At 60.8% G+C, this 57,007-nt stretch carries 48 protein-coding genes and 1 tRNA gene (2 of these 49 running past the window's edge); 17 read left to right on the top strand and 32 right to left on the bottom strand.

Annotated elements, in window-relative coordinates; translation table 11 throughout:
- Both GH657_RS12435 and GH657_RS12430 read right to left on the bottom strand, forming a co-directional pair.
- Positions 1-354, bottom strand: partial view of a LysE family translocator gene (locus GH657_RS12435; protein ID WP_153101178.1) — the 5' portion only. Its footprint begins 321 nt before the window's first position; the window shows 354 of its 675 coding nt (coding positions 1-354); the start codon lies at positions 352-354; its stop codon lies off the left edge, out of view.
- 145 nt (positions 355-499) lie between these two features.
- Positions 500-2,068, bottom strand: a complete 1,569-nt coding sequence (locus GH657_RS12430; RefSeq protein WP_153101176.1) for a UbiD family decarboxylase — start codon at positions 2,066-2,068, stop codon at positions 500-502.
- Between the two features lie 613 nt (positions 2,069-2,681).
- Here GH657_RS12430 and GH657_RS12425 point away from each other — a divergent pair.
- A complete protein-coding gene (locus tag GH657_RS12425) occupies positions 2,682-3,818 on the top strand; it encodes a lytic transglycosylase domain-containing protein (RefSeq protein WP_153101174.1) in 1,137 nt (378 codons plus the stop codon).
- A gap of 183 nt (positions 3,819-4,001) precedes the next feature.
- Here the strand turns inward: GH657_RS12425 and nusB are convergent, their stop codons facing one another.
- The 6 genes from nusB to GH657_RS12395 form a co-directional block, all read right to left on the bottom strand.
- Entirely contained in the window at positions 4,002-4,436 is a 435-nt protein-coding gene (gene nusB / locus GH657_RS12420; RefSeq protein WP_153101172.1) for a transcription antitermination factor NusB, read from the bottom strand.
- Positions 4,433-4,963 (bottom strand): 6,7-dimethyl-8-ribityllumazine synthase, encoded by a 531-nt coding sequence (gene ribH, locus GH657_RS12415; RefSeq protein WP_153101170.1) that lies wholly within the window; start codon positions 4,961-4,963, stop codon positions 4,433-4,435. The genes nusB and ribH overlap by 4 nt, the downstream gene beginning before the upstream one ends.
- An 83-nt stretch (positions 4,964-5,046) precedes the next feature.
- On the bottom strand, positions 5,047-6,186 hold the full coding sequence (gene ribBA / locus GH657_RS12410; RefSeq protein WP_153101749.1) for a bifunctional 3,4-dihydroxy-2-butanone-4-phosphate synthase/GTP cyclohydrolase II: 1,140 nt from the start codon (positions 6,184-6,186) through the stop codon (positions 5,047-5,049).
- 171 nt (positions 6,187-6,357) lie between these two features.
- Positions 6,358-7,035, bottom strand: coding sequence for an aspartate/glutamate racemase family protein (locus GH657_RS12405; protein WP_153101168.1), 678 nt, complete (start codon positions 7,033-7,035; stop codon positions 6,358-6,360).
- 136 nt (positions 7,036-7,171) lie between these two features.
- Positions 7,172-8,545, bottom strand: a complete 1,374-nt coding sequence (locus tag GH657_RS12400; RefSeq protein ID WP_153101167.1) for an MFS transporter — start codon at positions 8,543-8,545, stop codon at positions 7,172-7,174.
- Positions 8,546-8,731: 186 nt separating this feature from the next.
- Positions 8,732-9,625: a LysR family transcriptional regulator gene (locus GH657_RS12395; RefSeq protein ID WP_153101165.1), complete on the bottom strand. Its 894-nt coding sequence runs from the start codon at positions 9,623-9,625 to the stop codon at positions 8,732-8,734.
- A gap of 113 nt (positions 9,626-9,738) precedes the next feature.
- On the opposite strand from GH657_RS12395, the gene GH657_RS12390 reads away from it, so the two are divergent.
- From GH657_RS12390 to GH657_RS12380, 3 genes are all read left to right on the top strand, one after another.
- A complete protein-coding gene (locus GH657_RS12390) occupies positions 9,739-11,118 on the top strand; it encodes a dihydroorotase (RefSeq protein WP_153101163.1) in 1,380 nt (459 codons plus the stop codon).
- 22 nt (positions 11,119-11,140) lie between these two features.
- Complete coding sequence (locus GH657_RS12385) at positions 11,141-12,403, top strand: Zn-dependent hydrolase (RefSeq protein ID WP_153101161.1); 1,263 nt, start codon at positions 11,141-11,143, stop codon at positions 12,401-12,403.
- Positions 12,404-12,667: 264 nt separating this feature from the next.
- Positions 12,668-13,099 (top strand): NUDIX hydrolase, encoded by a 432-nt coding sequence (locus tag GH657_RS12380; protein WP_153101159.1) that lies wholly within the window; start codon positions 12,668-12,670, stop codon positions 13,097-13,099.
- Positions 13,100-13,156: 57 nt separating this feature from the next.
- On the opposite strand, the gene GH657_RS12375 is transcribed toward GH657_RS12380, so the two are convergent.
- From GH657_RS12375 to hemL, 6 genes are all read right to left on the bottom strand, one after another.
- Positions 13,157-14,143, bottom strand: coding sequence for a hypothetical protein (locus tag GH657_RS12375; RefSeq protein ID WP_246174066.1), 987 nt, complete (start codon positions 14,141-14,143; stop codon positions 13,157-13,159).
- 2 nt (positions 14,144-14,145) lie between these two features.
- Entirely contained in the window at positions 14,146-14,664 is a 519-nt protein-coding gene (locus GH657_RS12370) for a (2Fe-2S)-binding protein (RefSeq protein ID WP_153101156.1), read from the bottom strand.
- Positions 14,661-17,393, bottom strand: coding sequence for a xanthine dehydrogenase family protein molybdopterin-binding subunit (locus tag GH657_RS12365; protein ID WP_153101154.1), 2,733 nt, complete (start codon positions 17,391-17,393; stop codon positions 14,661-14,663). The genes GH657_RS12370 and GH657_RS12365 overlap by 4 nt, the downstream gene beginning before the upstream one ends.
- A gap of 685 nt (positions 17,394-18,078) precedes the next feature.
- Positions 18,079-18,723, bottom strand: a complete 645-nt coding sequence (locus GH657_RS12360) for a riboflavin synthase (RefSeq protein ID WP_153101152.1) — start codon at positions 18,721-18,723, stop codon at positions 18,079-18,081.
- 22 nt (positions 18,724-18,745) lie between these two features.
- Positions 18,746-19,879, bottom strand: coding sequence for a bifunctional diaminohydroxyphosphoribosylaminopyrimidine deaminase/5-amino-6-(5-phosphoribosylamino)uracil reductase RibD (ribD, locus tag GH657_RS12355; RefSeq protein ID WP_153101150.1), 1,134 nt, complete (start codon positions 19,877-19,879; stop codon positions 18,746-18,748).
- Positions 19,880-19,952: 73 nt separating this feature from the next.
- The gene (hemL, locus tag GH657_RS12350) at positions 19,953-21,254 is read right to left on the bottom strand and encodes a glutamate-1-semialdehyde 2,1-aminomutase (RefSeq protein WP_153101147.1); all 1,302 of its coding nucleotides are present in this window, start codon (positions 21,252-21,254) and stop codon (positions 19,953-19,955) included.
- Positions 21,255-21,540: 286 nt separating this feature from the next.
- On the opposite strand from hemL, the gene GH657_RS12345 reads away from it, so the two are divergent.
- Positions 21,541-22,761, top strand: coding sequence for a Bcr/CflA family multidrug efflux MFS transporter (locus tag GH657_RS12345; RefSeq protein ID WP_153101145.1), 1,221 nt, complete (start codon positions 21,541-21,543; stop codon positions 22,759-22,761).
- 132 nt (positions 22,762-22,893) lie between these two features.
- Here the strand turns inward: GH657_RS12345 and GH657_RS12340 are convergent, their stop codons facing one another.
- From GH657_RS12340 to zwf, 3 genes are all read right to left on the bottom strand, one after another.
- A complete protein-coding gene (locus GH657_RS12340) occupies positions 22,894-24,825 on the bottom strand; it encodes a bifunctional transcriptional regulator/glucokinase (RefSeq protein ID WP_153101142.1) in 1,932 nt (643 codons plus the stop codon).
- Entirely contained in the window at positions 24,803-25,501 is a 699-nt protein-coding gene (pgl, locus tag GH657_RS12335) for a 6-phosphogluconolactonase (RefSeq protein ID WP_153101140.1), read from the bottom strand. The genes GH657_RS12340 and pgl overlap by 23 nt, the downstream gene beginning before the upstream one ends.
- 126 nt (positions 25,502-25,627) lie before the next feature.
- Positions 25,628-27,088: a glucose-6-phosphate dehydrogenase gene (gene zwf, locus GH657_RS12330; protein ID WP_153101138.1), complete on the bottom strand. Its 1,461-nt coding sequence runs from the start codon at positions 27,086-27,088 to the stop codon at positions 25,628-25,630.
- Between the two features lie 461 nt (positions 27,089-27,549).
- Between zwf and GH657_RS12325 the strand changes: the two genes are divergently transcribed.
- The 4 genes from GH657_RS12325 (at position 27,550) to GH657_RS12310 (ending at position 32,077) form a co-directional block, all read left to right on the top strand.
- Positions 27,550-28,797, top strand: coding sequence for an ABC transporter substrate-binding protein (locus GH657_RS12325; RefSeq protein ID WP_153101136.1), 1,248 nt, complete (start codon positions 27,550-27,552; stop codon positions 28,795-28,797).
- A gap of 251 nt (positions 28,798-29,048) precedes the next feature.
- A complete protein-coding gene (locus tag GH657_RS12320; RefSeq protein ID WP_425495743.1) occupies positions 29,049-30,002 on the top strand; it encodes a carbohydrate ABC transporter permease in 954 nt (317 codons plus the stop codon).
- The gene (locus GH657_RS12315; protein WP_174769943.1) at positions 29,992-30,849 is read left to right on the top strand and encodes a carbohydrate ABC transporter permease; all 858 of its coding nucleotides are present in this window, start codon (positions 29,992-29,994) and stop codon (positions 30,847-30,849) included. Before GH657_RS12320 ends, GH657_RS12315 begins: the two co-directional genes overlap by 11 nt.
- Before the next feature lie 109 nt (positions 30,850-30,958).
- On the top strand, positions 30,959-32,077 hold the full coding sequence (locus tag GH657_RS12310; protein ID WP_153101134.1) for an ABC transporter ATP-binding protein: 1,119 nt from the start codon (positions 30,959-30,961) through the stop codon (positions 32,075-32,077).
- A 156-nt stretch (positions 32,078-32,233) separates the two neighbouring features.
- Here GH657_RS12310 and GH657_RS12305 read toward each other — a convergent pair whose 3' ends face one another.
- Together GH657_RS12305 and trxB are read right to left on the bottom strand one after the other, a co-directional pair.
- Entirely contained in the window at positions 32,234-32,971 is a 738-nt protein-coding gene (locus GH657_RS12305; protein WP_153101132.1) for a Smr/MutS family protein, read from the bottom strand.
- Positions 32,972-33,184: 213 nt separating this feature from the next.
- Positions 33,185-34,147: a thioredoxin-disulfide reductase gene (gene trxB / locus GH657_RS12300; protein ID WP_153101130.1), complete on the bottom strand. Its 963-nt coding sequence runs from the start codon at positions 34,145-34,147 to the stop codon at positions 33,185-33,187.
- A gap of 374 nt (positions 34,148-34,521) precedes the next feature.
- On the opposite strand from trxB, the gene GH657_RS12295 reads away from it, so the two are divergent.
- Positions 34,522-36,840, top strand: coding sequence for a DNA translocase FtsK (locus GH657_RS12295; protein WP_153101128.1), 2,319 nt, complete (start codon positions 34,522-34,524; stop codon positions 36,838-36,840).
- A 206-nt stretch (positions 36,841-37,046) separates the two neighbouring features.
- Positions 37,047-37,784 (top strand): outer membrane lipoprotein chaperone LolA, encoded by a 738-nt coding sequence (lolA, locus tag GH657_RS12290; protein ID WP_153101126.1) that lies wholly within the window; start codon positions 37,047-37,049, stop codon positions 37,782-37,784.
- Between the two features lie 17 nt (positions 37,785-37,801).
- On the opposite strand, the gene GH657_RS12285 is transcribed toward lolA, so the two are convergent.
- Both GH657_RS12285 and cytX read right to left on the bottom strand, forming a co-directional pair.
- Positions 37,802-38,785: a LysR family transcriptional regulator gene (locus tag GH657_RS12285; RefSeq protein ID WP_153101124.1), complete on the bottom strand. Its 984-nt coding sequence runs from the start codon at positions 38,783-38,785 to the stop codon at positions 37,802-37,804.
- 192 nt (positions 38,786-38,977) lie between these two features.
- Positions 38,978-40,291: a putative hydroxymethylpyrimidine transporter CytX gene (cytX, locus tag GH657_RS12280; RefSeq protein WP_153101122.1), complete on the bottom strand. Its 1,314-nt coding sequence runs from the start codon at positions 40,289-40,291 to the stop codon at positions 38,978-38,980.
- Between the two features lie 380 nt (positions 40,292-40,671).
- Here cytX and GH657_RS12275 point away from each other — a divergent pair, with 380 nt between their 5' ends.
- From GH657_RS12275 to GH657_RS12260, 4 genes are all read left to right on the top strand, one after another.
- On the top strand, positions 40,672-41,976 hold the full coding sequence (locus GH657_RS12275) for a replication-associated recombination protein A (protein WP_153101121.1): 1,305 nt from the start codon (positions 40,672-40,674) through the stop codon (positions 41,974-41,976).
- Between the two features lie 113 nt (positions 41,977-42,089).
- Positions 42,090-42,590, top strand: a complete 501-nt coding sequence (locus tag GH657_RS12270) for a GNAT family N-acetyltransferase (RefSeq protein WP_153101119.1) — start codon at positions 42,090-42,092, stop codon at positions 42,588-42,590.
- Positions 42,591-42,727: 137 nt separating this feature from the next.
- On the top strand, positions 42,728-44,017 hold the full coding sequence (gene serS, locus GH657_RS12265) for a serine--tRNA ligase (protein ID WP_153101117.1): 1,290 nt from the start codon (positions 42,728-42,730) through the stop codon (positions 44,015-44,017).
- A gap of 199 nt (positions 44,018-44,216) precedes the next feature.
- Positions 44,217-44,307, top strand: a tRNA-Ser gene (locus GH657_RS12260).
- Between the two features lie 318 nt (positions 44,308-44,625).
- On the opposite strand, the gene hpaC is transcribed toward GH657_RS12260, so the two are convergent.
- Positions 44,626-45,177: a 4-hydroxyphenylacetate 3-monooxygenase, reductase component gene (gene hpaC, locus GH657_RS12255; RefSeq protein ID WP_153101115.1), complete on the bottom strand. Its 552-nt coding sequence runs from the start codon at positions 45,175-45,177 to the stop codon at positions 44,626-44,628.
- Between the two features lie 185 nt (positions 45,178-45,362).
- Here hpaC and GH657_RS12250 point away from each other — a divergent pair, with 185 nt between their 5' ends.
- Positions 45,363-45,995 carry a response regulator transcription factor gene (locus tag GH657_RS12250; RefSeq protein WP_153101114.1) on the top strand — a complete coding sequence of 211 codons (633 nt, stop codon included), beginning with the start codon at positions 45,363-45,365 and terminating at the stop codon, positions 45,993-45,995.
- A gap of 35 nt (positions 45,996-46,030) precedes the next feature.
- Here GH657_RS12250 and GH657_RS12245 read toward each other — a convergent pair whose 3' ends face one another.
- The 7 genes from GH657_RS12245 to GH657_RS12215 all read right to left on the bottom strand — a co-directional run bounded on the left by GH657_RS12245 (position 46,031) and on the right by GH657_RS12215 (position 52,011).
- Positions 46,031-46,780, bottom strand: coding sequence for an SDR family NAD(P)-dependent oxidoreductase (locus GH657_RS12245; RefSeq protein ID WP_153101112.1), 750 nt, complete (start codon positions 46,778-46,780; stop codon positions 46,031-46,033).
- Positions 46,764-47,951 carry an amidase gene (locus GH657_RS12240; protein WP_153101110.1) on the bottom strand — a complete coding sequence of 396 codons (1,188 nt, stop codon included), beginning with the start codon at positions 47,949-47,951 and terminating at the stop codon, positions 46,764-46,766. The genes GH657_RS12245 and GH657_RS12240 overlap by 17 nt, the downstream gene beginning before the upstream one ends.
- A complete protein-coding gene (locus tag GH657_RS12235) occupies positions 47,951-48,463 on the bottom strand; it encodes a nuclear transport factor 2 family protein (protein WP_153101108.1) in 513 nt (170 codons plus the stop codon). The genes GH657_RS12240 and GH657_RS12235 overlap by 1 nt, the downstream gene beginning before the upstream one ends.
- Positions 48,464-48,467: 4 nt before the next feature.
- Positions 48,468-48,842, bottom strand: coding sequence for a hypothetical protein (locus GH657_RS12230; protein WP_153101106.1), 375 nt, complete (start codon positions 48,840-48,842; stop codon positions 48,468-48,470).
- A gap of 37 nt (positions 48,843-48,879) precedes the next feature.
- Complete coding sequence (locus tag GH657_RS12225) at positions 48,880-50,061, bottom strand: acyl-CoA dehydrogenase family protein (RefSeq protein WP_153101104.1); 1,182 nt, start codon at positions 50,059-50,061, stop codon at positions 48,880-48,882.
- Between the two features lie 169 nt (positions 50,062-50,230).
- Positions 50,231-50,728 (bottom strand): aromatic-ring-hydroxylating dioxygenase subunit beta, encoded by a 498-nt coding sequence (locus GH657_RS12220; RefSeq protein ID WP_425495742.1) that lies wholly within the window; start codon positions 50,726-50,728, stop codon positions 50,231-50,233.
- Entirely contained in the window at positions 50,728-52,011 is a 1,284-nt protein-coding gene (locus GH657_RS12215; RefSeq protein ID WP_153101101.1) for an aromatic ring-hydroxylating oxygenase subunit alpha, read from the bottom strand. Before GH657_RS12215 ends, GH657_RS12220 begins: the two co-directional genes overlap by 1 nt.
- 187 nt (positions 52,012-52,198) lie before the next feature.
- On the opposite strand from GH657_RS12215, the gene GH657_RS12210 reads away from it, so the two are divergent.
- A complete protein-coding gene (locus GH657_RS12210; protein ID WP_153101099.1) occupies positions 52,199-53,119 on the top strand; it encodes a LysR family transcriptional regulator in 921 nt (306 codons plus the stop codon).
- A gap of 24 nt (positions 53,120-53,143) precedes the next feature.
- Here GH657_RS12210 and GH657_RS12205 read toward each other — a convergent pair whose 3' ends face one another.
- The 3 genes from GH657_RS12205 to GH657_RS12195 form a co-directional block, all read right to left on the bottom strand.
- Complete coding sequence (locus tag GH657_RS12205; protein ID WP_153101097.1) at positions 53,144-54,115, bottom strand: PDR/VanB family oxidoreductase; 972 nt, start codon at positions 54,113-54,115, stop codon at positions 53,144-53,146.
- 117 nt (positions 54,116-54,232) lie between these two features.
- Positions 54,233-55,612, bottom strand: coding sequence for a spinster family MFS transporter (locus GH657_RS12200; RefSeq protein WP_153101094.1), 1,380 nt, complete (start codon positions 55,610-55,612; stop codon positions 54,233-54,235).
- A gap of 88 nt (positions 55,613-55,700) precedes the next feature.
- On the bottom strand, positions 55,701-57,007 hold the 3' portion of the coding sequence (locus tag GH657_RS12195) for an MFS transporter (RefSeq protein WP_153101093.1). Its footprint extends 1 nt past the window's final position; 1,307 of the gene's 1,308 nt are visible here — the last part of the coding sequence; only part of the start codon is in view: it crosses the right edge, with 2 bases visible at positions 57,006-57,007; its stop codon occupies positions 55,701-55,703.

Here is a 57,007-nt window from a genome sequence, read left to right as displayed (position 1 = left end):
GTTGCGTGCGGGGCTCAATGGCGGAGTCTGGTTGGCTTCGCCTTCGACGGGCGGGGCGGATGCGGGGTAGAGCGCTTCGCGCGCCATTTTCCACGTCAAAAACAGCAAAATAGCCGAACCGCCCAGCCACACGACCCAGCGTACCGAGGCGAACTGCAGTAGCGCCGCCATGCCCACCAGGGCGAGCCCGGCGTAGACCAGATCACCGAAACACGAGCCTAACCCAAGCCAAAACCCGGGCCGAAAACCGTGCGAGAGCGTCAGCGAGATTAACGCGACGTTGACGATGCCAATATCCAGGCACAACGATAGCGAGAGAAAAAACCCATTCGAAAACACGGATAAAGCGTGCATCTGCGTGGCGAGTCCATTTGATGGTTTGACTGCTTGATGGAGGGACGCGGCCGTAGCGGTGGCGCTCGCGCTAAAAGCGGAGTGGCGGGCCAGACGAAGGGCCCGACGAAGGGCCCGGTTACAGTCCGCCAGATATATTTAAAATTCAGAGGCCCAGTTCACCCCAAAGCTGGTCGACGCGTGCTTTGACTGCCGCATCCATGACAATTGGGCGGCCCCATTCCCGATCGGTCTCGCCGGGCCATTTGTTGGTGGCATCGAGCCCCATCTTCGAGCCGAGGCCTGCAACAGGTGAGGCAAAGTCGAGATAGTCGATAGGCGTGCGTTCAACGAGCACGGTGTCGCGCGCGGGATCGATGCGGGTGGTGATGGCCCAGATTACTTCTTTCCAGTCGCGGATATTGACGTCTTCATCGACGACGACGATGAACTTCGTATACATGAACTGCCGCAAAAAGCTCCAGACACCGAACATCACCCGTTTGGCATGGCCCGGATAGCTTTTCTTTATCTGCACGATCGCCATGCGATAGCTGCAGCCTTCGGGTGGCAGATAGAAATCGGTGATTTCGCTGAACTGCTTTTGCAACAGCGGAACGAACACTTCGTTGAGCGCAACGCCCAGCACGGCGGGTTCGTCGGGTGGTTTGCCCGTATAGGTGGAGTGATAGATGGCATCGCGCCGCATCGTGATGCGCTCGACCGTGAAGACGGGAAACCATTCCTGCTCGTTGTAGTAGCCGGTGTGATCACCGTAGGGACCTTCAAGCGCGTGCTCATAGGCGGCGCTTGCGCCTTTCACGGGGCGAGGCGGCGCGTTCGCCGGCGCTGCCTCGGGGGTGCCGCTTTGAGGATAGATAAAACCTTCGAGCACGATCTCGGCGCGTGCCGGCACTTGCAGCGTATCGGCACCGGGTGTCAGGCAGCGTGCCAGTTCGGTGCGGCCGCCGCGTAGCAAGCCGGCGAACTGATATTCGGAGAGCGTGTCTGGCACTGGGGTGACGGCCCCAAGGATCGTGGCGGGATCGGCGCCTAGCACCACCGCGACCGGATAGGGCTTGCCGGGGTTTTGCTGCGCGAATTCGCGGAAGTCGAGCGCGCCGCCCCGGTGCGCCAGCCAGCGCATGATCAGCTTGTTGCGGCCTATGAGCTGCTGACGATAGATCCCCAGATTTTGGCGTGTCTTGTTCGGGCCACGTGTGACGGTCAGCCCCCAGGTGATGAGTGGCGCGACATCGCCAGGCCAGCAGGTCTGGATCGGAAGCCGGGTCAGATCGACGTCATGGCCTTCCCACACGATCTCCTGGCATGGCGGTGCGCTAACTGTTTTCGGAGCCATGTCCCAGACCGCTTTAGCCAACGAAAACAGCTTGCCCGCATCTTTCAGCCCTTTGGGCGGTTCAGGTTCTTTCAGCGCGGAGAGCAGACGCCCGACGTCACGCAACGATTCCAGCGCAGCGCTGTCTCCCTCGTTGGCCCCGGCGTCGATGCCCATGCCCAGCGCGACCCGCCGAGGTGTGCCGAACAGGTTGCCGAGCACGGCAAACGCATGTTCCTGACGAGCTTCGAAAAGTAGCGCGGGGCCGCCAGCGCGCAGCACGCGGTCGCACACTTCTGTCATTTCCAGAATGGGCGATACCGGCTGGGAAATACGGCGCAGCTCTCCCAAGGTTTCGAGGCGGCTGCTGAAGTCACGCAAGTCTTTGTATTTCATCGAATCGGGATATCCACGAGGGCGGAAAAGGGCATACAAAAAGTCATACAAAATGACGCGCAAGACAAGATAAAAAACATCCGCGATGGTCAACGGATGGTGGATTTTACCTGTTGGTCCGAGGTGTCTGCGCGGGTAGATATGCGATTTGGCTGAACCTTATGCGGTGCGGGGACGGGGTCCCTGCCCCCGTTTTTTTGATAACTAAAAGTAATGACTTTTAATTATTGTAGTGTTGACGATCTATAAAACCCTGCTAGAATCGCGGCACATTAAGCACACATTAAGCAGTAAGGCTGACGTTTTTGCCACTGCCTACCGGTTCTCCAGACGCTACGCGTCACTCGCCCGCCGTTCCCTGCGCGGCATCATACGGTCCGGTTTTTTCCTTGCCAGTGTTCTCTGCGCTGGTTTTTCGTGTGGGAGCTTCCGCAATCGTGCCTGAGCGCATGTGGCCGGATTCTTCAAGATGGCTCCCCCCCAAACGGTATAAATACCGTTCCCCCGACGCCGCTGCCGCTTACGACCAGAGCGCGCGACGTTTTGATCTTGCGAATAGAAGCGTTCTGTGATTTGACAGAAGATTCGCGGACCATGAGATTGGGAGATCTGAATGAGCACTTGGTTATCGTGGCGTCCTGATGAACGGCTCGCGCAAAATTTTCGTGTGATGCTGCGTCGCGGGACGCGAATGAGTCATTACCTGTTTAGCGTGGTGGGTGGTTGTGCCGTGTTGCTGGCACTGTTGTTGTGGCTGATGCCCGCCTGGCGCGGAGCGCTGGCGGTGCGGCTGATGCCCATGTTCTCGGCGGCAGTGCAGGCGGGTCCAGTCCGGCTATTGCAAGGCCACCCGCTGCCTGCGTTTGGTGCCTTTGGTCCGGCTGTGGACGATACGCTTTCGGGCGCAGCCGATGCTACGGTACCTCCAGGCGGTATTGCCAATGCCAGTTATGACGGCGCGTTTGACGGCAGCGGGGCGGCTGGCCTGGGTTCTGCGGCCATGCTGCCCAACGTTGGTACGCTGGCGCGGCTGATCCCGGCACAACGTGTGGCGGCCGATGCACGCGATGATCGTGTGCTGGTCTCTAGCCGCGAGCAGCAACTGGTGGCGTCGTATCTGTCGCGCCGTTATCGCGTGGCGCAGGCTCCGGTTGGCGAACTGGTGAAAGCCGCTTTCGAAACCGGCCGCGAAGTTGGGCTTGATCCTCTGCTGCTGCTGGCCGTGATGGCGATCGAATCGGGTTTCAATCCCTACGCGGAGAGCGGTGTGGGTGCCCAGGGGCTGATGCAAGTCATGTCGAAGGTGCATTCGGACAAGCTTCAGTATTTTGGTGGCCAGCGCGCAGCGCTTGAGCCGCTGACGAATATCCGGGTAGGCGCGCTGGTGCTGAAGGATTGCATCGCCCGTGGCGGCTCGCTGCCAGGTGGCTTGCGTCTTTATGTCGGATCGAGCTCGCAAGACGATGGTGGCTATGGTGCCAAAGTGATGGCTGAGCGTGGCCGTTTGCGCGATGTGGCACGTGGCGTCAAGGTGCCGGTCAATGCGCCACAGGCGCCCGCCACCGTGACGGCGGCTACAGCCACAATCACCACTGCCAGCGTGGCGCCGAAGCGTGTTCAGGTGACGCTCGGAGGCGCCCATCCGCTGACTGCCCCCAAAGCCGCTGCAGTTGAGGTACCCGTGAAGAACGCGGATCAGGATGATACGAATGCGAGCGCTGGCGGAACCCGATTGGGCATGGGCGCATGACGCGCGGCTGACGGGCCTGGGGCTGACAACCTGGGTTTAACGCTGGAATTTGGAAACATGCAGTACAAAGCACAAAGGGCACCCTCGGGTGCCCTTTGGCGTTTCTGGGAATGCCGCTGTTTAGGGGCAAGAGGCAAGAGATATGGCCTGGCGTTGACCAGGCCATATCTCCCCGGGCGGTCTTTACTGTTTGCGGCTCGCCTGGGTTTCAGCCGTACGCAGCCGGACGGAGAGCTTGTCCAGCACACCATTGACGTACTTGTAGCCGTCCGAGCCGCCATAAGTCTTGGTGAGTTCAACGGCTTCGTTGATGACCACGCGGTACGGAACATCGATGTGATTTTTCAGTTCGAAAGCCGCGACTAGCAATACTGCACGTTCGACGGGAGAAAGCTGGTCGATCGGCCGGTCAAGACAAGGTGTCAGATCGGCGGAGAGCGTCGCCGCATCGCGGATGACGCCTTGCAACAATGCGTCCAGATGAGCGTGATCCGCCTTGTCGAAACCCTGGGCGCCACGCAGTTGTGCGTCAATTTCCTCTTTGGCCGAACCGGACAGCAGCCACTGATAAAGCCCCTGGGTAGCCAGTTCACGAGAGCGTCGGCGTGCGCTCTTCATGCCCGGTCCTTGCTGTCTGCTTCGTCCTTGTCGTCGTCATCATCATCATCATCGTCGTTGCCATCGAGTTGCTCGAGCGCGACGGCGAGGTTGGCCATTTCGACTGCCACGCGTGCAGCATCCCGGCCTTTTTCGGTCATGCGGGCGACGGCTTGCTCATCGGTATCGGTGGTCAGCACAGCATTGGCGATGGGTACGCCGAAATCGAGCCCGATGCGCGTAATACCTGCTCCGCTTTCATTCGAAACGAGTTCGAAATGATAGGTTTCGCCGCGAATCACAGCGCCTAGCGCGATCAGTGCATCGAATTGACCGCTTTCGGCAAGTTTTTGCAATGCCAGAGGGATTTCGAGTGCGCCTGGCACGGTGACCAGCAGCACGTCTTCGCCGATGATGCCAAGGCGTTCGAGTTCTTCGATACAGGCATCAGCCAGCCCATTACAGACGGGTTCGTTAAAGCGAGACTGCACGATGCCGATGCGCAGGCCGTCGCCGTCGATATTCGGTTGATATTGTCCGATTTCCATATGAAGTCCGTAGTGTTGGGTTGAATGAGGAGAGGCCGGTGTGGGACGTATGGGGTATCCGGCCAGACGTGTGCGCGTGTGCTCTACGTCTGTGTTGCGGGCGCTGTTGCCGGGGCGCCAGGCATCGGCACGAAGCCCGTGACTTCGAGACCGTAGCCGGACATGCTGGCGAGCTTGCGCGGGCGAGAGAGCACTTGCATTTTGCCGACGCCGAGCTCGCGCAGGATTTGCGCGCCGATGCCATACGTTTTGAAATCGACGGGGCGGCGTTTGAGCGTGGTAGCCCGGTCGTGTTCGTCGAACGCCTTGAAGACTTCAACAAGATGCGCTTTGGAATCGCTGCAGTTCAGCAGCACGACCACGCCCAGATCGCGTCTGGCGATTTCTTTCATGGCGGCGTCGAGCGTCCATGAATGCGTGGAGACGTTTACTTCAAGCAAATCGAGCACCGAGAGCGGCTCATGTACACGTACTGGTGTGTCCTGGTCGGGAGTGGGTGTGCCACGCACCAGCGCGATATGCGGCGAGCCATTTGGCCGGTCCAGATACAGCACCGCGTGAAACGGGCCATGAGCGGTTTGCATGGTGCGCTCGGCAACGCGCTCGATGATGGATTCGGTGCTGCTGCGGTAGTGGATCAGATCGGCGATCGTGCCGATTTTAAGGTGGTGTTCAGCGGCGAATTCGAGCAGATCAGGCAGACGGGCCATGGTGCCGTCGTCCTTGATGATTTCGCAGATCACCGCGGCGGGTGTGAGGTTGGCTAGCGCGGTGAAATCGCACCCGGCCTCGGTATGGCCCGCGCGCACCAGCACGCCGCCTTGTTGCGCCATGACTGGAAAAACATGGCCGGGTTGCACGATATGCTCGGCGCAGGCGCCTGGTGCAACAGCGGTAGCGATTGTGCGGGCGCGGTCGGCCGCGGAAATGCCGGTGGTGACGCCTTCGGCGGCTTCGATGCTGACGGTGAATGCCGTGCCGTACTGGGTGCCGTTACGGTGGGCCATCAGCGGCAAGTTGAGCTGTTTGCAGCGCTCTTGCGTGAGGGTCAGGCAGATTAGGCCGCGGCCATAACGCGCCATGAAATTGATGGCTTCAGGCGTGATGAAATCGGCTGCGATGACGAGATCTCCCTCGTTTTCGCGGTCTTCTTCGTCAACAAGAATTACCATCCGGCCTGCTTTTAGCTCGGCGATGATCTCAAGGGTGGAGGCGAGCGTCATGATGGCGTGATGGCGGCAAATTCGGGAAAGATGCATTTTACGCCACGCGAGCTTATCCGTGACCTGGCATGACGACATAGGTCTTCTGGCGCATGGCGTAGCAAGCTAGCATGCGCCATGCTTCATGGGTCAACGCAACGCAACGCAACGCAGCCTGCGTGCCTGGCGCCTCTAGCGTAATGCTGCTTGCCCTAGCGCCATTGCCACTGCCGCCTGGGTAGGATCGACCACCGGCATGCCCAGGTGGTCGGCCAGGGCGGCCCGGTGCGCTGCCATGCCCGCGCAGCCCAGCACCAGCACATCGGCGCCTTGCTCATCGCGCAATTGTTCACCTGCCGCACACAGGCGAGCAAACGTACGTGGCTGGTCGGCCAGTTCAGCCACGTTCAGGCCGATGGCGATATCGCCAGCTAACCGGGCCGTCACGCCCATTGCCGCAAAGTAGCGCCAGTGGCGGCCGATCGAGGCCGGCAAAATCGAAACCACGCCGAACTTCTGGCCCAGCGTCATGGCCGTTAGCACGCCGCACTCGGCAATGCCCAGTACCGGCTGGCGAGTGCTCTCGCGGGCCGAATACAGGCCCGGGTCGCTAAAGCAGGCGATCACGAAAACGCTCGCCGTGCCGCCGCGTTCTTCGGCATCGCGCTCGCTACGCGCGATCTGGATACACAGCGGCGCGGTGACCGCATCGACATCGCGTTGCGTTTGTATGCCAGCTGGGCCCTCGGCCAAGGTCACGCAATGAATCTGCGGGCCGCCGGGAAAGCGCATGGGTACCAGGGCCTGGTCGATGGCCGCTGTTACCACGGTTAGCGAATTGGGGTTAATCACATAGATATGTTTGGACATGGCAGGGCGAGGTGGGAAAGCAGGTAAAGAGCGCGGCAGAACGCGGCAGAACGCGGCAGAGCAAGGGCGGCACGAAGAAGGGCGCTGGCGTGCGCCGGACTCAGGGCCCGGCCCACGGCTCACGGCACGGTGCCGGTCAGGCGTTCACGAGCGTCCTGGGCCGTAGCTTGTCGAGGTGGCCCACGGCGAACAGACCAATCAGCGCGGCGCCCATCACATACCAGGCCGGAGCGAACGGACTGCTGGTCTTGTTGTAGAGCCACGTCAGGATGGCTGGAGCGAAGCCGCCGAATACAGCGGAGGCCGTGTTGTAGGCGACCGACATGCCCGTGGCCCGCACGTGTGTTGGAAACACTTCCGACAGCGCCGATGGCGCGACGCCCGAAAACAGCGAGACCAGCACACATAACAGCGATTGCACGATGATCAGCACCATCGGTGTACGCACGGCATCGAGCCACATCAGCAAGGGATACACGCTGGCTAGCAGTAATAGTGCCGCAGCGCTGAGTACGCGTGCCCGCCCGAAGCGGTCAGACAAGGCGCCCGCGAACACGCAGCCGCCCACCAGCAGACAATTGCCGATTAGCGAGGCCCGAAACGCTTGTGGTCCGGTGAAGTGCCAGGCGCGCTGCGCATGGGTTGGCAGGAAAATGATCAACACATAGACCGAAACCACCCAAAGGATCGACAGGCCGACGCCCGCTAGCAGTTGGCGCGGGTAATCACGTACCACCTGCAGCAGCGGCGTGCGCTTCGTGCCGGCCTTCTGCTGTTGCTGTTGACGCCGCTTCTCAGCCTCGAACGCCGGTGTTTCATGCAGTGTCCGGCGTAGCCACAAGCCGACGGGCAAAATTGAGAGCCCCAGCAGGAACGGGATGCGCCAGGCCCAATCGTTGATTTGCTCCGGTGTGAAGCTGACGGCGATGATCGTGGCCACCAGGGCTGCGAGGATATTGGTGATCCCCATGCTGGCTTGTAGCCAGGAAGCGTACTTGCCCTTCTTCTCGGGCGGCGCATGTTCGACGAGGAACGCCGCGGCCCCGCCTACCTCCCCGCCCGCGGAGAAGCCTTGCAACAACCGGCCGCAGACAATCAGGATGGGCGCACCAATGCCGATGGCGGCATAGGTGGGCGCCACGGCGATGATCAGTGTGCCCAGCGCCATGATGGAGATCGTCATGGTCAAGGCCGCCTTGCGGCCGACGCGGTCACCGTAGCTGCCCAGCACCAGCGCGCCCACGGGGCGAATCACGTATCCCAGGCCAAAGGCCAGAAAGGCTTCGAGCAGACGCGTGCCGTTGTCGGCGTGATTGAAGAAGTTGTTGGCGAAATAGATGGCGAAGAACGCGTAGATCGAAAAGTCATACCACTCCAGCGCATTGCCGATGGAGGCCGCCGCCACCGCACGGCGGCTCACCCGGATCCGGATGTGTTCGGGTGTGGCGTGAGGTTTCGTTTCGGGGCGCAGGCTGTCGGCTGCGTCCGCAGACGAAATGGATTGGGGCATTGACGGTCTCCGGATTCACTTTTTGGCTTCAGTCCGCGAGGCTGGCCATACAGCCCCACGACCGAGCGATGTGTGCGGATTCTAGGAGGTGCCGCTATGTCTGTCGCATTACTTTATGTTGCCACGGCATAACATGAGGTTAAGTTTCGCGTAATCCCCTACCTAAACGCTCATGCCTGGCCGGGCTCAAAAGCGCTGGCTGCGAAACGCGTGAAGCGTGTCGACAAACGCCTGTGCAGTCCGCGAAAGTGGCTCATAAAGACGGTGGAATACCTGCACCGGCGCTTTGATGGTTTGTTCGAGCGGACGCGTTATCAGCCGTTGCCAGGTGCCATGCGCCACTGTCTGCTCGTCGACCAGGGCAATCCCGAGACCGGCCTCGACCAGCGCACATGCCACATGAACCTGTTGTACTTCGACGCGCGGTTCGGGTGCATGTCCGGCCGAATTGAACAATTGCCGGCTCAGGTCACCGAAGGGGATATCGCTGCTATAGCCAATGAACGCTTCGTCCGCGAGGTCCGCCACGTGCAGTTTTGCCCGCGTGGCCAGAGGATGGTCGGCGGGCATCGCGGCCACGATGCAGTTTTCGTACAGCATCTCCGCGCCCAGATTGGGATGGCACGCGGGCATGTAGGCCACGCCTAATTCGATTTGCTGGGTAAGCAGGGCCTGCATCACCAGATTGGGCGACGTGGTATGCAGGTTCACGCGTACCTCCGGAAAGTCGCGTGCGAACGCGGCAATGACCAGCGGCAACAATGACTGGCCCAGGTTAAGGCTGCAGCCAATACGCAGGTGGCTGGCGCGATGCTGAATCAGGTCTTCGGCGACCTCATTGACGCGCTGCACGCTTTGGTACACCACGTTGACTTCTTCGAACAGCCGCCTGGCTTCCGGTGTGGGATACAACCGCCCCTTGATGCGTTCGAACAGCGTCAGGCTGAGCCGCTGTTCCGTGTACGAAATGAGCCGCGACACAGCGGGCTGGGACACATTCAGCAGCTTGGCGGCACCACTGATCGAGCCGGACACCATGATGGCGCGAAAGACTTCGATTTGCCGCAGATTGAGCCGCATTACTTAACCTGATGTTATGAATAGTAGACAAATCAGTATATGACAGTCTGATTTGCCGCTGCCTACACTGCGCCCCACAAGTGTTTATCTGAAAACGATAGGGGAGACCGCTCATGAGTGATTTCGATTTGGTGGTGCAAGGCAATCTGGTTGATGCGGAACGTGTGGTGCAAGGCGGCTGGCTGGCGGTGCGTGACGGCAAGATTGTCGAGCGCGGCAGCGGCGCTGCGCCAGCCGCGCGCGAATCGGTGGATGCACGTAGCCAATGGGTGTTGCCCGGCGTGGTGGATGGCCAAGTGCATTCGGGCAGCCAGGCGAGGCAGGAAGGGCTCGGCTGGGCCTCGCGCGCGGCGGCGGCAGGAGGCGTCACGGTGATGGTCGACATGCCCTACGACGATCCGGAACCGGTTGCTTCGCGTGAGCATCTGGATGCCAAGATTGCCGAGATCGAGCGCGACTGCCATGTCGACGTGGCGCTGTTCGGCACGCTCAACGAAACGCATGGCATGGCCGCCGCCAGCGGCTTGATTGACGGTGGCGTTTGCGCTTTCAAGTTTTCGACTTTCGAAGCGACGCCGGGCCGCTTCCCGCGTCTGGAAGAAGACGACCTGTACGAAGCTTTCCGGCTGATCGGCCCGTCGGGGCTGGCGTGCAGCGTGCATAACCAGATGCAGGAGCTGACGCGCAAGAACATCCGTCGCATGAGCGATGCGGGCGATACCGGCTGGGACGCTTTCCTGCGGGCGCACCCCCCCTTGATAGAAAACCTGGCCACGGCGCTGATTTATGAAATCGGCGCTGAGACTGGCGCGCGTGCACATGCGGTACACGTATCGACGGCGCGCGGCTTCGAAATCTGCAATATGTATCGGCGTGCAGGCCATCGCAGCAGTATCGAAACCTGCGTGCAGTACCTGATGCTCAATCACGAAGAACACACGCGCCGTTTCGGCGCCCGGACCAAGCACTATCCGCCGATCCGTCCGAAAGCAGAAACAGAATTGCTGTGGACGTATCTCGCCAGGGGCGATTGCACCTTCGTTTCATCGGACCATGTCAGTTGGGGCCTGGAGCGCAAGGGGGAGGCCAACGTGTTCAGGAATGCATCGGGCGGCCCGGGCCTGGAAACGCTGCTGCCGGCTTTCTGGAGCGGTTGTGAGGCTCACGGCATTGCCCCGACGATGGTCGCTCGCCAGTTGTGCAGCAACCCGGCGCGCCATTTCCTGCTAAACGACCGCAAAGGCTCGTTCCAGCCCGGTGCCGATGCCGATTTCGTGATCCTCAAGCCTGAGCGCTACACGTTCGATCCATCCAGCAGTCTGGCGGCGGTGCAGTGGAGCAACTTCGAGGGCATGGAATTGACGGTGCGGGTGAGTGCCACTTATTGCCGCGGAACACGGGTGTTCGACGGCAGCAGGATCACTAATCAGGCGGGCTATGGCACGTTCCTGCGGCCCCATGCCGCTGATGTGCCCCCTTCGTTCACACATTAATTCGGCCACCGGGCACAGCACCATGACACAGACCGCTTTTCCGCCTCTCAACGCCGAACGCCTGTGGCAGCGTGTCCAGACGCTAGCGGGGATGACACGTCCCGACACGCCCTGGACGCGGCGGGCATTTTCGCCGGAGTTTCTTGAGGCACGCGCCTGGCTGCGCACCGAGTTCGCCGCCGCGGGGCTCACCGTCACGCAGGATGCCGCAGGCAATCTGGCCGGCCGCCGCGAAGGACGCAGCGCCACGCTTGCGCCGTTGGTCACCGGTTCACACTGCGATACGGTCGTGGGCGGTGGCCGCTTCGACGGCATCATCGGCGTGATGGCCGGCCTCGAGATTGCTCATTCGCTGCACGAGCAGGGCATGGTCTGGGCGCACCCGTTCGAGGTGATCGATTTCCTCTCGGAAGAGCCGAGCGATTACGGCATTTCCTGCATTGGCAGCCGTGCCATGGCGGGTTTGCTTGATGCGGACATGCTGGCCTCGACCGATCCCGCCGGTGAAACCCTGGCCCAGGGCATTCTTCGTATCGGTGGAGACCCCGCCCAACTGGGGATGCCGATCCGCCAGCCGGGTAGCATCGCGGCCTTCGTTGAACTGCATATCGAACAAGGCCCGGTGCTGGAGAGGCAGCGGCTGCCGGTCGGCGTGGTCACCAGTATTGTGGGGATTCGCCGTGTGCGTATCGTGGTGACTGGCCAGCCCGATCACGCAGGCACGACACCGATGGATTTGCGCCGCGATGCGCTGGTGGGGGCTGCGCGCCTGATCGAGATGGCTTACCGGTGTGCCGCGGAGATGAGTGGCCGGCCGCACTATGTGGTGGCGACCATCGGCCGCCTCGCCATGACGCCCAATGTGCCGAATGCCGTGCCCGGCGAGGTTGAAATGACGCTGGAAGTGCGCAGTGACAGTCCTGCCGTACTCGATAGTTTTCCGGAGGCGTTGCTGGTTTCGGTTGAGCCCGATTTGCGCGCAATCCGGGTGTCGGCGCGGGCTTACCCTCTCAGCCGCGCCATGCCGACGGCCTGCTCGCCCATCGTGATGGAGGCTGTCGAGCGCGCGGCTGGGACGCTGGGCTACGCCAGCATGCGCATGCCGAGCGGCGCGGGGCACGATGCGGTTTATGCCGCTTCGCTGGGGCCGGCCGGTATGATTTTTATTCCGTGTCTGAAGGGCCGTAGCCATTGCCCTGAAGAGTGGATCGAACCTGGGCAGTTGCTGGACGGCGCGCGCGTGTTGTACCAGACGCTGCAGGATCTCGACACGACGGTGCGATAGCGGTTACGCCATCCTATATTTCGCCGCCCGAGCGCTATTCCGGGGCACACTCAATCTCCGCGCCCTTCGCATCCCCTGCGCCCCCTTGTGCCCCCTTGCGCCCCCTTGTGCCCCCTTGTGCCCCCTTGTGCCCCATCTCGCGCGACAATTCCGTTCGTCGCTTGACAATGAGTTGCTCACCAGACATATAGGCTTGTCACTTTACGGCAGGCGCAAAACGCCGCGAATTTTCCATGAAGCTGTCACCCCCAGGGCGCCTCAAAAATGACCCGATTGCAAAGCGTTGTCGACGTGAATGTGCTGTTCCTGAACGATAAGGGCGAATGTCTTTTCATCCAGAGAGCCAACACCGGATTCCGGGATGGTCAGTACGCGCTTGTCGCGGGCCATCTTGAACCTGGTGAGTCGATTGAGGCGTGTGCGATTCGAGAGTCGAAGGAAGAGGCGGGCGTGACGATTGCACCGGGGGCGCTCAACTTCAGGCTCGTCATGCGGCGCGATTCGGACCAGAACCGCATCAGTTTTTTTCTATCGTGCCTGTCATGGGAAGGTGTCATGACCAACATGGAGCCACATAAATGCTCCGGTTTTGTCTGGGCGAAACCCGACAATCCACCTACGCCTATCGTCGACTATGTAGCGGACGCCCTCGCGCGTATGCGCGAGGGCGTCATGCTGGCTGATTTCAAGGCATAGACGCTGCGTTTTCACGTTTATTGGCAGGTATTGGCGTGTCTTTGCCAGCGTTCTCCGTCAGCCGTCTTTTGCACTGCCTTGCGCATTTGGCGAGAAGTGGCATTTTGGATCGTTCTTCCCCTGCCCGGAGCAACAGGTCAGCAGATTTCTGATCGATTCCACATTCTCCACATCCCATTGCGCCCGGCTTTTGTTGTTGTTGATCGGCATCCAATGGGTCAGCGGATACTGGCTGGCGAGTTTGTTGCTGCCCTTCGGCGGTGGCAGCATGCCCGCTGCAAGTGGGACATAAATATCGCAGCTCCGCTGATTGCCGATGCGGTGACAGCCCACGCAGGTATTGCCGGGCGTGCTGATGGCGAGGGAGGTCCACGAGGCGAACGCGACACCGATATTGATGTACTTGCCCCATGGATCGGTCGGCACCTTGTCCCATACCTGGCCGATCCACGGGCTGTACATCGTCGGGCCGGCATCGTGGCACGATACGCACCGCTTTGTCGCGGTGGCGGCGGGTGGCCACCAGAATGCCTCGGCGGACACGTGTCCGGGCGGCGGCGTCTTTTCGTTGGGCGGCGGCACGCGTGATGCATTGAACCCTGTCGCACTGCCCGGGTGCTCGGCATGAAACCAGCAGGTTTTGCCGGTGTCGGTGTTGTGCAGCATGATGTCGACCTCGTCGTAATAAGGGTTTTGCTCCGGGCGAATCATCTTGCGGCGGCAGAGCGCGGAGATTGACGTTTTGCCATGCGAGAGGTTGATGATCTTCGAGTACGGCGTACAGGGCCCCGACGTGGGCGAGTCATAGGGCAACAACGCGGGCCGGTCACAGGTCATGTTCTCGAAGTAGCGCCCGGGCACAAGGTTGTTCACGGTGATGGGCACCGTGGTGCCGGCGTTGCAGTCGAAGGCGGGAATCGCTCCGATTTCGTCGACACACTGCTGGCCATATTGCAGCAGTGTCTGATCCGCCGCGCCGGCGGCCAAGGTGGAGCCTGCCGTGAATATCAGCAGTAACACCAGTACGCGCAAACAGCTTGTCATGGTCATGCTCCGTTGCGGGTATAAGGCGCCGCGATCTTGCGAACCGCTTCGATGTATTTGACGTAGCCCGTGCAGCGGCACAGGTTGCCGCCCAACCATGCTTCGATCGTTGCGTCGAGTTGCGTGGGATCGACGGGATTCGACTGGAGATGATCGAGCATCGCGGTGGCCGCCATCAGAAAACCGGGTGCACAGTAACCACACTGGAACGCGAACGATTCAAGGAAGCTTTGCTGCAGTGGGGAAAGCCTTCCGTCCAGCATGAGTCCTTCAACCGTGTAGATGTGCATGTTCTGCATTGCGCTGACCGGCGTCGAGCACGCGAGCGTTTTTTCCATGGGTGCGTCCGGCAGATTGCGGGTGCCGACGGTACATGCACGGCACACACCGATCCCGCAACACAGCTTGGTGCCGGTGAGATCGCGCCGTTCATGGAGAAAGTCGATCAGGTTCATATCGCTGTCGCTGGCTTGTGCTTCGACAGCCTGGCCGTTTATGTGCATGCGGATAATGGCGCTCATTGCAGCACTCCCCGAATCTGTTCTGGCGTTACCGGTGTCTGTCTGAAACGATGGCCTGTTGCCATTGCGAGCGCATTGAGCAGTGCTGGCGCGATAGGGCACATCACGGCTTCGGCTATGCCACGGGCGTTGCAGGGATCGTCGTTGGGCGGCGGCAAGGCGATCAGGGTTTGCGCGGGAATGTCGCTCAATCGGGCAATCTGATAGCGATCCAGGTTCCACCGGCCGCCGCCTGGCCCCTCATGGCCGAGCGGACAGGTTTCGCTCAGTACGTTGCCGATACCCATGGCAACCGCGCCTTGCGACTGCCCTTCGACCAGTTCTGGACAAATCTGGCGGCCTACACTCACCGACGACACCACGTGCTCGACCTTGACGCGGCCGTTCGCCGGATCGACGACCAGGGCAACGAGCGAGGCCGATGGCGCGTAAGTGGTTCGCTGAAATTTGCTACCGTCGATCAGCGGCTGATGCAGCTCTCGCTGCAAAGGCGTCAGGCTGTCTGGTGCCGAGCCCACGGCGACATAGTCGTATTCGATGTCCGCCGGGCCCACGGTGAAGGTATAGGTGCCCGTCCAGAATGAGCCCGCGTAACTGGCATGCACCGCGGCGACGGTGGGCAGATTCATGCTGCGCATCCGTTCGAGCAGATCGCTCCAGGGGAGCGGCCGGCTCATGCCTTGTGCGGTGAGCGCGCCGTCTACCCATTTGATGTCGGACGCCGTGACATTCGCATGCCAGAGCGCTGCGGCGGCGGGCAGCACGCTTTGTAACAGCAAGACTTGCGCTGCGCCCTTGACCGCGTGGTACTGGTGAAATGCGCCAAGGCAGGCGCTGGAGGAGCCTGAGGTGAAACGCACGTCGGTCGGCTTCTGTGGATCGCGCGTGCCGCTCAGGCCGAGCGCCTGAAATGGCTCGAAGACGCTCATGGCAATGGTTTGTGCGTTCTGCCCCAGGTACTCGGACGGGGCAAGGCCGAGCGATGTGGCTGCGCCATTGCCCATGTCGGTGTAAGTCGTGATCACGCGAAGCGCGCCATCCGGCAGGATTTGCACCATGCCGTACATACCATCTCCCGAGGTACCAAAAGCTTCGTTCGCCATGGCGAGTCCAACGCCGTATTTCAGACCCTTTGCCTCGAACTGGGCACGCGTTTTGTCCCGCGTCTGCCAGAGCGAATGTTCTTCGAGACGCTCAAGTACGCTGCTCAATTGAAGATCGAACAGAATCGGCGCGCCGGTAATCGCACGGCCTCTGCCAAGCGAGGGTGCGCTGCCAAGCAGATTGGCTCTACGGATTGCGAAAGGTGACATGCTGAGTTCGAGCGCCGCTTCATCCATCAGCGTTTCGATTGCCATGAACGCTTGCGGCCCGCCAAAGCCGCGCTGTGAGCCGCCAAATACCTCAGGCGTATAGAGCGATTCGGCGGTTGTACTCGCACGGGGGATCTCGTAACAGCTCATCGCGCTGAGCGACGCGAGCTGCGCAACGTAAGGCGACAGGTTTTTCTTGCCACCGCCGTTCATCGTGAAATTACATTTGAGCGCCTGTATCTTGCCCTGGCGGTCGAACCACAGTGATTCGGTGAACTGCGTCTCGCAGCGTTTGAGGCCAACCTGAAACTGTTCGTAACGCGATTGTTGCCAACGCAGCGCGCCTTTCGCAAATGGCGCGGCGAGCGCGAGATAAAGCGGAAAGTACGAACGGTCCCGGCCGCCGAAGCCGCCCCCCGGATAGCACGCGATGATATGCACGCCGTTGATGTGCACCTCACTGCTGGCGAACAACGACGCCGCACTGCCGGCATCCTCACTCGCGGATTGCGTGCCGAGCACGAGATGCAGCTCCCCCATGGCGGTGTTGTACCAGGCGAGTCCCGCTTCTGGCTCCATGAACATCGGGTCCATGGCCGGTGTGATGAAGCCTTGATTGTCCGAGGCGCCCGCTTTGAACCAGGTGCCCTGTTGCTCGTTGGCCTGGATCGTGGCATCGATATTCCCGCTCGCTTCGGCGAGTGTCTTCAGATATTCAGGCGTGGGGTTGCCTTTGTCATCGGTCTGGAAATCTTTGACGTAGTTGAAATTCAGATCGTCGTCGCGGACATAGGTTGTTTTGGGCGAGAACGCGACGGGTGCGGAGCGCGCGCCCGGGTTGACCGTCACGCCGTAGCGGATCGTCTGGTCATTGAATTCAAGCAGCTTGCGTGCGCGGCGGTACGTATCGAAATCGGCAAAGATCAACAGCGCGGCCGGCTGGCCGTAACAGTCCGCAGGCTGGCCTTTGCGCGCAAACCAGTAGATGTCTTGATGCGCGATAGGATCAGGCTCTGGAGCGAGCGCGATGTTACGGGCACGCAGCGCGTCGTTATCGACGATGGCGATGGGCTGCAACTCGCGCGGCAGCATGCTCAGGTTGTAGCCTTCGTAAGTGCGATCGACGTGGGCGCAGCGCAGCGCATACAGCCAGTTTTCCTGCTTTGGCCAGCCGGCGAAGTCGCGTGCCTTGAAGTCGCGCGCATAGATTTTCTGGCCCGTGACCTTGGGCATGCCGTCTATCCGCCAGCGTGCCTTGCCCGGCTCCGGCGCCCAGGCGGGCCCATTGTCCGGCTCGATCTGCATTGACGCATTCAGGATCGCCGCGGGGAGATTGCTAATAGAAATAACGACTACGGCACCGCTTCCCACGACTTTCAGAAAAGTACGGCGTGTAACAGGTATATCTAAAGCCATTAGAGACCCCCAGATTAATTGTTATTCCAGTACATATGCGAAATGCCTGAGTGCTTGTTTATGGACTGGATATTTTTGTGAAAAACAGGTTGTATTTTTGTTTTAGAATTATGCGGCGCGTATATGATTGGAGACGGCCTGCTGATATCAGCTCATTCATACGACTGGTAAGGTGGGGCGGTTACCTTATGGTGGTTTGCTTGCGGTAAACCCGAATTGCTTGTTTATCTCTCATCATGGTTTTTTTGCGTCGTCGTTATTGGATATTTAAATCGACTTTTGCTAATGCTAGGCGTAAAAAACCGGGGCTGCAAGAAAGTTATTTAAGCCATTTACATTAAATATGCGGGCCACATTAAGTCGGTCATCGATTAATTTATAACTAATTTATGATTATATTCATGACGATTTATTCAGGTCGCTCCCGGCAATGATGAATAGCGTTGGCGAACCCTTGAATCCGGGCAAAGCTCGCATGCCGGAGGAGGTTGTTCAGGCAATAGGGAAATCTGGGCGAGTCAGCCCGTCGGGAAGAGAAGGTGCCAGGAAGCGTGACGGGATACGAACCGCGGAAAACGGCCGCATCCTGTCAGCAATACCGTCACAAAATCGTAGATGCAGTGACCTTCAGTGGCGACGACGATAGCCGCGTTTTCATGAAAATTTTCATGAAAAAATAATCACTTCAACGGTTCAACGGCTTATCGCCATCCTGAGGCGCGTTGAGCATCCGCTCCACATAACGCGCAATCAGGTCGATCTCCAGATTAACCCGCATGCCTGCCTGCAGATGCTTGAGCGTGGTGACTTCAAGCGTGTGGGGGATCAGATTGATCGAAAATTCGCAGCCGTCGTCGCGGTCATGCACGGCGTTCACGGTCAGGCTGACGCCATTAACGGTGATCGAGCCTTTGTATGCCAGATAGCGGCCGATCTCGCGCGATGCCAGCACCCGCAGTTCGTGCGATTCGCCCACAGGGGCGAAGTGGGTGACCGTGCCGAGCCCATCCACGTGCCCTGAGACGATATGGCCGCCCAGGCGGTCATGGGCCCGGAGCGCTTTTTCCAGGTTGACCTCGCCGGTTTGCTCCAACCCTACTGTACGGTTCAGGCTTTCGCGCGAAACGTCGACCTCAAAGGTCTGCCCGGTTTTGCGGATGACGGTCATGCAGGCGCCCTGAATTGCAATGCTGTCGCCCAGTTGCACGTCATCCAGCCCAAGCCGGCTTGCCTCGATGGTAAGGCGTACTCCGGCGGTGGTATCCGTGGCGTGGCTTAACGAGGTGACTGATTCAATACGGCCAGACGTTGCGACGATGCCAGTAAACATGATGAGGTTTCCTTCGGAGTGGTTAAGAGGATACTGCGTGGTGAACCTGCGAGGGGGCGATGCGCGCGAGGATCCGCAGATCCTCACCGATGCGTTCTACTGCGTGAAATGACCACTGGAGGCGCGCTTCGAGCGTTGCAGGTGCGCTCAGGCTGAACATGCTTAGCGCATCGCTACCCAGCAGGCTAGGCGCCAGGTAAAGCAGAAGTTCATCGACACAGCCTTCGCGCAGCAATGAGCCGTTGAGCTTGTATCCGGCTTCCACATGCAGCTCGTTGACGCCGCGCTCGCCAAGCAGCCTGAGCATGGCGCTCAGGTCGACCTTGCCGTGGGCGTTAGGCAACTGCACGATCTGCACACCGCGCTCGCGCAGGACGGCGGTGCGTTCGACATGACGCTCATCGAGCTCGCCACAGAAAATCAGCGGCGGCGTGCCTGTCAGGATTTGCGCGGTGAGCGGTACGTCAAGCTGGCTGTCGAGCAACACGCGCAACGGCTGGCGCGGTGTTTCCACGGCGCGCACGGTCAGGCGCGGGTCGTCCGTGAGGACGGTGCCAATGCCCGTCAGCACGGCGGAAGCGCGGGCGCGCCAGGCGTGACCGTCGCGGCGCGCGGCGGCACCGGTGATCCACTGGCTGACCCCGGATGGCAAAGCCGTGCGGCCATCCAGCGAGGCCGCGACTTTCATCCGCACCCATGGACGGCCGCGTGTCATGCGTGAGACAAAGCCAATGTTCAGGTCGTGCGCTTCGTTGGCGAGCAGACCGCAGCGCACCTCGATTCCCGCATCGCGCAACATCGTGAAACCGCGTCCCGATACCAGCGGGTTAGGGTCTTCCATGGCCGCCACCACGCGCGTGACATGGGCGTCGACCAGCGCCTGGGCGCAGGGTGGGGTGCGGCCAAAGTGGCTGCAGGGTTCGAGCGTGACGTAGGCGGTGGCCCCGCGCAGGTCATAGCCGCGTGAGCGCGCGTCCTTGAGGGCGCGCACCTCGGCATGATCCTGTCCTGCAGGCTGGGTGAAGCCTTCGCCGATGACTGCGCCATCGCGCACCAGGACACAGCCCACACGCGGATTGGGGTCGGTACTGTACAAGCCGTTCGCCGCGAGCCTGAGCGCGCGTTCCATATAGACGAAATCGGTTTGTGAAAACATCCGTGTCCTGTCAGAAAAAATGCCGGGGTGCTTTAAGCCTGCTCAATCCGCTAAATCCGCGAGCCCAGCGGGTTCAACTGGCTAGCGCCGCGAACGCGTTGCGTGCGGCGGCCAGCGTGGTGTCGATGATGGCATCGTCGTGCATGATCGAGACGAAACCTGCCTCATACGCTGAAGGTGCGAAATAAACCCCCGCATCCAGCATCTTGTGAAAGAACGTATTGAAGCGCGTCACATCGCAGCGCGTCACATCGGCAAAGCGCGCCGGGATGGCATCGCTATCGCTATCGCCATGGGTGAAGTACAGGCCGAACATGCCGCCGAGCGCATCCGCCGCAAAGGGCACGCCCGCTTCACGCGCGGCCTGGACGAGCCCCTGCGCGAGACGGGTGGTCTGGGCGCCGAGCGTATCGTAAAAGCCTGGCGTCTGAATCAGTTGCAGCGTTTTCAGCCCGGCTGCGACGGCTATCGGGTTACCTGACAGGGTGCCCGCCTGATAGACGCCGCCCAGCGGCGCGAGGTGGGCCATGATGTCACGCCGTCCGCCGAATGCCGCGGCGGGCATGCCACCGCCGATGATCTTGCCAAGGCAAGTCAAGTCCGGCTGGATGCCATACAGCGCTTGCGCGCCGCCGAGCGCCACGCGAAAGCCGCACATGACTTCATCGAAAATCAGCACCGCGCCCGCTGCGCTGCACAGGCGGCGCAGCGCAGCGAGAAACTCCGGTGTGGCGCGCACCAGGTTCATGTTGCCCGCCACCGGTTCGACGATCACCGCGGCGATTTCATGGCCGAATGTGCTGAATGCTTCCTCGAGCGCCGTCACGTTGTTGTACTCAAGCACCGTGGTGTGTTTGGCGATGTCAGCGGGTACGCCTGCCGACGTGGGATTGCCCAGCGTGAGCAGCCCGGAACCCGCCTTGACCAGCAGGCTGTCGGCGTGGCCGTGGTAGCAGCCTTCGAACTTGACGATGCGGCTGCGGCCCGTAAAGCCGCGCGCGAGGCGCAGTGCGCTCATCGTCGCTTCGGTGCCGCTTGAGACCATGCGCACTTGTTCGATGGAAGGCATCAGCTTGCAGATTTCTTCGGCGATTTCGATTTCGGCCTCAGTGGGTGCGCCAAACGAAAAACCTTGGGCCAGCACACGTTGCACGGCTTCCAGCACTTCGGGATGCACGTGGCCCAGAATCATCGGCCCCCAGGAGCCGATGTAATCGATATAGCGCTGGCCATCGGCGTCCCAGAAATACGGGCCTTGCGCCCGCTCGATAAAGCGGGGCGTGCCCCCGACGGAGCGGAACGCGCGCACAGGAGAATTGACGCCACCAGGGATGGTGATCTGGGCACGCTCGAAAAGGGCTTGATTCTTTGACATGGGTAGCGGACTGACCTGAAAAGGATTAGCGCTGAAGGCGGCGCAGCCGTGTTCGAGCAGGGCGCCAACGCCTGAGCGGGACGGCGAAATTGTACCGGAGTCATCTTCGGGTTTCGTTGCTGGCGCGCTCGCCGCAGGGCTGCTGTGGGTTGTGCGGGTCTCCGTTACAATCGTCGGCTGCTTTCCCGTTGTTTTTTGCTACCTGTTCGCCGCTGCTTGCGCCTTCCTCGCCGATGACTGCGGCCTTGCGCCATACGGGTGGCGGCTTCCTTCTTGGACCTTCCTCATGTCTCATGTCGTCAGACGCCAGCCCGATGGTCGGCTGATTCTGCTACTTGGCGCGCTGGCCGCCTGCGGGCCGATCTCGATTGACATGTATTTGCCCAGTTTGCCGTCGCTGGCGCAGACATTTGGCGTGTCGCCAGGCGCGGCGCAAGCCACGCTGACCAGCTTCATGCTGGGTTTTTCCGTCGGCATGCTGCTGTATGGGCCGATTTCCGACACGTATGGACGGCGCCCCGTGCTGCTAGGCGGCATCGTCACGTACACGCTGGCGACCATCGCTTGCATGCTGGCGCTGTCGATCGATGCGCTGGTGCTGTTTCGCTTTGTCCAGGCGCTTGGCGCGGGCGCTGCGGCGGTGCTGGCGCGCACGATTGCGCGGGATGCCCACGAACCCGCCGATGCCGCGCGCGTGTTGTCGATGCTGTCGATTGTCTCCTCGATTGGACCGCTACTGGCGCCATTGCTCGGCGGCCAGTTGCTGCTGCTGGGCGGCTGGCGCGTGGTGTTTGGGGTGCTGATGCTATTTGGCGTGCTGTGCGCGCTGGCGGCTTTTTTCCGCGTGCCGGAAACCTGGCCGCGCGAAAAGCGGGCCAACGCGGCCTTGCTGCGATCGTTCACGGCCTATGGCCGCTTGCTGAGCGATCCCGTGGTGCTAGGGCACCTGCTGTGCGGTGGCATGGGGGTCGCTTCGATGTTCGCCTATATCACGGCGACGCCCTTTGTTTATATCGAGTACTTTCATGTCCCGACCCAGTACTACGGGCTGCTGTTCGGGCTGAACATCGTCGGCATCATGCTGGGCAATTTCATCAATGCGCGGCTGGTCGGACGGCTGGGGTCGCTGAAGCTGATCTCGTTTGCCGCGACGGTGAGTTGTGGGGCATCGCTGTTTGTCGCGCTCGTCAGTCTCACGGGATGGGGCGGATTGGGGGCGATTGTCGCGGGACTGTTTTTTGTCGTCGGCGTGGTGGGCCTGCTGACGGCAAATTGCACGACAGACCTGATGCATCGTTATCCGCATAACGCGGGCGCGGCGGCGGCGGTGTTCGGGGCGGTGCAGCTTGGGCTGGGCGCGCTGGCGAGTCTGGCGGTGGGGTTTTGGGGCGGTGTCGGGCCCGAAGGCATGGGCGCCACGATTGGCATCGCGGGGCTGCTGTGTTACGCGGGACGGTTTCTGGTGGTACGCCTGCATGGCCGGCCGGTGCCGTTGCGGGGAATATGAGGCGGTTTGATACCGCCCACGGTTTGCCAATAAGCCTGCCAATAAGCCTGTCAACAAGCCTGCAAACGAAACGCACTGCCCCCTGCCCAAGGGGGCAGTGCGTTTTCGTGGCTGCTCTGCAGCTCGCAAGCCTTAATCTTTCGCTGACGAAGCCGCCCCGTGGCTAAGCCAGTCGAGCACCGCCGAAGCGTTCTCATCCGCGCTGCCGCGCGCTTTGGCCACGGTCCGGCTGACATCGCTATCGCTATCGCTATTGGGCTTGGCGAGGCGAATGGCCACGCCCACCGCCAGAATGTCGATGATCACCAGATGCAGCACGCGCGAAATCATCGACAACTGCGATTCATGCATTTCGATGTGATCGGTTTCGAGTGCGATCGTCGCGCGCCGCGCCAGCGGTGTATTGCTCGAGGTAATGGCGATGACCTGCGCGCCGGCCTGCATGGCGACATCGAGTACGCGCAGTAACTCGGGCGCGCGTCCTGATTTCGACACCGCCAGGATCACATCGCCCTGGCCCAGCAGCGAGGCGGATGCCGTCTGCATATACAGGTCGCCATAGGCGATGGTCGGAATGCCAAAGCGGAAGAACTTGTAATGCGCGTCCTGCGCGACGATGTTCGAGTTGCCCAGCCCGTAGAACTCGATACGCCGGGCGTTGTTGAGTAAATCGATGGCTTTTTCGACGTTTTCGAAGTTGAGATGCTCGCGCAGCTGCAAGATCGCGGACACGGTGTTGTCCAGCACTTTCACGCCGAAATCGGTTGCGGTATCGCCCTGATGAACCTGGCTGTGGCTCACCGGGATGGTGCCGGTCAGCCCGGTGGCGAGCTTTAGCTTGAAGTCGGACAGCCCCTGGCAGCCCAGCGAGCGGCAAAAGCGGATCACCGTGGGTTGGCTGACGTCGGCCTTGCGCGCGATATCGACGATCGGGTCGTTGATGATCGAGCGCGGATGATTCAGCGCGAGGTCAGCGACGCGCCGCTCGGCGGGAGTCAGCGCATCGCGCATTTGCCGGATGCGCTCGAAGACGGCGGCGGAGCTGCCGCCGCTGCGGTTCGAGAGCTGATCGGCGAGGATCGCGGAGACGCCTAAAAACGCGGGATATTCGGCGGTGATCACGTAGGTGGGCACGTTGCGCAAATACGCTTCGAAGCGGCCTTTGGCCTCGAAGCGCGTGCGGAACGGCGATTGCGCGAAACGCTCGCCCAGCCGCGGCACGACGCCGCCGCCAATATAGATGCCGCCGAGCGCGCCGAGCGTCACCGCGATGTCGCCCGCGAAGGTGCCGAGAATGCCGCAAAAGCAGTCGAGCGTTTCGCTGGCGAGTGCTTCGCCCTCGAGCCCGCGTTTGACGATGGCGGCGGTATCGAGGCTGGCGGTGACGCGCTTGTTATCGCGTTCGGCGAGCGCCCGGTAGATCACTTCGATGCCGGGTCCTGCCGCCACACGTTCGAACGACACATGCGGCCATTGCCGGCGCGCGTAGCGCAGCACGAGATCTTCGCGTTCGTCGGAGGGGGCGAAACTGGCGTGCCCGCCTTCGCTGCCGAGGGCGATCCAGTGATCGTCGGCGGGGATCAGCCCGGAGACGCCGAGGCCCGTGCCCGGGCCCAGCAGCCCGATCACGCTATGGGCGCGCCGGATGCCGCCGCCCACCTGGGCGCGCTGGCTATCGGCGAGGCCAGGCAGCGCCATCGCCAGCGCGGTGAAATCGTTGACCATCAGCAGCGTGTCGAAGCCCAGCGTGCGACGTGTGGCTTCAATCGAAAAGCGCCAGTCGTGGTTGGTCATGCTGATCTGGTCGCCATCGACCGGGTTCGCAATCGCAATGGCGGCATGGTTGACGCGTGCGACTTTGGTGTCTTTCAGAAACTTCTGGATCACCTCGGCGATGCCAGGATATTCCGCACAGGGATACACGTGCACTTTGCCCATTTCGCCCGGTGCGGTTTCGAGGGCAAAGCGCGCGTTGGTGCCGCCGACATCCGCCAGCAACCGGGGGCCGTCAGCGTGCTGGTTGAGGCTCGCCGCCGCTTTTTTAGTGGGTACACCAGTAGACATCGAGTCTCACTCCCTTGTCATGCGCCAGTTTGGAGATGGCGTTTTCTTGTGGTGCCGCAGCAGCTTGTTGCAGCACCTCGAGCTTGCGTGGCCCGGCGATCAGCAAAAACAGCCGGCCTGTTTCTTTTAATGCCGCCAATGATTGGCTGACACGCGCATGCGGCGCGTTGCCCGGATGCACGGCGATGAAGCGCTCGGCCGTGGTGATCGCGTGGGGCCATTCGGGTGCATCGGCGAAGATCGACGCGGTGTGGCCGTCTTCCCCCATGCCGAGCACGGCGACGTCGGCCCGCGCGCGCCGCGCGTCGGCATTGAGCGTGGCGACGTAATCATCGAGTGCCTGTGAGGTATCGGCGAGCGGCCAGAAGGCCGCGTTGCGCGCGGCGTTCTGGAGCAGTGTTTCGCGCACCAGACGGGCATTGCTGGCGGCATCGGTGGCGGGTACCCAGCGCTCATCCACTAGCGTCACGTCGATGTCGGCCCAGGCAAAAGGTTGCTGCGAAAGCGTTTGCAGGAACAGGCGCGGGCTGCTGCCGCCGGATACGGCGAGCGTCGCACGGGGTGTGGCGGCCGTGGCGGGCGTGGCCATGGGCGTCGCTTGCAACGCGTGGCCGACGGCAAGCGCTAACGCCAATGCTTGCGCGTCAGGGTCTGCGAAAGTATGAAGTTCGATCATGGTTTCTCCGTGCTACTCGACGACTCGAGGCCCAGGGCCGCATCGCCAGCGCCTTGAGCCCGCCTTGGGCTCGCCTTGAGCTTGTTGGCGCGGTGAGCCGGTTGGAGCGGGCCGCTCAGTTGTCGCTCAGTTTTCTTCTTCGAGCCAGCAGGTATCGTGCTGTGCCAGCATCGCACTGGCGGCGGCGGGCCCCCAGGTGCCTGCCGCATACGGCTTGGGTGTTTTGCCCGGGCTGGCCCATTCGTTGAGGATCGGCTCGACCCAGCGCCAGGCCGCTTCCTGCTCGTCGCGGCGCACGAAGAGCGCGAGGCGCCCATTGATCACATCGAGCAGCAGGCGCTGGTAGGCCTCCATCTGGCCTTCGGGGAAAAATTGATCGAACGCCAGATCCAGATGCACGCTCGAAAGGTTCATGCCTTCGCCAGGCTGTTTGGCGAGGCAATACAGGCGAATCATTTCGTTAGGCTGCAAGCGGATCACCAGGCGGTTCGCGCCTGGACGCAGCGCGCTCGGCCCCAGCGCCGAATGCGGCACGGCGCGGAAATTGACGACGATTTCCGCCACCCGGTCGGCGAGGCGCTTGCCCGTGCGCAAAAAGAACGGCACGCCGGCCCAGCGCCAGTTTTCGATTTCGACCTTGAGGGCGACGAAGGTTTCAGTGGTGCTGCCAGGCTTGACGCCGGGTTCGGTCGAATAGGCGGGTACCGGCGTGCCGCGAATCACACCCGCGTGGTACTGGCCGCGCACCGCGATCTTGCTGATATCGCGTGAATCGATCGGTTTGAGCGCCCTCAGCACGCGGAGTTTTTCGTCGCGTACCGCGTCGGAATCCATCGAATGCGGCGGCTCCATGGCGACGATCGACAGCAGTTGCAGCAGATGGTTTTGCACCATGTCGCGCAAGGCGCCGGTGTTGTCGTAAAAATCGCCGCGCGCTTCGACGCCGAGTTCTTCGGCGATGGTGATCTGGATGCTTTCAACCCATTCCCGGCGCCAGAGGGGCTCGAACAGCGCATTGCCGAAACGCAGCGCGAGCAGGTTCTGAACCGGCTCCTTGCCGAGGTAATGGTCGATGCGGTAAATCTGGCCTTCGGTAAAAATTTCGCCCACGGCATCGTTGATGGCGGTGGATGATTTGAGGTCATAGCCGAGGGGTTTTTCGAGCACGATGCGGGCCCCGGCATTGAGCCCGACGGCTGCGAGCGCCTGGCAGACCGGCACGAACAGCGAAGGCCCGGTGGCCAGATAAAACACCCGCGTGCCATTCAGCGGCTCAAGGGCCTCGCGCAGCAGCGTGAAATCGGCCGCACGGCCAAGATCGAGCCGGACATAGGCGATGCGCTGCACAAAGCTGGCCCAGGCGGCTTCGTCTATGCCGTTTTTGGAAACGTGGGGTTTGACGTGTTGCTCGACCCACTGGAGATAATCAGCGAGATCGGCCGAATGGCGCGCCACCGCGACGATCTTGCCGTTGTCCGCCAGCATGCCGGCGCGATGGGCTTCGTAGAGGGCGGGCAAAATCTTGCGCATGGCTAAATCGCCCGTGCCACCGAAGAGCACGAAGGTAAAACCGGAGTCGGTTTGCATGAGAGTTCCGTGGAGTTCCGTCTCAATTCAGGGCCACGACAGAGGGTCGTAGTCCAGTAAAATATTTTTTGACACTGAATTGTAGTTTAACTACAATCCGGCGCAAGAGGTAGCGCTAATTCAGCGCTAATTAGCCAGAAAAAGCAAAGCCGTTCGAGGAGCCTCCGTCTAGCCCTGCGCGTACCGGCGTGTCTGGATAGTGCGCGATGCAGGGATAACCGGCACCGCGCGCGCTACGGGCGTAAAAAACGGCGAGCGTTAAAAAACAAAAAGGAGACAGCCTTTTGCATCCTGAACACCGTCATCGTATTTCCTGTGCGTTTTGTGCGTCATGGGAGCCGCATTCAGCGGCCCCCATGACTAGCGCATGTGCGTTCCGTGTTTTGTCTGCTTGACCCATCGCTGCCCCTGGCTGCATGGGGGCGGTTCGTTCTGTTCAGGTGTCTGGAGGAGATTGAGCAATGAAATTCCGTGCAATCATGGCTGCGCTCGGCGCTGCAGGCCTGTTGTGCGGCATGCCTGCGGTACAGGCTGCCGAATCAGTTGAAGTGCTGCACTGGTGGACGTCAGGCGGTGAGTCAAGGGCCGTTGGCGTGCTGAAAGACGATATGCAAAAAGAAGGCTACGCGTGGAAAGATTTCGCCGTGGCCGGTGGTGCGGGCGCGGCTGCCATGACAGCACTCAAGACCCAGGTGATCTCGGGCAATGCACCGAGTGCCGCGCAAATCAAAGGCCCGCTGATCCAGGAATGGGCCGCCCAGGACCTGCTGGTGCCGATTGATCCGGTGACTGCCGACTGGAAGAAAAACCTCCCCGCCGAAATCGACAAGATCCTGCACGCCAATGGTCACTACGTGGCCGCGCCGTTTTCGGTGCATCGCGTGAACTGGCTCTATATCAACAAGGCGGCGCTGGACAAGGCCGGCGGCAAGGTGCCGGGCAACTGGACGGAATTTTTCCAGGTCGCCGACAAAATGAAAGCGGCGGGTATCGTTGCCGTCGCCGCAGGTGGCCAGCCATGGCAGGACTTGACACTGTGGGAAGACGTCGTGCTGTCGCAGGGCGCGGATTTCTATAAAAAAGCGCTGGTGGACCTCGACCCGAAAACCCTGACCTCCGAGCGGATGATCCAGGTGTTCGATACCGTGCGCAAGATTCAATCGTATTTCGATAATGGCCGTACCGGCCGCGACTGGAATCTGGCCACCGCGATGGTGATCAACGGCAAGGCCGGCATGCAGTTCATGGGCGACTGGGCCAAGGGCGAGTTCGTCGGCGCGCATAAAAAATCGGGCGCCGATTACATCTGCGCTCCAGTGCCCGGCACCGCGACGTCGTACACCTTCAACGTCGATTCGTTCGTGTTCTTCCAGCAAAAAGGTCAGAAAGCGGCTACGCCAGGGCAACTGGCGCTGGCTAAAACCATCATGTCGCCCGCGTTCCAGGAGCAGTTCAGCCTGAATAAAGGGTCGATCCCGGTGCGCCTTGGCGTGTCGATGGACAAGTTCGACGATTGCGCGAAAAAGTCCTACGCCGATGAGCAAGTCGCGCTGAAATCGGGCGGCTATGTGCCTTCACTGGCGCACGGCATGGCTCAGGCGGATGCCACCGCGGGCGCGATCACCGACGTCGTGACGAAGTTCATGAACTCGACGCAGGATTCGAAGAGCGCCGTGCAGGCGCTGGCCAAGGCAGCAAGGACGAAGTAAGCCGCATTGCCTTTGCTTTTGCTTTGACTTTTACCTGCTGTGCAGCAACCGTAGCGCCGTGCGTTTGTAGCGTTGTCTGTAGCGTTGTCTGTAGCGCTGTTGGTAGCGCTTTGTCTCACGTTGTCTGGCGTGAGACAAGGCGTGGCGCAAACGCACGTCATTCCCACTTTATCCGAGCCGCAACTGACGGCCGCTCCGCCGCCTGGAGGCCTTTTTGCCCCAGCGCGAAGCCTGGTTTTAGGAGTCGATGAGTGAGTGCTTCTCTGAGCGACAACGGGAAAACCCCTGTGCGCAGCCCTGTTCATCCTGGTCGCCGTGCCTCGCCGCTGGCGGCGCTGGCCGACCGCTGGGTGCCCAGGCTGGTGCTGGCGCCTAGCATCATGATCAGCCTGGTGTTTGTGTATGGCTTCATTCTGGTCACCGGTTTTTTGTCGCTGACCAACTCGCGCTTGATGCCACGTTATGAGTTCGCCGGGTTCGAGCGTTATGCCGAGCTGTTCGACAACGATGTCTGGTGGACCTCGGCGGCTAACCTGGGCTGGTTTGGTATTCCGTTCATCGGGATTTGCATCGGGCTCGGGCTGTTTCTGGCGATCTTGCTGGACCAGCGCATACGCAACGAAGGTGCATTGCGCGCTATTTTTCTGTATCCGATGGCGCTTTCGTTCATCGTCACTGGAACGGCGTGGCAATGGATCCTGAACCCTGGGCTGGGCCTCGAAAAGGTGCTGCACGACTGGGGCTGGACCGGTGTTTCGTTCGGCTGGCTGGGCGATCCGGACAAGGCGATTTTCTGCGTGGTGGTTGCAGCGGTATGGCAATCGACAGGCTTTGTCATGGCGCTCTTTCTGGCGGGCTTGCGCGGCGTCGATAGCGAGATTTTCAAGGCGGCCCAGGTGGATGGCGCGACGCTGCCAGCGATTTACCGCAAGATCGTGATTCCCAGCATGCGGCCGGTGTTTTTTTCCGTGCTGCTGATCCTCTGTCACATCACGATCAAGACCTTCGATCTGGTGGTCGCGCTGACGGCTGGCGGCCCCGGCACCTCGTCATCGCTGCCCGCGATGTTCATGTACACGTTCTCGTTTAACCGTGGGCAACTGGGGGTGGGCGCGGCGTCGTCGATGATGATGCTGGCGACCGTCGTCGCGGTGCTGGTGCCGCTCATGTATCTGGAGTCGAGGAGCACCCGCCATGCAGCCTAAGATGACGCTCGGCCGCGCCGTCGTGTATGCGGCGCTGTTCCTGTTCGCGCTGTATTTCCTGTTTCCGCTTTACGTGATGCTCTCGACATCGTTCAAGGATCTTGAGCAACTGCGTCACGGTAACCTGCTGACGCCGCCCACCCATTTCACCCTCGAACCCTGGCTCAAGGCCTGGAACGAGGCGTGTACCGGCGTGCGCTGCGACGGCATGCAGCCGTTTTTCATGAACTCGGTCCGCATGGTGATCCCGGCGGTGCTGCTGTCGTCGATCATTGGCGCCTTCAATGGCTATGTGCTGACGCACTGGCGCTTTCGCGGCGCGGACCTGGTTTTCACGTTGCTGCTAGTGGGATGTTTCATTCCGTTCCAGGCGATTCTGCTGCCGATGGCGCGCTTGCAGGGCGCGCTCGGCTTGTCGAACACCACGGGCGGGCTGGTGCTGGTGCATGTGGTGTATGGCATTGCTTTCACCACGATGTTCTTCCGCAATTTTTACGTGAGCATTCCCGCTGAACTGGTGAAGGCCGCACGCATCGATGGCGCAGGGTTCTTTACGATCTTCACGAAAATCCTGCTGCCTGTGTCATTGCCGATCTTCATGGTGTGCCTGATCTGGCAGTTCACGCAGATCTGGAATGACTTCCTGTTTGGCATTGTGTTTTCAGGCGTAGATTCGATGCCGATCACGGTTGCGCTGAATAACCTCGTGAATACCTCGACCGGGGTGAAGGAATACAACGTCGATATGGCTGGGGCGATTATTGCCGCCTTGCCGACCTTGCTGGTGTATGTGCTGGCGGGCCGTTACTTTGTACGTGGCCTCACCGCTGGCGCGGTAAAGGGCTGAGTCTCCAGGCCGCAGGGCAGAACCGTTCCTGCTATTTCGTTATTCACGCTACTTTCGTGTGCGTACCGTTTCCGCACGAAGCAGTCTCCGAGACAAAAGGATTCACAGCATGGCAAGCCTTTCCATCCGTGACGTGTACAAGACCTACCCCAATGGGGTGCCAGTCCTGAAGGGCGTCAACATTGACATCGAAGACGGTCAGTTCCTGATTCTGGTTGGCGGCTCGGGTTGCGGCAAGTCGACGCTGCTGAACATGATCGCTGGCCTCGAGACGGTGACCCATGGCGAGATTCAAATCGACGGCAAATGCGTCAACGACCTGTCGCCGAAAGACCGGGATATCGCTATGGTGTTCCAGTCTTATGCGCTGTATCCGTCGATGACGGTGCGCGAGAACATCTCATTCGGCCTGAAAATTCGCAAGGTGCCCAAGGCGGAGCAAAACCAGATCGTCGAGCGCGTTTCGTCCATGCTGCAGATTCAGCATCTGCTGGAGCGCAAGCCAGGCCAGCTTTCCGGTGGCCAGCGCCAGCGGGTGGCGATGGGCCGGGCGCTGGCGCGCGACCCGGTGATGTTCCTGTTCGATGAGCCGCTGTCGAATCTCGATGCCAAGCTGCGCATCGAAATGCGCTCCGAAATCAAGCTGCTGCATCAGCGCCTGGGCCGCACGACGGTGTACGTCACGCACGACCAGATCGAAGCCATGACGCTGGGCGACCGCATCGCGGTGATGAAAGATGGGGTGGTGCAGCAGTTTGGCGCACCGCAGGAAATTTACGATTCACCGGCCAATTTGTTTGTCGCGGGTTTTATCGGTGCGCCGCCGATGAATTTTATTCAGGGCAAGCTGGTGGAGCAGGGTGCGGGCGTTGGTCTGGAACTCGATACCGGTGTGAAGCGCGACGTGCTGCGCCTGCCGTTCGAGGCTGGCCGCGTGAAACCGCAGCTTGGGCGTGAGGTGATCCTGGGGCTGCGCCCAGAGCGCATTACCGATGAACGCAATGCGCACAATGTGGCGAACGGGCAATTGCAGCCGGTCAAGGTCAAGGTGGAGGTGATCGAGCCGACGGGCCCGGATACGCTGGTGTTCGCCCAGGTCAACGGTAAGCGGATTGTGAGCCGGGTGCATCCGGCCGCACAGCCGCAGCCGTTGTCAGAGATGAGCCTGCTGTTCGATGTGTCGAAGGCGGTGCTGTTCGATCCGTCGAACGAAGCGCGGGTGGCCTGAACGGAAAACCGGGCAACGAGGCCTCGTCCGATGAGTTGGGGCGGATACGTTTGCCCAATCTCCGGCCCTTGCAGGTTGTCCCTGGCGTTGCCTGGGATAACCTGCAAGGGTTTTTGCTGGAACTCAGGAACTCAGGAACTCAGACGTTGCCTGGCTTCAGGGCGCGCCTTGCAACAGCACGAGTACCGCGCCTGCACCGCCATCGTTGGCGCGTGCCTCGCAAAACGCGATCACTTCTTCTTTTTGCGCCAGCCACGTGCGCACCTTGCCCTTGAGCACGGGTTCCTTGCCGATCGAGCCCAGCCCTTTGCCGTGAATCACACGCAAACAACGCAGCCCGGATTTCACCGCTTCGCGGAGGAACGTGCTGAGCGCTTCACGAGCTTCATCGCGGCGCAGGCCGTGCAAATCGAGTTGCGCCTGCACGGTCCATTTGCCGCGCCGCATCTGGCGCACGACTTCTTCACTGATACCCGGGCGGCGAAACGACAGCGAATCGTCGATATCGAGCAGGACTTCGGGATCGAATTCGTCGGAGATGGCTTCGCTGAGCACCGCTTGCTCGTCGCGCTGCGTCTGGATGGGCACGGGGGACGGCTGCGGGCGCGGTGTGCTGGCGCGGGGTGGGACGTTCAGCGGCGTGACGCTGCCGACTTCGCGGCGAAACAGCGCGGCCTCGGCCGCGGCCTCGCGCGCCGTTGCCGCAGCGGTGAGCCGTTCACGCTCGCGGCGCTGGGCCTCGGTTTTGAGCGTGCCGCGCAGCGCGCCCAGACCCGCGAGCCCGGTACCTGGCGCTACCTTGGGCGGTGGCGCGGGTGTCGCTGAGAGGCTGGGCGCCGCGCGCGTGGTGCGCGGGCGTTTAGGTTCGGCAGGATGAGGCAGGTTTTTAGGCATGGCGCGAGGCTGCATGAAGCGCAGCAGCGATGAGGTGTCGGTTGGCCGGGCGCTTTGATGCAGGCGGTTGTGTGAGCGTTAGGGCTGGCCGTGCGGCCAGCGGTTGGAGGACAACACGAGGACAACCCGGGCGGGTCGTTTCGGGCCGCGTTGTAGCCAGGCGCCAGGCGTCTGGCTACAACGCGTCAGAGCTCAGGACGCCTGCCGGTTATCTTAGCCGTGAAGGCTTTCCAGGTAACGCTGTGCATCGAGCGCGGCCATGCAGCCGGTGCCCGCGCTGGTGATGGCCTGGCGATAGATATGGTCTTGCACATCGCCTGCCGCGAACACGCCGGGCACGCTGGTTGCGGTCGCATTTCCGTTCAGGCCGCTCTGGGTGACGATGTAGCCGTTCTTCATTTCAAGCTGGCTGGCGAAGATATCGGTGTTCGGCTTGTGGCCAATGGCGATGAAAAGACCCTGCAAGTCGATCTCGGTGGTGTCGCCGGTTTGCGTGTGCCTGATGCGCACGCCAGTGACGCCTGAATCGTCGCCTTTGACTTCATCGAGTTCGTGATTCCACTTGATTTCGACCAGGCCCTCTTTCTCTTTTTCGAGCAGGCGGTCGATCAGGATGGGTTCGGCGCGAAACTTGTCACGACGATGGATCACCGTCACTTTTTTGGCGATGCCGGTGAGATAAAGCGCTTCTTCAACAGCGGTGTTGCCGCCGCCCACCACCGCCACATGCTGCTGCTTGTAGAAAAAGCCGTCGCAGGTGGCGCAGGCGGAGACACCACGGCCCATGAAGGCTTCCTCGGAGGGCAGCCCGAGATATTGCGCCGACGCCCCCGTGGCGATAATCAGCGAGTCGCACGTGTATTCGCCCGAGTCGCCGATCAGACGGAGCGGTTTTTCGTCCAGTTTGGCGGTGTGAATGTGGTCGAAGACGATTTGCGTATTGAAACGCTCGGCATGTTCCAGGAAGCGGTTCATCAGGTCTGGGCCTTGTACGCCTTGGGCGTCGGCGGGCCAGTTTTCGACATCGGTCGTGGTCATCAGTTGACCACCCTGGGCCATGCCGGTAATCAGCAGCGGCGCCAGGTTGGCGCGGGCCGCGTAGACGGCGGCGGTGTATCCCGCAGGGCCTGAACCGAGAATCAGAACTTTCGCGTGCTGTGTGGAAGAGGCGGGCATGATCGAAATCCGTTAAAGACGTCCGGCGGTGCGAGGCAGTGCCGGCACGGGTGGGCCGAAGCTGTAGATGGGTGTGTGCCCGGCATTATAAAGGGGCCAGCCGGCCTCGCGCTCATGAAGCTTGCTGATCGGCGCGATAGCCATCGGCTGCTCATGGTTCGCCATTGGGTTTGCCATTGGTTTTGCTCATCGGGTTCGCTCATTGCCCGCAGCGCTTTGGCCCGGGGCCCGTTACAGCGGGATCATCGCTCGCATGGCATGGCACTCCGTACTCCGTTTACAATGCGCTCTCGCCCAGCCAGCGTGAGCCGCGTGAGGATTTGCCTCTGGCGTCTTCGCCGCGCCGCGCCTGGGCTGCACCGCTTACAGGATCAATGGCAAAACCTCACTATTCCGCGTCCGCGCAAGCATTGCCCCATCGCATGTCGCGTCTTGTCACCGAAATCCGGTGGATTCTCCAGGTGGCCCTCGGCGTCTTTTTACTGATGGCTCTCATCAGTTACAGCCGTCACGATCCCAGCTGGACCCATGCCGCCCAGGTTGACCGTATCGCCAACTGGGCGGGCCGCGTCGGCGCCTGGACGGCCGATATCCTGCTGCTGCTGTTCGGCCTGTCGGCTTACTGGTGGGTCATGCTGCTGTTGCGGCACATCGCGGCCAACTATCGCCGTATCACGCGCCATGAGGCCATGCCAGGGGCCGCGCAGCCTGGCCGCCAGGGCTGGCTGGCTGAAGGCATTGCCTTCGCGCTCGTGCTGTTGGCATGCGATGGCATCGAGGCGTTGCGCATGTGGTCGCTGCAAGTTCCACTGCCGCGTGCGCCAGGTGGCGTGGTGGGCGAGGCTGTGGCGCGCGGCGTGTCCCATGCCTTTGGCTTTACGGGCGGCACGTTGCTGCTGCTGCTGACGCTGGCGATCGGGTTGTCGCTGTATTTCCGCTTTTCGTGGTTATCAGTGGCGGAACGTGTGGGCGATGCGCTCGTGACCACGCTGGCCGCGTTGCGCCAGCGCCATGAAGCGGGCCGCGACCGCCGTCTGGGCGAAGCCGCTGCGGTCAAGCGCGAGGACAAGGTCGAAAAAGGCCGTGTGCGGATCGAAGAGCACGAGCCGGTGACGATTGTGCCGCCTGTCGTCACGCCGGTACGCTCCGAACGCGTCGAAAAAGAACGCCAGGTGGCGCTTTTCACCGATTTGCCTGGCGACTCCACGCTGCCGCCCGTCGCGCTGCTCGACCCGGCGCCGCCCGCCCAGGAAACCATCTCTGCCGATACGCTTGAGTTCACCTCGCGTCTGATCGAGAAAAAGCTCAAGGATTTCGGTGTCGAGGTCAGCGTGGTGGCGGCCTATCCGGGCCCGGTGGTGACGCGCTATGAGATCGAACCGGCCACGGGGGTGAAAGGCAGCCAGATCGTCAGTCTGGCCAAGGATCTGGCACGTTCGCTGTCACTGGTGTCGATCCGCGTGGTCGAAACCATTCCTGGCAAAAATTTCATGGCGCTGGAGCTGCCCAATCCTCGTCGCCAGACCGTGCGGCTTTCGGAGATTCTCGGCTCGGCTGTCTATGCCGACGCCGCCTCGCCGCTGACGATGGGGCTCGGCAAGGACATCGGCGGCAAGCCGGTATGTGCCGATCTGGCGAAGATGCCGCACTTGCTGGTGGCGGGCACCACCGGCTCGGGCAAATCGGTGGGGATCAACGCGATGATCCTGTCGTTGCTCTACAAGGCGAGCGCCGAACAGGTGCGGATGATCCTGATTGATCCGAAGATGCTCGAAATGAGCGTCTACGAGGGCATTCCGCATTTGCTGTGCCCGGTGGTCACCGATATGCGCGAGGCGGGCCATGCCCTGAACTGGGTGGTGGGCGAGATGGAGCGCCGCTACAAGCTGATGAGCAAAATGGGAGTGCGCAATCTCGCGGGCTTTAACAGCCGCATCGACGAAGCTGCCAAACGCGAGGAAAAAATCCCCAATCCTTTCAGCCTGACGCCGGAAGATCCCGAGCCGCTGTCGCGCTTGCCCAATATCGTCGTCGTGATCGACGAGCTGGCCGATCTGATGATGGTGGTGGGCAAGAAGGTTGAGGAACTGATCGCGCGGATCGCGCAAAAGGCGCGGGCAGCGGGTATTCACCTGATTCTGGCGACGCAGCGGCCTTCGGTGGATGTGATCACCGGCCTCATCAAGGCGAACGTGCCCACGCGGATGGCGTTTCAGGTGTCATCGAAAATTGATTCGCGCACGATTCTCGATCAGCAGGGGGCGGAATCGTTGCTTGGCATGGGCGACATGCTGTATCTGCCTCCGGGAAGCGGTTTGCCTGTGCGGGTTCACGGCGCGTTTGTCTCGGACGAGGAAGTGCATCGCGTGGTGCAACGTCTGAAGGAGCAAGGCGGTGAGCCGAACTATGTCGAGGGTTTGCTGGAAGGCGGCCTGGGCAGCGAAGGCGATGAGGCTGGAGCGGATGGCGCAGGAGCGGGAGCAGGCGGCGAATCCGATCCGCTTTACGACCAGGCCGTCGAGATTGTGATCAAGAACCAGCGCGCGTCGATTTCGCTGGTGCAACGTCATTTGCGTATCGGCTATAACCGTGCCGCACGGCTGCTTGAACAAATGGAACAATCGGGGGTGGTGTCGGCGATGTCGTCCAGTGGCAACCGGGAAATTCTCGTCCCGCGGCGCGATGGCGATTGATGCTGACCCGTGTGATCAAGTCCGCGCCGCGCGTTGCTTGCCCTCGGTTTGCAATGAAGCCGCATGTGTCCGCATGTGCCCGCATGTGTCCGAAAATATCCGCAAGTATCTTTGGGGCCCGGCTTTCCCGCCTGTGAACGAATACGACTGGACATGACAGCCGCGGGTGGCGGGTTTTCACCGCGGCTTTTTAAATGGAGAACACCATGCAGCAAATCACCGGGAACGTGACCCGTTCGGCCCGTCGTGGCCTTGTGTCGCGCACGTTCATGTGGCGCATGCCATGCCTCGCGCTGGCTAGTGCGTTCTTGCTGAGTGCGCCAGCATGGGCGAGTGGCACGGCGCAACTGAAGGCTTTTGTGGCGCAAGTGCATGCGGCGCGTGGCGAGTTCGTGCAGCATGAGGTTCGCGCTACGACGGCGCCTGGCGCCAGCGGCGCGTCAGCGCCGGTAACGAAGAAGGCGGGTGTCGACGCCAGCGGCACATTTTTGTTCGCGCGGCCAGGCAAGTTCATCTGGGCTTACGAGAAGCCCTACCAGCAGCTTTTGCAAGCCGATGGCGACAAGCTTTATGTCTATGACAAGGATCTGAACCAGGTCACCGTGCGCAAGCTGGGCGGAGCACTCGGTGCGAGCCCCGCAGCTATCCTGTTTGGCAGCAACGATCTGGAGAAAAATTTCACGCTGCATGATGCCGGTGTGAAAGCGGGCATCGACTGGCTCGAGCTGACGCCGAAGGCTAGGGACACCCAGTTTCAGCGCGTTGGCATTGGCTTTCGCAACGGCAATCTGGAAGCGATGGAACTGTACGATGTGTTTGGCAACGTCACGTTGCTGACGTTTTCGAAGATGCAGAAAAACCCGCCGCTTCCCGCCGGGCAGTTCAGGTTCACGACGCCCAGCGGTGCGGATGTGATCGACAGCGAAGGCGTCGGGCCGACCTGACTGAGGGCGGGCGTTTGTTAAACGTTTGCCTCCGGCGCTGGCGCTGGCGGAATGGGCGTGCCTGCAGGCCTGTCCGGCAGACGCGCGCTAGCCTCGACGCCATACGGCTGGGACACGGCGCGAAGATCGTCGATGAACGCGTCGACGATTTCGCTGCGATGCTGCCGCGTGCGCGTCACCAGGTGAAACACCACGCGGTAGCGCATCTGCCCGGGGTTGAGCGCGGCCAGCAGCCCCTGCTGGACATACGGCTCGGCAAAATGCTCCGGCAGGTAACCCAGATGACGGCCTGATAACACCAGCATCGCCACGGCTTCCATGTTGTCGGCGACAGCCGTCACGTTATCCGGCGTGGTCGAGCTTTTGGCTTCGGGCAGCGGATAGCTGCGCCAGGCCCATTCGTGCTGCGCCGCGTCGGCGGGCGTCACGTGGCCGGCTGCGGCGAACAGCGGATGGTGTTTCGCGCAATAGGCGAACTGCTCTTCAGCAAAAATTTCGGTGTATTCGAGCGAAGGCGCCCGGTGCCAGAAATAGCCAATGCCAATCTGAATCCGGCCTTTGAGCAGTAATTCTTCCAGCTCCCTTGGCGAGCGCACCAGAATCGAAAACCTGACTGACTGATCACGCGCGCGAAACTGGTTGATCGCCTCGCTGATGCGGGTGCTGGCGCCGAGCGGCGTGTGCCCGATCATGCCGATATCCAGCGAGCCGACCAGCTTGCGGCCCACGTTGCGGGCCTGCACGCCGAAGGTATCGACTGCCACCAGCAGCGCCCGCGCCGCCTCGACGAACTGTTCGCCGCGCGCCGTCAGGCTAAAGCCGCTGCGGCCGCGCTCGCATAGCCGGTAGCCGAGCCGGGTTTCGAGCGTGGCGAGCTGGGTGCTAATGGTGGGTTGGCCGATATTCAGCGTGGCCTGCGCGGATGAGACGCCCCCCGCTTCAACAATGGCGAGAAAGACACGGATCAGGCGTAAATCGAGATCAGTCAGTTGAGCGTTCATGGCCTGAATACATTGGCTGTGACCAATGTGAAATGAATTCAGAGCGCATCATATCTATTGCTTAACCGTAAAAAAATAAGAGCTGTCCTAATACTGTGGTGCCCGGTGATGCTCCGTTGTACCAAGGCAGGGGAATTGACCAGGTTGTAATGATTTTGCTCGATGTGGCGCAGACGTGGCGCAAACGCGGCGTTAGACGCGCGCCATTTTTGCGCCGGACACCAGCGCCAGATAGCACAGCGCGCTGAGCGCTAGCGCGGGCAGGGTGGCGCCCAGATCGGGTAGCCAGTGCGCGAGCGCATGATAGGTCACGATGCCCACCGCCCACGCCCCGAAAGCCTTGACATGCCAGCCGTGGAAGAAGCCGTAGCGCCCTTGCACATCGGCCAGGGCGAGGGTATCGATCTGGCGTTGTCTGACGATGAAGTGATCGGCCAGCACGATGCCAAAGAGCGGCGCGAACACCGAACCGATCAGCAGCAGGAAATTCTCATACCGCGCCATCGGCACGACGAGCGCGATGAGCGTGCACAGCGCACCGAATGCCGCCGAGAGCCAGGGCACGCTGGCGCGGGTGCAGAACGTGCCGGTTGAGACGGCTGCCGAATGGATATCCGCGAAGGCGTTATCGATTTCATCGAGCAGCACCAGCAACAGCGCGAGGCCGCCGCCCGCCTGGGCGAGGGCTGTGATCAGCAGTACATTGCCGTCGCCCGCACTCAGGCCATACACCGCACCGAGCGCATAGAACCAGATATTGGCGAGCCCATAGCCCAGCAGCGTGCCGCGAAAGGTTTCACCCGCGCGGCGGCCGAAACGCGTGTAATCCGCGATCAGCGGCAGCCATGAGAGCGGCATCGCCACGACCAGATCGACGCCCCCGCCGAACGACATCGTTCCCGTGCCCGGACGACGCATCAGCGCCCCCAGATCGTGCATGGCGAGTAGGCTCCATGACAGCCAGAGCGCGCCGGCCAGCAAGAGCCAGAGGCCCCAGGTTCGCAAAAAACGGCGCACAAACGAGAGCGGGCCGGTAATTGCCAGCAGCGTCGCCAGCAGGCCAAAGAGCAGTGTCCAGACAAGCGGCATCGAGAGCCCAAAAGCCTGCCTGACCAGCGCATCTGCTGCATCGCGCATCACGATGATTTCGAAAGCGCCCCAGCCCGCCAGTTGCAACGCGTTCAGCATGGCGGGCGCGCGGGCGCCACGGACCCCGAGCGTCGGGCGCAATGACGACATGGCGGCCAGCCCGGTATCGGTACCAATCACGCCCGCCAGTGCCAGCAGCGTCACGCCGAGGGTGCTGCCCAGCGCGATGGCGGCGAGCGCATACGGCAGCGCCAGCCCCGGCACCAGCAGCGCACCCGCCTGCGCCACCAGCAACCCGATCCCGAGCGAGAACCACAGCGCGAACACATCGCGCGTGCGAAAGAGACGCTGGGCGTCGGCGACAGGCACCAGTGGCGCGTAAGGGGTAGAGGCGCCGGGTGCAGGCGTAGGCGTCATGAATCGGTCTCGCAGAAGGGGAAAAGGAAGAAAGAAGGCCGCCGCTCACGGCAAATCGGCCAGGCGAAAGACGGGTGCCGGCCGGCCGCACGCGTGGCCAGGGTGAAGAACGGAGCATGGCCTGATAGATGCACCCAGGAGATGCACCCAGGCGCTGTCATAATGCACCACCGCCTTAGCGTGCTTTTGCGCTCTTTCGCTGTTGCACACCGAGGTGTTCGAAGCGAAAGAAGGGGGGCGAAAGCACCGAAGTGCCGAAGCGCCGTGTCTCCCCGTCCCCCGCCTGAACAGCCGAGATTATCCCCAAAACATCATGTTTGAAGAACCCCGTGCCACTGCGCAGATTTTTCGTCTTTCCCATGGTTCTGTGAGGGAACGCCATGCCTGACCTGTTCGCTCAAGAGCCTGTTGCGCCACTCGCTGAAGCGCTTCGCCCCACCACCCTGGACGAGGTGATCGGGCAGTCCCATCTATTGGGTGAAGGTAAACCGCTGCGCTTGGCCTTTCAGTCGGGCAAGCCGCACTCCATGATCTTCTGGGGGCCGCCGGGGGTGGGCAAGACCACCTTGGCGCGCCTCACGGCCAGGGCTTTCAAGTGTGAATTCATCGCGTTGTCCGCGGTCTTGTCGGGTGTCAAGGACATCAGGGAGGCCATGGAACAAGCGAGGCAATTTCTTGCACAGGGCAAGAACACTATCTTGTTCGTAGACGAAATTCACCGGTTCAACAAGTCTCAACAAGATGCCCTGCTGCCTCATGTGGAATCAGGACTGTTCACCTTCATTGGGGCTACCACCGAGAACCCTTCGTTTGAAGTCAACTCGGCTTTGTTGTCGCGTGCCCAAGTCTATGTCCTGAAATCACTGACAGACGAAGAGTTGAAGCAGCTGCTAGTTAGAGCCAGGGAAGAAAACGCCCTGGGTGATTTGGAGTTTGAAGACAAGGCTGTCGATACCATTGCCGGGTATGCGGACGGTGACGCGAGAAGGTTCCTGAATCTCCTTGAACAGTGCAAAACGGCTGCGGGTGCGGCGGGTGTCGCCAGGATTGATACCGATTTCATTCAGAATGCTCTGACCTTGAACAGCCGGCGTTTTGATAAAGGCGGGGACAACTTCTACGACCAGATTTCCGCCTTGCACAAGTCGGTGCGCGGTTCTCATCCAGACGCGGCGCTTTACTGGCTGACACGCATGCTGGATGGCGGGGCTGACCCCCGGTATCTGTCGCGGCGGATTGTGCGCATGGCCTGGGAAGACATTGGTCTGGCTGACCCACGAGCCATGCAGATCGTGAACGATGCGGCCCTGACCTATGAACGGCTGGGAAGCCCTGAAGGCGAGTTAGCTTTGGGGCAGGCCGTTATTTATCTTGCAATGGCTGCCAAGAGCAATGCGGGTTACAACGCCTACAACCAGGCAAGAGCCTTCGTGAAGCAGGACAAGAGCCGTGAGGTTCCGGTTCATCTACGCAATGCTCCAACAAAGCTCATGAAGGAACTGGGCTACGGTCATGAATACCGGTATGCCCATGACGAACCTCATGCTTATGCGGCGGGTGAAACCTATCTTCCGGATGGCATGGCAGAACCCGGTTGGTATCAGCCTGTGCCAAGAGGGCTGGAGGTCAAGATTGGTGAGAAGCTGGCTTTCTTGAGAAAGCTCGATGAAGAGCCCGGCAAATAGGATGGAATAGGGCGAAATAGGGCGAAATAGGGCAAAAGTGAAGAACGAATAGAAAATCAGGAAAGCGGCAACATTTAACATGTGGCTTATCGCCCATGAACCGATCAACGATCATGACAGACTCTGGAGTAAGCATTGGCCGGGCAACCGAAGCAGACCTGGACGGAATCGAGGCGCTTCTGACGGCCAATCTCATCGAACACGGCGGCATGCTGGAGGCAGAGCTTCCCCGTTCGCGTCTTGTTGCAATGATGCGCGGCATGCCGTTGATCGTAGCAAGGCGTGACGGCCGCATCACGGGTTTTCTCATGAGCACGACTCGCGCCATGAGCGGTGGAATGCCGATTGTTCGCGCCCTGTTCGATGCCTATGCGGGGACGGCGGACACCTATGTCTATGGCCCGGTCTGTGTTGACGCCGCCGAGCGTGGCAAGGGGCTGGCCGCGGCGATGTTTTCCGCGTTGCGACAGCTGGAACCAGGCCGCGAGGGGGTGCTGTTCATCCGCACCGACAACGAGGCATCGCTTCGGGCGCATCGGCGTATGGGCATGCAGGAAGTCGCCAGGTTTGAACTGAACGGCGCCGATTTCGCCGTTTTTTCCTACATCGGCTAGCCGAATAGCCGCAGCGGCCATGGGCCGGCGCGGATGCGCTCCTTGCACTCCTTTGGCCGCAGTGCTATCTGTCCGGCTCCCGCCGACATAGGGTGCGTTAAAATCTTGGCTCAATTAACGAAGACCGTCTCCTACTCATGCTCGACATCCAGCTGCTGCGCCGCGACCTCGATGGCATCGCTCAACGCCTCGCCGAGCGGGGCTATACCCTCGACGCCGCCACCTTCTCCACGCTTGAAGCCGAACGCCGTGCGCTCCAGTCTCGCACCGAGGATATGCAAGCTCGCCGCAATAGCCTGTCGAAGCAGATCGGCGCCATGAAAGGCCGCGGCGAAGACACTCACGCCGTGATGGCCGAAGTAGGCGGTCTGGGCGATGAAATGAAAGCCTCTGCCGCGCAACTCGAGGAGATTCAGCAGCGTTTGACCGCGCTGTTGCAAGGCGTGCCCAATCTGCCGCACGACAGCGTGCCGCCGGGCCGGGACGAAAGCGGCAACGTCGAAGTGCGCCGTTGGGGCACGCCGCGCAACTTCAATTTCGAGATCAAGGATCACGTGGATGTGGGCTTGCCGCTTGGACTCGATTTCGAGACCGGAGCGAAACTTTCAGGTGCGCGTTTTACGGTGCTGCGTGGCCCGATGGCGCGGCTGCACCGTGCGCTGGCGCAGTTCATGATCGACACCCACACGCAGCAGCATGGCTACACCGAGCTGTATACGCCTTATATCGTCAATCCCGAGGCGCTTTACGGCACAGGTCAGTTGCCAAAATTCGCCGACGACATGTTCCGCGTCGAAAAGGGCGGCGGCGAACACACGGTGACGCAATACCTGATTTCGACCGCTGAAATTTCGCTGACCAATACCGTGTGTGACAGCATTCTCGAAGCCAGCGCGCTGCCTGTCAGGCTGACTGCGCATTCCCCGTGTTTTCGTTCCGAAGCGGGCTCATATGGGCGAGATACACGCGGCATGATTCGTCAGCACCAGTTCGACAAGGTGGAAATGGTACAGATCGTCGAGCCTGCAACGTCGTATGACGCGCTGGAACAGATGGTTGGACACGCCGAGGCGATCTTGCAAAAGCTTGAGTTGCCGTACCGGGTGATGACGCTGTGCGCGGGCGACATGGGTTTTTCCGCGAGCAAGACCTATGACCTGGAAGTCTGGTTGCCCGCACAAAATACTTACCGCGAAATTTCCAGCTGTTCGAATACCGAGGCGTTTCAGGCGCGCCGGATGCACGCGCGTTACCGCAATGCGCAAGGCAAGCCGGAACTGGTACATACGCTGAATGGTTCGGGGCTAGCCGTGGGGCGCACGCTGGTTGCGGTGCTGGAAAACGGACAGAACGCCGATGGTTCAGTGACGCTGCCCGCCGCATTGCGGCCGTATCTGGGCGGAATGGAGCGGCTTGAAGTGGCTTGAAGCGGCTGCAGGTGCTTGAACAGCAGGAGTGAAATAGCCGAAGGGGGCTTGGAAAGTCGCTTCGGCTGCTCTATAATCGCCGCTTCGCCGAAGCAACGACCCGCTCGGCGAAATAGTCAAATAGTAAAAATGGCAGGTCAAACAAAACGATTGTGTGATTTTTAATGGTTTTGGTTTCTGTCGCAGTAACAGCACCCCCGGAGAGGTGGCAGAGTGGTCGAATGTACCTGACTCGAAATCAGGCGTACGGTTTTCCCGTACCGTGGGTTCGAATCCCACCCTCTCCGCCAGTTAAATGAAAAAAGCCCTTGATTTTCAAGGGCTTTTTTCATTTCTGAATACTTGATCCGCTGGAGGTTCCTCCATCGTCAATTCGACTGCGCGCCAAGCCTTCAATGCTAGACGGGGCGATTAAATCGGGAGAATAGTTCATCGTCTCGATATGGCTGCTCTGGCGTTCGATCCGTGATCGGTGCGTTTGATTGCCTTGTTTGAGTCTCACCTTCTTCATCAGGCTTAACCAGAAAACCCCGTAAGTTCAAACGCGTAAAAAGGCGTCTTGTCTCTCTAGCCGGGCAAGACGCACTCCATTGCCCCAAAGCCCCACCTCAAACAAGCTCATTCACAGACCACGCTCGGGGTACCCGATGAAAATTCCGGTCGAAGTAAATGAGGCTATCTCCGTCCGCACGCACGCGGATCACGGTGATCTCAACAAACATCACGGAATGCGAACCGACTTCTTTGGCCTCGACGATGCTGCCTTGCAAACTGGCGAGCGCACCGCGCAACACCGGCACCCCATGCTCGCCCTCATCCCATACCGGCAACCTGAAGCGTGCTTCCATCGCTAGCCCTGTCATGCCCGCGAAATGGCGCGCGATATCTTCAAGGCTGGCCGGAATCACGTTGATACATACGTTGCCGTTGCCATTGAACACCCCATGCATGGCGCTGGAGCGGTTTAGGCAGACCAGCAGCGTTGGCGGTGTATCGGTGACGGAGCAAACGGCGCTCGCGGTGATGCCGCAGCGCCCGTGTGGCCCATACGTCGTGATGACGTTGACGGCGGCGCCGAGGTGCGCCATGGCTTGCCGAAACTGCTGACGGGCATGATCAGCTGCGGCGGGTGTTTCAGTCTCGGTAGCGTAGGCGGACATGCCAATGTCTCCGGTTTGAGGTTTGAGGTTTGAGGTTCGAGGTTTGAGGTTTGAGTTCGGGGCGGGCGATGCCGTGTTCAGGTGCTACATATGTGCTTTGCGAGCCTGTTGCCGACTAGCTATCATGCGACGCCGGGCCCCCTGCGTGTCCCATGAAACCGGACCGCTGCAACGACACACTGTTTATGACCGATTCCGCTCCCATGGTCTATATCGTCGACGATGACAAGGGCGTGTGTACGTCATTGGCATGGTTACTCGAATCGGTCGGGATTCAATCGCGCAGTTTTGTTAGCGCGACGAAATTTCTTGCGGATTTCGACCCCGATGTACCGGGCTGCCTCGTGCTGGATGTGCGCATGCCTGAAGTGAGCGGTTTCGATGTGCAGGCGGTGCTTAACCGTCGTGGCGCGATCTTGCCCACTATTTTTATGAGCGGACACGGTGATATCCCGATGTCGGTGCGTGCCTTGCAGCAGGGCGCGATTGATTTTGTCGAGAAGCCGTACAACGCGCAGCAGATGCTTGAGCGCATTCAGCGTGCGATGAGGCTCGCATCGCAGCGCCATGCGCAGGGCATGCGCCAGCGGCGTCTGCGTCAGCGTATTGGCACACTCACGGCGCGCGAAAAGGAAGTGCTGTGTGGCCTGATCGAAGGCAAGGCCAGCAAGGTGATCGCGGCTGAGTTGTCGATTAGCGTGAAGACGGTGGATGTGCATCGGGCAAGCGTCAAGGAAAAGCTGAATGCAGGCTCGATTGCGACGCTGATGCGTGACGTGCTCGAGGTCTGGGAAGCTCCCGGCGAGCAGCTGCTGTGACGCATGCGCTCGCGCGGGCTTGAGCGTTGGCGCTGTCAGCGCATATACAACCCGCCGTTGACGTCCCAGCACGCGCCGTTGGCAAAGCCGGCTTCGGCGCAAGCGAGCAGCACAGCGATATCGGCGATATACGTCGCCGAGCCGAGTTTGCCGACCGGAATGCCAGCGATGATTTGCTCCAGCTTGTCGGCGGGCACGCTTTCATGAACGACAGGCAGATCGAGTGGCCCCGGCGAGATGGCATTGACCGTCACGCCGTAGGCCGCGAGGTCTCGCGCGAAGACTTTGGTCAGCGTGATGGCGCCGCCCTTTGCCGCGGCATAATGCGCGCCGGTTGCCGATCCGCCATTCTGTCCGGCAAGCGAGGCGATGTTGACGATGCGTCCTGCGCCGCGATGGGCGAAATACTGGCCAAAGACCTGGCAGCCATACAGCACGCTGCGCAGATTCACGTTGATTACCTGCTCGAATTGCTCCGCTGTGATCTCCATGACGGGCACGACCTTCGATGCGCCTGCGTTATTGACGAGCACATCAATGCTGCCCCAGCGCTCAAGCAAGGTATCGCGTGCGGCTGCAAAATCGGCCTTCGCTGTGACATCGAGTTTCAAGGCGAAGGCGCTCGAGCCGTCGGTGCTTAACTCGCGCGCAAGCGCTTGAGCTTCTTCGATAACGATATCGCCTAACGCGACCTGGTAGCCGGCGTCATGAAAGCGGCGTGCGACGACCGCACCCAGGCCGCGGGCCGCGCCTGTAACCAGCACGGTTCTAATTTGTTTCGTCATAAGGCTTGTTCCATGGTGCATGCGGTGCGCCCTGGTGGTGCGCGAGCATCGTTTCGATGTGCGCGGCCACGGCGCATACCTGTTCGTCCTGTCCCTTGCGGCCGATGATCTGCAAGCCAGCCTTCAGCGTGGAAGTTTTGAGGGGAATGGGGAGCGTGAGCGCAGGATGTCCGCTTAGATTGAATGGCCGAATCAGCGCTGACATGCCGAGCACCGAAGTGCCGGTGCGGGCGGCTTCGAGTGTGATGGGTAGCGCGGGTAGGGTCGGCATGACGAGCACATCGACTTGATCGAGTGCGTGATCGACTTCGTCGCTGAAGCTGCGGCGCACCCGCTCTGCGGCCTGGAGATCGGCCAGGGCTGTATTCGATGCAGCACGCAAGCGCGCTTCGATATCGGCACCGAGTTTGCCGTTCCCAATGAGATGACCGAACGCGCGCCACGTCTCCGCGTTGATGATCGTGAGCCCCGCAGTGAAAGCAGGCTTCATCGAATGCAGTGTGATGCGGTGCGTGGCGAGATCGGCGCATGTCATGGCCTCGGCCAGGGCTTCGGTGATGTCTTGTTCCGCTTCAGCGTCGACGATGCCAATGCGTGTTTTTGCTATGGCGCACGATGCCTTGTCTGCCTGGAAAGACGGATCAATGGCTCTCATCACGTCGATGAGCGTCTTCATGTCACGGGCGAACGGGCCGACGCAATCGAGTGTCGTCATGCCCGGCATGATGCCTTGGCGTGAGACGCGTCCAAACGTCGGCTTCAGGCCGATTACGCCACAGCATGCGGCAGGACCGCGCACCGAGCCGCCGGTATCCGTGCCAAGCGCCGCATCGACGAGTTTCTGGCCCACGGCCGAAGCCGAACCGCTCGACGAGCCTCCAGGAATTCGCGTCACGTCCTGCGGATTCGGTGGCGTGCCGTAGAAGTCGTTGATGCCGGTCATGCCGAATGCGAGTTCATGCATGTTCGTTTTGCCAGTGATACGCCAGCCTGCATCGAGTAGACGCTGCACGACTTCGGCATGTTGCGTGGCGACCGGCGCAGCAGCGAGTGCGAGGCTGCCTGCGGTGGTGGGATAGCCCGCGATGTCGATGCTGTCCTTGATGGCAACTGTCGGCGCCTCTGCACGTGGATGAGTGCTGAGATCGAACGCCTGTAAAAATGCGTTCATCAAGCGGCTCCTTGCGCGGGACTGACGGGCCATGGCGCAGCGAACAGACGCTCCGTGCGGAAATGCCGGATCAACCAGGTTCGATGGCCATGCGGTGAGGGCACGAAATCGACTTCGAGGCGTGCGGCAATGAGTTCGGTTTTGGCATCGGCATAGCGGGAAGCCTGCAGCATGATCCAGCGTCCCTTCGCCGTATCGCCGTCCACTTCAATGTGTTCGGTGCTCAAAAAATGCACGTTGCTGGCGAAATGCGGCTTGGGCGGCAAGTAGCGCTGAAGCATCGGGATGATGCTGTCGTGTCCTTGCAGGTAACCGAACTTGCTGCTGTAAAGTGGGCCGATGCCTTCCCACACGGCATCGTGGGTGAACAGCGCGGTGAACGATTCGCCTTCGAGCGCGCCAGCAGGTACATCGCATAACGCCATATAACGCGCGATTGTCTTGCGTACTGCGTTCTGTGCTTCGAGCGCGCTGATGCGTGCCTGCAGGGCTTCGATGAGAGATTCGGTCATCGCATCACACATTGTTTGTGCCCGGCGGGACGCTCAGTGCACGGCCCACGCGCGCTTCGATCTTGCCGTAGCGCCACAAACTGAACTGACCCACTGACGTTGTGCGATACAGATTGCAGACGGCCACGGCCGTATCGAAGCTTGCGACGTCGGCCATGATGTAAAAGGTCCACGGCGCGCCATCGGCGTGGCCGACAACGAGATGGTCATCGTCCATCATGCCGAGCACGCGCACGTCCTCCATCGCCTGGATGGCGTGGAGCATCTTGCCGTAGGCTTGCCACACTTCACCGGTCTGCTCACGCGGCAAGTCGAAGAAATTCTGCGAGACGCCGCAGCAAAACAGCACGCGCAGGGGAAGGTGGCGGTTATCAGTCATGGTCACGGGGACTCCCTGGTTCGATTGAATGAGAGGCTTAGAGATAGCCTGGAATCGGCGGGACGCCGACGAACACCGCGCCCGCGCCGTCGTAGTTTCCTTCGCCGAGGAAGGCATGCTGCGTGACCACCATCGCGTCACGCACCAGGCGTTGCAGTGGGTGATTGCGATAGATCGCTAATGTGCCGCCGAGCCGATAGGCGCGATTCACGACGTCTGCACCGTCGCGTGCGATCTGCGTGGCCGACAGGCGTAACAGGCTCACTTGCTCTGGTGTGACGTCGTCGCCCGCGAGAATCGTTTGCCACACGCTGTCGGTCGTTTCGTAGAAGAACGCGCGGGCTGAGCGCAACTGGGCTTCGGCTTTGGCGAGTTCGATGCGGTAGTACGCGCGGTCTGCGAGTGGCGGGGCACCGGTCGTCGTTTTGCGGCCGCCCGCCATGTTGTTTGCGACTTCGAGCGCGGCGCGCGCCAAGCCAAGGTTCACGACGGCAAGCACTTGCGCCGCATAGGCGAGGGCTGGATAACGATAGAGTGGTTCGTCGAGGCTCGGCAGGCCGCCGCGCACGAAGGTCCAGTCTTGTGCGACGAACTGGTTCGTCACGCGCAGATCGTGGCTGCCCGTGCCTTGCATGCCAACTACGTTCCAGTTCTCGACGATCTCGACCTGATCGGGCCTCAACACCGCGGTATGCGGTTTGCCCGGTGCCTGTGCTCCATTGCCGGTGCCATTGCCCGTGCCGATGCCCACGCCGAGCCAGTCCGCACCCTTGCAGCCGCTGGCGAACTTCCACGTACCGTTTACCCGATAGCCGCCTTTTTCCGCTGTGGCGTTCTGCAGCGGAAAAAGGCCACCGGCGAAAACCTGATCGGGGCCATCGGCGTAGATCGCACTTTGGGTGTCGAGTGGCAAGGCGGCGAGATACTGGTTCGCGGAACCGAAACTGGCGACCCATGCCGTGGAGCCATCGACCGCGGCGATGCGTTCGATCAGCGCAAGAAATTCGCCGGGTGCGCGCGCATCGCCGCCGAACCGCTTTGGCGTTGCCGCGCGATAGATGCCGGCGCGCTTGAGTTGAGCGATGACATCGCGGGGAACATGCGAGAGGCGCTCGAACTCTTCGCGTCGCCGCGCGATGTCGGCAATTACGTCATCGAGTGTGAGTTCATCGCCCTGGACGATGCCGTCTTCTTTCGTGAATGCAGCAGTGAGGGACATAGAATGTCTTCGTACCGTTTATTGTTGAAGGTGGGGCGTGGCGGAGGTGTGGAAGAGACACCATGCAAGCAGTCTGGAAGTGCAAAAAATTCAAAGCAATTGGGAGAAACGGTGTGGTGTATGAGGGAAATCCCACATCGGCTAAAGAAAGCTTTAGCGCAGTGAAGCGTCAAAGCAAAAAGCCGATGGCATTGAGCGCTTCCGTCGAATTGATCAGGCGCACGACCTTTTCGGCCAGCCTCGGTTCGCCGCTTGTCATGCTGATCTTGTGTGTCAGATCGGCAGCGAAGAGGGTCGATACGCCGCGCTTGTACGCGATGATGAGCTGCGCTGACTTCACTTCGATCTGATCCGGAAGCTCGTGCGAGAGCGTGAAGCGCGAGACAGTGCGCACCGTGCGCGCTGCATCCGCGGCGGATACCGAATAGCCCGATGTCATGCGCTCCACGCGCAGTTCACGCATGTGCGGGTCGTCGTAGGCGTAGTTCAGCGTGGAGGCGAAGTCGCTTGTCTCCGGGTTGATCGGCACCACGTAAAAACCTTTCGGCTCCCATAGTTCGAGCCACGCATGATAGTCACGACGATCGAGCAGTTCGGCTTCATGCCAGATGAATTCGATCGCACGCGCGAAAGTGGAGTGGGAAAAGAATGCGTTGCGCTCATTCATCACGTTTGCTCCATCATGGCGTGCCATTGCCGGTAGGCTTCGCGCATGCCGGTTTCGTCGGTCGCGTGCGCGGTTTTCTCTCCGTTTGGCGCGGTGGTTTCCCGCTTGAGTCCGCGATTCACGAGAATCGGAACATCAGGGCCGGCATGCGCGCCACGCTGTACGCGCTCCCATGCTTCGGCGTCGTCAGGGCTGCCAAAGCCGAATGGGCCCTGGAAGTGTTCGTGAATGCGCAAACGCACGCGGTTTGCTTCCTCCGGGCCGCCGTCCATGGCGAGCGCGATGTGGCGAATCTCGGTTTCATCGACAGAGAGCGGCCGCAGCACGCGGAAGAACGACATCGACAGCGCCAGGTTGGGGAACAGATTCAGGTTGAAGCCGACACCCATCAGCGAGCGCACGATGCGGCGCACTTCTTGCGGCGCGTGTTTTTCCGCGAGTTGTGCCGCGAGCTCGTTGAAACGTTCGGGCAGGGGGGCGCCATCGTCCAGTTCCAGATCGACGCTCTCGGGCATCAGCACTGCAAGGCTGTGACCGTTTCCCAGTGAACGGCAGAACGCCTGATCGCTCGTCATGAAACGGGTTATTGCAGCAGCGGTTTCAGCGTCGATGGACTTCATCCATGACTTGTGCACCACGGGAAAGTGATAAAGGTCCGTGGTGTTCTCAAGCTGAATTTTCCAGTTGCCCTTGAACTTGAACTTGTGTTCGCCGTTGACTTTGAGCGGATAGCCCGCGCCTTGCTTCATGAACAGGTCGATCCACGGTTTTGCCCCGCCGAGAAAGTCTTCGAGGGCTTCGATCCCGTCATTAAAGCTGGCGAAGATCAGGCCTTGATAGAGGCCGACGCGTAGCGTGTTAAGCGGCAGATCGCCTTTCTCGCATACGCCCTCATAACCGTCGCCGTAGGGCAACGCGCGCAGCGTGCCATCGAGTGCATAAGACCAGTTGTGATACGGGCAGGTGAAGCCTTTCGCGTTGCCCTTGTGCGCTTCGCATACGGTCGCGCCGCGATGACGGCAGCGGTTGTGCAGCACGCGCACCGTGCCGCTCTTGTCGCGCACGACGATGACCGGCTGGCGGCCGATGATCGTCGTGATGAAATCGCCAGGATTGGGCAATTCGCTTTCGTGGGCGACCCACACCCATGTTTTGTAGAAGATGCGTTCGAGTTCTTCTTCGAACAGTTGCGGATCGTAGTAAAGGGACGGGGCGATGCGAGCGGCCCCGGCACGCGTGGCGAACGTGCGGGCATCAATGGATTGATAGATCGGCATACTCATCGTGTTCGTGGGGAATTGGAGTGAGTAACACAAGGAAGGCTAAACAACATCAAACATGAACATTCACGCTTCCTCTCGTTGACATCAGTCTCGCTTTGCGCAGAACATGCGTCAAATTGATTAAAAACAGGTCGCCAGATAAGCGTGGCCGATATCTCAAGAACCTCACGAACCTCACGAGTGCCCCATGACATCCATTGATCACGTTGATCTCAATCTCTTGCGCGTGTTTCAGGCCATCGTGGAGGAGCGCGGCCTGACCAGGGCGGGCGAGCGGCTTGCGCTGTCGCAGCCTGCTGTGAGTTACTCGCTCGGGCGCTTGCGCTCGTTGTTCGATGACCCGCTATTTATTCGTACGCGCTCCGGCATGCAGCCGACGCCTGTCGCGCTTGAGCTCACGGAGATCGTTGGGCGGGCGCTCGACACGGTGCGTGAGGCGCTGCGCTACGCGGAGCATTTCGATCCGGCGACGAGCACACGCACGTTTCGTCTTTCGCTTTCAGACGCGGGAGAGGTGGCGTATTTGCCCGTGCTTTGCGCTGCACTGCAGAAAGCCGCTCCGCGCGTAAAGCTCGTCATCGAGCCGTTGCCGGTGGAGGAGATCGAAGAAGCGCTGCGTTCCAGCCGGCTCGACTTCGCCATCGGCAACCTGCCTGCATTGCTGTCGCGCACACGGCATGGCTTGCTGTTCGAGGAGCCGTATGTGTGCATGACGCGTGAGCGCCGGGGCTTGCCGGCTGGCAACTCGCTGAAGCTCGAACAGTTTCTCGCGGCGTCGCACGTTCAGGTGCGCTCGCTCGAACATAGTCACTACACGCTTGACGACGCGCTGCGTGCGCAGGGCGTGGGGCGCAATATCGCGCTGGCATTGCCGCACTTCGTCGCGGTGCCTGGCGTGCTGGCCGCGACGGACCTGTTCGCCACGCTGCCGCACCGGCTCGCGCATATTCTCAATCGCGGCAATGCATTCCGCGTTTACGCATTGCCCGTGCATTTGCCGAAAGCAGCCGTGACGATGCACTGGCACGAACACTTTCACGAAGACGAAGGTAACGTCTGGATGCGCAATCTGATGATCGACATTCTGGCCAGCTTTACGAAAATGTAGATGCGATAGAGGCAGAGGCAGGGCTTAGAGGTTGAGCACCAGCACGGGAGAGCGCGAGCGCGACACGCAACAGCAGATCACGCTGTTGCTCGCGCGTTCCGCCTGGCTCAGGCAATGATCTCGATGTTCTGGCTCGCCGCTCATCACATCGACCATGCATGTACCGCACACGCCCTCGCCGCATGAGGTGTCCACTTCGATGCCGATGGATGCGAGGGCTTCCACGATGGACGTATCCGCCTCGACGTGTACGGTTTGACCTGTACTTGCAAGCTGCACGTCGAAACTGCCGGGCGAGGTTTCCGCCGCGGCTGCGGGATCGGCCTTGAAGCGTTCCAGATGAATCGCCGTGGCGGGCAGGTGCGCTTGCGCATGCTCGACGACGAGGTCCATGAAAGGCGCGGGGCCACAGGTGTAGACATGCGCGCCGGGGCCTGCCTGGCACAGGCAGGCATCCAGTGTTGCGGCAAGCGCGTCGCGCGCGACAGCGAAATGCAGCGTGACATGTGTCTCGAACGGTTCACCGCTGAGACGTGTCATGAAGGCCGCATGCGCTTCGCTGCGCGCGAAATAGTGCAGCATGAAGCGTGCATTCTGCGCGGCGAGGCGATACGCCATCGACAGCAATGGCGTAATGCCGATTCCCGCGCCGATCAGAACATGCTCGCTAGCGCTTTCTTCCAGCCGAAACAGGTTACGCGGTGCGCTAACCGAGAGCTCGGTGCCGACGCTGACTTCTTCATGCAGCGAACGCGATCCCCCACGCGATGGCTCTTCCTTTTTCACGGCGAAGATTTGTGAATCGAGGCATTCGGGATCGCCGCATAACGAGTATTGACGCATGATCCCTGACGGGCTCATGACATCGATATGTGCACCGGGTGTGTAGCGCTCGAAGGGCCGGCCATCGAGACGTGAGATGCGAAACGAGCGCACGCCGTGCGCTTCTTCGCACAGGGCATCGACCCGGACTTTAAGAATTTGATGAGCTTGCATGACGCTTTTCGATGACCTTGCATGGGGTCGTGCATTGAGAGGTATTGAGATTAGCGCCGCGTTCATGAGAACCCAAATCAGTTAAAAAGCCCCAGGCTCATCGAAGAGACTGATTTCTCAGGCTGACGGACATGCCGTTTTGACCGGCTCCGGTGTCGCTTCCATGGTGTGCGCATGATGCGTTTCGCGTTCGAGACTCGCGCTGAAATGCCTGCATCCGTTGAGCAGCAGCACGGCCGCGAGCACGGTTGCGATCGCGTTGATGATTGTCATCGAAGCACCGACGGCGAGCGGCGAGCCGAACACCTGATCGGTGATGAGTGCGACGAGCGTCGTGCCGAGGCCCAGGCCGATGAGGTTCGAGACGAGCAGAAAGAGTGCCGAAATTTGCGCGCGTATCTGGTTGGGTGCCAGCATTTGCACTGCGATGGCGGAGGTTGCGAGCGGGAACGAGGCAAAGAACATGGCACCGGCGAGCCAGACAAGCGAAGCGTTAAGGCTGGCTGGCTGCGCGAACATGATGGCTGGCACCAACATACATACAGCTCCGATACAGGCGGCGCGCATCGGAGCATCTACGTGGCCGCGGCTGAGCAGCCAGTCGGAGAGCCAGCCGCCGCAGAACACGCCTGCCGTGTTGGCGACGAGCATCACTGTGCCAAGCGTGTAGCCTGCTGCGACAGGAGAGAGGCCAAAATGGCGCATGTAGAACGCAGGGCTCCAGCTCATCAGGCAGTAAAGCGTCATGGCGTAGAACGAGAAGCCCAGGTAATGACAGAAAAACGTCTTGCGGTGCAACGCGACAAAGCGCAGCGAAGCGGCCAGCGACACCTGCCTTACCCGTCCTGTGCTGTCACGCGTCAAACCCTTGCGAGTGGGATCGCGTACCGTCAAGAGAAACAGCAACGCAATGAGCAGGCCCGGCAAGCCGACGATGAAGAACGTAATCTGCCATGCCTGCATCTCGCCGATGAGCGGCAGCGTGAGCGCACTCGTATGCTTGAGCCGGGCGATTACATAGCCGCCAAGCAAAAACGCGATGCCTCCGCCAATGAATGAGCCGAGCGAATAGATTCCCACCGCACGTCCGAGTTTCGAGCGGGGGAACAGGTCCGCAAGCATCGAATAGGTTCCGGGCGAGAGCGCCGCTTCGCCGATGCCCACGCCCATGCGTGACATGAACATCTGCATGAAGCTCTGGCTCAGTCCGCACGTGGCCGTGGCCAGGCTCCACAGTGCGATGCCGCTGGCGATGATACGTGGCCGCGCGAAGCGGTCAGCGAGATACGCGATCGGCATGCCCATCACCGCATAGAAGAGCGAGAACGCGAAGCCATGCAGCAGGCTGAACTGCGTCTCCGTGAGATGCAAGTCGTGCTTGATCGGCTCGATCATTAGCGCTAGCACCTGGCGATCGATGAAAGAAAATACATACGCCAGCATGCAAACAACAACGACGTACCACTCATAGGTATAGCGCCTGGAAGACGACTTCATACTTTTTTTCCGGTAGGGAGGGGCGAGCACATCGGCGCGCCGATGCTGAATGAAGAACTTGAGAAGGACTTGGGAGGAATGCGGCGGGTTACGACTGACGTGTTTCGTGCGTGAACCCGAGTGTGACGACGGTGACGAATCCGAAGACGATGAGCAACACGGCAACTGGCCAGTACGTCTGATAGCGCAATAGCAGGGCCGTGGCGATCAGCGGGGATAGGCCGCCAGCGAAGATCGACGCTATTTCGTGCCCGAGCGCGACGCCCGAATAGCGCACTTCAGTGCTGAACAGTTCGCTGACGAGTGCGGGCAGTGTGCCGATCATCGCCCCGTGGCAGAGGGCCGTGCCGAGCACCAGTGCGAGCCAGATGAGCGGTGTGGAATGCGTGTCCAGCAGCCAGAAAAAAGGGAATGCCAACAGCGTGAGCGACGCCGCGCCGATCAGGTATACCGGCTTGCGGCCGATGCGGTCGGAGAGTTTGCCCCATAAAAGCATGGCGATCATTTCGAGCATCATTGCCAGCATGACACCGGTGAGCATCGTTGAGTTAGCGATACCAACGAATTTTCCGTAGACCAGCGAGAACGCAAGAAAGAGGTACGCGCTGCCGTTTTCTGCGGTGCGCAGGCCCATCGTCAACAAGATTTCTTTCGGATGCCGCTTGATCGCTTCGATCACGGGCATGTGTGAAATCTGACCGGCCTTGTCCGCGTTCTGGAACTCGCGGCTTTCTGGAAGGTGGCAGCGGATGTATAGGCCGAGCGCGAAGATCAGGAGGCTTGCGAGAAACGGTAGACGCCAGCCCCAGGTAACGAACTGGTCGTGCGGCAGGGCCTGCACCGCGAGGAACGCGGCCGAGGACAGCATAAAGCCGCCCCCCACGCCCAACTGACTCCACGCTGCGTAATAGCCGCGTTTTTCAGGCGGAGCGTTTTCGCTAATCATGAGCACGCCACCTCCCCATTCGCCGCCCGCTGCGATGCCTTGCAACAGCCGCAGCACGACGAGCGCGGCGGGAGCCCACAGGCCGACGTGCTCGTAGGTCGGCAACAGCCCAATGCCGAAGGTCGCGGAGCCCATGATGAAGAGGGTCCATACGAGTGAGGTGCGGCGTCCGTAGCGGTCGCCGATGTGTCCAAACAGGATGCCGCCTAGCGGACGCGCCACGAAGCCCAGCGCGAAAGCCGCAAAGGCGCCGAGCGTGCCGCTCAGCGGGTCGGCACTGGCCGGGAAGAAAAGTTGTCCGAACACGAGCGCGGCGGCGGTGCCATACAGGAAGAAGTCGTACCACTCCATTGCGCTGCCCGCGACCGACGCTACGACGATACGTCTGAGTGCCTGATCCGGCACCGCCATGCTGCGCCCGGATGCGGACGAGGGTTGAGCGGTGAACA

It is taken from the genome of Paraburkholderia hayleyella (assembly GCF_009455685.1).
Taxonomy (GTDB): Bacteria; Pseudomonadota; Gammaproteobacteria; order Burkholderiales; family Burkholderiaceae; genus Paraburkholderia; species Paraburkholderia hayleyella.
The sequence above is the reverse complement of the archived record's forward strand: the minus strand, read 5'-3'. Positions and strand labels throughout refer to the sequence as shown.

What these genes read in the sequence shown, in the direction of transcription:
- GH657_RS12430 (WP_153101176.1), bottom strand. Translation starts at nt 2,068, where the DNA reads ATGAAATACAAAGACTTGCGTGACTTCAGCAGCCGCCTCGAAACCTTG.
- GH657_RS12425 (WP_153101174.1), top strand. Translation starts at nt 2,682, where the DNA reads ATGAGCACTTGGTTATCGTGGCGTCCTGATGAACGGCTCGCGCAAAAT.
- nusB (WP_153101172.1), bottom strand. Translation starts at nt 4,436, where the DNA reads ATGAAGAGCGCACGCCGACGCTCTCGTGAACTGGCTACCCAGGGGCTT.
- ribH (WP_153101170.1), bottom strand. Translation starts at nt 4,963, where the DNA reads ATGGAAATCGGACAATATCAACCGAATATCGACGGCGACGGCCTGCGC.
- ribBA (WP_153101749.1), bottom strand. Translation starts at nt 6,186, where the DNA reads ATGACGCTCGCCTCCACCCTTGAGATCATCGCCGAGCTAAAAGCAGGC.
- GH657_RS12405 (WP_153101168.1), bottom strand. Translation starts at nt 7,035, where the DNA reads ATGTCCAAACATATCTATGTGATTAACCCCAATTCGCTAACCGTGGTA.
- GH657_RS12400 (WP_153101167.1), bottom strand. Translation starts at nt 8,545, where the DNA reads ATGCCCCAATCCATTTCGTCTGCGGACGCAGCCGACAGCCTGCGCCCC.
- GH657_RS12395 (WP_153101165.1), bottom strand. Translation starts at nt 9,625, where the DNA reads ATGCGGCTCAATCTGCGGCAAATCGAAGTCTTTCGCGCCATCATGGTG.
- GH657_RS12390 (WP_153101163.1), top strand. Translation starts at nt 9,739, where the DNA reads ATGAGTGATTTCGATTTGGTGGTGCAAGGCAATCTGGTTGATGCGGAA.
- GH657_RS12385 (WP_153101161.1), top strand. Translation starts at nt 11,141, where the DNA reads ATGACACAGACCGCTTTTCCGCCTCTCAACGCCGAACGCCTGTGGCAG.
- GH657_RS12380 (WP_153101159.1), top strand. Translation starts at nt 12,668, where the DNA reads ATGACCCGATTGCAAAGCGTTGTCGACGTGAATGTGCTGTTCCTGAAC.
- GH657_RS12375 (WP_246174066.1), bottom strand. Translation starts at nt 14,143, where the DNA reads ATGACAAGCTGTTTGCGCGTACTGGTGTTACTGCTGATATTCACGGCA.
- GH657_RS12370 (WP_153101156.1), bottom strand. Translation starts at nt 14,664, where the DNA reads ATGAGCGCCATTATCCGCATGCACATAAACGGCCAGGCTGTCGAAGCA.
- GH657_RS12365 (WP_153101154.1), bottom strand. Translation starts at nt 17,393, where the DNA reads ATGGCTTTAGATATACCTGTTACACGCCGTACTTTTCTGAAAGTCGTG.
- GH657_RS12360 (WP_153101152.1), bottom strand. Translation starts at nt 18,723, where the DNA reads ATGTTTACTGGCATCGTCGCAACGTCTGGCCGTATTGAATCAGTCACC.
- ribD (WP_153101150.1), bottom strand. Translation starts at nt 19,879, where the DNA reads ATGTTTTCACAAACCGATTTCGTCTATATGGAACGCGCGCTCAGGCTC.
- hemL (WP_153101147.1), bottom strand. Translation starts at nt 21,254, where the DNA reads ATGTCAAAGAATCAAGCCCTTTTCGAGCGTGCCCAGATCACCATCCCT.
- GH657_RS12345 (WP_153101145.1), top strand. Translation starts at nt 21,541, where the DNA reads ATGTCTCATGTCGTCAGACGCCAGCCCGATGGTCGGCTGATTCTGCTA.
- GH657_RS12340 (WP_153101142.1), bottom strand. Translation starts at nt 24,825, where the DNA reads ATGTCTACTGGTGTACCCACTAAAAAAGCGGCGGCGAGCCTCAACCAG.
- pgl (WP_153101140.1), bottom strand. Translation starts at nt 25,501, where the DNA reads ATGATCGAACTTCATACTTTCGCAGACCCTGACGCGCAAGCATTGGCG.
- zwf (WP_153101138.1), bottom strand. Translation starts at nt 27,088, where the DNA reads ATGCAAACCGACTCCGGTTTTACCTTCGTGCTCTTCGGTGGCACGGGC.
- GH657_RS12325 (WP_153101136.1), top strand. Translation starts at nt 27,550, where the DNA reads ATGAAATTCCGTGCAATCATGGCTGCGCTCGGCGCTGCAGGCCTGTTG.
- GH657_RS12315 (WP_174769943.1), top strand. Translation starts at nt 29,992, where the DNA reads ATGCAGCCTAAGATGACGCTCGGCCGCGCCGTCGTGTATGCGGCGCTG.
- GH657_RS12310 (WP_153101134.1), top strand. Translation starts at nt 30,959, where the DNA reads ATGGCAAGCCTTTCCATCCGTGACGTGTACAAGACCTACCCCAATGGG.
- GH657_RS12305 (WP_153101132.1), bottom strand. Translation starts at nt 32,971, where the DNA reads ATGCCTAAAAACCTGCCTCATCCTGCCGAACCTAAACGCCCGCGCACC.
- trxB (WP_153101130.1), bottom strand. Translation starts at nt 34,147, where the DNA reads ATGCCCGCCTCTTCCACACAGCACGCGAAAGTTCTGATTCTCGGTTCA.
- GH657_RS12295 (WP_153101128.1), top strand. Translation starts at nt 34,522, where the DNA reads ATGGCAAAACCTCACTATTCCGCGTCCGCGCAAGCATTGCCCCATCGC.
- lolA (WP_153101126.1), top strand. Translation starts at nt 37,047, where the DNA reads ATGCAGCAAATCACCGGGAACGTGACCCGTTCGGCCCGTCGTGGCCTT.
- GH657_RS12285 (WP_153101124.1), bottom strand. Translation starts at nt 38,785, where the DNA reads ATGAACGCTCAACTGACTGATCTCGATTTACGCCTGATCCGTGTCTTT.
- cytX (WP_153101122.1), bottom strand. Translation starts at nt 40,291, where the DNA reads ATGACGCCTACGCCTGCACCCGGCGCCTCTACCCCTTACGCGCCACTG.
- GH657_RS12275 (WP_153101121.1), top strand. Translation starts at nt 40,672, where the DNA reads ATGCCTGACCTGTTCGCTCAAGAGCCTGTTGCGCCACTCGCTGAAGCG.
- GH657_RS12270 (WP_153101119.1), top strand. Translation starts at nt 42,090, where the DNA reads ATGACAGACTCTGGAGTAAGCATTGGCCGGGCAACCGAAGCAGACCTG.
- serS (WP_153101117.1), top strand. Translation starts at nt 42,728, where the DNA reads ATGCTCGACATCCAGCTGCTGCGCCGCGACCTCGATGGCATCGCTCAA.
- hpaC (WP_153101115.1), bottom strand. Translation starts at nt 45,177, where the DNA reads ATGTCCGCCTACGCTACCGAGACTGAAACACCCGCCGCAGCTGATCAT.
- GH657_RS12250 (WP_153101114.1), top strand. Translation starts at nt 45,363, where the DNA reads ATGACCGATTCCGCTCCCATGGTCTATATCGTCGACGATGACAAGGGC.
- GH657_RS12245 (WP_153101112.1), bottom strand. Translation starts at nt 46,780, where the DNA reads ATGACGAAACAAATTAGAACCGTGCTGGTTACAGGCGCGGCCCGCGGC.
- GH657_RS12240 (WP_153101110.1), bottom strand. Translation starts at nt 47,951, where the DNA reads ATGAACGCATTTTTACAGGCGTTCGATCTCAGCACTCATCCACGTGCA.
- GH657_RS12235 (WP_153101108.1), bottom strand. Translation starts at nt 48,463, where the DNA reads ATGACCGAATCTCTCATCGAAGCCCTGCAGGCACGCATCAGCGCGCTC.
- GH657_RS12230 (WP_153101106.1), bottom strand. Translation starts at nt 48,842, where the DNA reads ATGACTGATAACCGCCACCTTCCCCTGCGCGTGCTGTTTTGCTGCGGC.
- GH657_RS12225 (WP_153101104.1), bottom strand. Translation starts at nt 50,061, where the DNA reads ATGTCCCTCACTGCTGCATTCACGAAAGAAGACGGCATCGTCCAGGGC.
- GH657_RS12220 (WP_425495742.1), bottom strand. Translation starts at nt 50,728, where the DNA reads ATGAATGAGCGCAACGCATTCTTTTCCCACTCCACTTTCGCGCGTGCG.
- GH657_RS12215 (WP_153101101.1), bottom strand. Translation starts at nt 52,011, where the DNA reads ATGAGTATGCCGATCTATCAATCCATTGATGCCCGCACGTTCGCCACG.
- GH657_RS12210 (WP_153101099.1), top strand. Translation starts at nt 52,199, where the DNA reads ATGACATCCATTGATCACGTTGATCTCAATCTCTTGCGCGTGTTTCAG.
- GH657_RS12205 (WP_153101097.1), bottom strand. Translation starts at nt 54,115, where the DNA reads ATGCAAGCTCATCAAATTCTTAAAGTCCGGGTCGATGCCCTGTGCGAA.
- GH657_RS12200 (WP_153101094.1), bottom strand. Translation starts at nt 55,612, where the DNA reads ATGAAGTCGTCTTCCAGGCGCTATACCTATGAGTGGTACGTCGTTGTT.